Source organism: Flavobacterium sp. MDT1-60 (assembly GCF_014844035.1).
GTDB lineage: Bacteria > Bacteroidota > Bacteroidia > Flavobacteriales > Flavobacteriaceae > Flavobacterium.
Genome location: NZ_CP062159.1, coordinates 1614804 through 1672474, shown reverse-complemented (window position 1 = coordinate 1672474; position 57671 = coordinate 1614804). Strand labels below are relative to the sequence as shown.

Annotated in this window: 54 protein-coding genes and 1 tRNA gene (2 of these 55 cut by a window edge); 34 read left to right on the top strand and 21 right to left on the bottom strand. The window is 33.0% G+C overall.

Annotated elements, in window-relative coordinates:
* Positions 1 to 409, top strand: partial view of a DUF4252 domain-containing protein gene (locus tag IHE43_RS07105; protein WP_225585434.1) — the 3' portion only. 167 nt of this gene lie to the left of the window's left edge; the window shows 409 of its 576 coding nt (coding positions 168-576); its start codon lies beyond the left edge, outside the window; the stop codon is at positions 407 to 409.
* 2 nt (positions 410 to 411) lie between these two features.
* The gene (locus IHE43_RS07100) at positions 412 to 957 is read left to right on the top strand and encodes a DUF4252 domain-containing protein (RefSeq protein ID WP_192187291.1); all 546 of its coding nucleotides are present in this window, start codon (positions 412 to 414) and stop codon (positions 955 to 957) included.
* A 70-nt stretch (positions 958 to 1027) separates the two neighbouring features.
* Here IHE43_RS07100 and carB read toward each other — a convergent pair whose 3' ends face one another.
* A complete protein-coding gene (carB, locus tag IHE43_RS07095; RefSeq protein WP_192187290.1) occupies positions 1028 to 3883 on the bottom strand; it encodes a carbamoyl-phosphate synthase large subunit in 2856 nt (951 codons plus the stop codon).
* Between the two features lie 147 nt (positions 3884 to 4030).
* Entirely contained in the window at positions 4031 to 4192 is a 162-nt protein-coding gene (rpmH, locus tag IHE43_RS07090; protein ID WP_008464848.1) for a 50S ribosomal protein L34, read from the bottom strand.
* Between the two features lie 166 nt (positions 4193 to 4358).
* On the opposite strand from rpmH, the gene IHE43_RS07085 reads away from it, so the two are divergent.
* Positions 4359 to 4874, top strand: coding sequence for a DUF2892 domain-containing protein (locus IHE43_RS07085; protein WP_192187289.1), 516 nt, complete (start codon positions 4359 to 4361; stop codon positions 4872 to 4874).
* A 177-nt stretch (positions 4875 to 5051) separates the two neighbouring features.
* On the opposite strand, the gene IHE43_RS07080 is transcribed toward IHE43_RS07085, so the two are convergent.
* Positions 5052 to 5711, bottom strand: a complete 660-nt coding sequence (locus IHE43_RS07080; RefSeq protein WP_192187288.1) for an alpha/beta hydrolase — start codon at positions 5709 to 5711, stop codon at positions 5052 to 5054.
* A 282-nt stretch (positions 5712 to 5993) separates the two neighbouring features.
* Between IHE43_RS07080 and IHE43_RS07075 the strand changes: the two genes are divergently transcribed.
* Positions 5994 to 6299: a GNAT family N-acetyltransferase gene (locus IHE43_RS07075; protein ID WP_225585433.1), complete on the top strand. Its 306-nt coding sequence runs from the start codon at positions 5994 to 5996 to the stop codon at positions 6297 to 6299.
* A gap of 78 nt (positions 6300 to 6377) precedes the next feature.
* On the opposite strand, the gene IHE43_RS07070 is transcribed toward IHE43_RS07075, so the two are convergent.
* From IHE43_RS07070 to IHE43_RS07060, 3 genes are all read right to left on the bottom strand, one after another.
* On the bottom strand, positions 6378 to 8012 hold the full coding sequence (locus tag IHE43_RS07070) for an ABC-F family ATP-binding cassette domain-containing protein (protein WP_192187287.1): 1635 nt from the start codon (positions 8010 to 8012) through the stop codon (positions 6378 to 6380).
* A gap of 222 nt (positions 8013 to 8234) precedes the next feature.
* On the bottom strand, positions 8235 to 9410 hold the full coding sequence (locus IHE43_RS07065) for a GlmU family protein (RefSeq protein ID WP_192187286.1): 1176 nt from the start codon (positions 9408 to 9410) through the stop codon (positions 8235 to 8237).
* Positions 9411 to 9582: 172 nt separating this feature from the next.
* Positions 9583 to 9837, bottom strand: coding sequence for a type B 50S ribosomal protein L31 (locus IHE43_RS07060; protein ID WP_026984106.1), 255 nt, complete (start codon positions 9835 to 9837; stop codon positions 9583 to 9585).
* A 249-nt stretch (positions 9838 to 10086) separates the two neighbouring features.
* Between IHE43_RS07060 and IHE43_RS07055 the strand changes: the two genes are divergently transcribed.
* The 6 genes from IHE43_RS07055 (at position 10087) to IHE43_RS07030 (ending at position 17162) form a co-directional block, all read left to right on the top strand.
* Positions 10087 to 10617, top strand: coding sequence for a DUF4199 domain-containing protein (locus tag IHE43_RS07055; RefSeq protein WP_192187285.1), 531 nt, complete (start codon positions 10087 to 10089; stop codon positions 10615 to 10617).
* A gap of 9 nt (positions 10618 to 10626) precedes the next feature.
* The gene (locus IHE43_RS07050; RefSeq protein ID WP_192187284.1) at positions 10627 to 11580 is read left to right on the top strand and encodes a glycosyltransferase family 2 protein; all 954 of its coding nucleotides are present in this window, start codon (positions 10627 to 10629) and stop codon (positions 11578 to 11580) included.
* A 154-nt stretch (positions 11581 to 11734) separates the two neighbouring features.
* Positions 11735 to 13462 (top strand): phospho-sugar mutase, encoded by a 1728-nt coding sequence (locus tag IHE43_RS07045; protein WP_192188174.1) that lies wholly within the window; start codon positions 11735 to 11737, stop codon positions 13460 to 13462.
* A 4-nt stretch (positions 13463 to 13466) separates the two neighbouring features.
* The gene (locus IHE43_RS07040) at positions 13467 to 14504 is read left to right on the top strand and encodes a YhcG family protein (protein WP_192187283.1); all 1038 of its coding nucleotides are present in this window, start codon (positions 13467 to 13469) and stop codon (positions 14502 to 14504) included.
* Positions 14505 to 16334: an ABC transporter ATP-binding protein gene (locus IHE43_RS07035; protein ID WP_192187282.1), complete on the top strand. Its 1830-nt coding sequence runs from the start codon at positions 14505 to 14507 to the stop codon at positions 16332 to 16334.
* Positions 16335 to 16460: 126 nt separating this feature from the next.
* Positions 16461 to 17162: a DUF2971 domain-containing protein gene (locus IHE43_RS07030; protein WP_192187281.1), complete on the top strand. Its 702-nt coding sequence runs from the start codon at positions 16461 to 16463 to the stop codon at positions 17160 to 17162.
* A 181-nt stretch (positions 17163 to 17343) separates the two neighbouring features.
* Here the strand turns inward: IHE43_RS07030 and IHE43_RS07025 are convergent, their stop codons facing one another.
* The 3 genes from IHE43_RS07025 to IHE43_RS07015 all read right to left on the bottom strand — a co-directional run bounded on the left by IHE43_RS07025 (position 17344) and on the right by IHE43_RS07015 (position 22373).
* Positions 17344 to 18066, bottom strand: coding sequence for a hypothetical protein (locus IHE43_RS07025; protein ID WP_192187280.1), 723 nt, complete (start codon positions 18064 to 18066; stop codon positions 17344 to 17346).
* 153 nt (positions 18067 to 18219) lie between these two features.
* Positions 18220 to 20679 carry a TonB-dependent receptor plug domain-containing protein gene (locus IHE43_RS07020; protein ID WP_192187279.1) on the bottom strand — a complete coding sequence of 820 codons (2460 nt, stop codon included), beginning with the start codon at positions 20677 to 20679 and terminating at the stop codon, positions 18220 to 18222.
* A gap of 11 nt (positions 20680 to 20690) precedes the next feature.
* Positions 20691 to 22373 (bottom strand): M23 family metallopeptidase, encoded by a 1683-nt coding sequence (locus IHE43_RS07015; protein WP_192187278.1) that lies wholly within the window; start codon positions 22371 to 22373, stop codon positions 20691 to 20693.
* Positions 22374 to 22552: 179 nt separating this feature from the next.
* Between IHE43_RS07015 and IHE43_RS07010 the strand changes: the two genes are divergently transcribed.
* The 3 genes from IHE43_RS07010 to rny all read left to right on the top strand — a co-directional run bounded on the left by IHE43_RS07010 (position 22553) and on the right by rny (position 24914).
* Positions 22553 to 22843 carry a hypothetical protein gene (locus IHE43_RS07010; protein ID WP_026984115.1) on the top strand — a complete coding sequence of 97 codons (291 nt, stop codon included), beginning with the start codon at positions 22553 to 22555 and terminating at the stop codon, positions 22841 to 22843.
* Between the two features lie 6 nt (positions 22844 to 22849).
* On the top strand, positions 22850 to 23143 hold the full coding sequence (locus tag IHE43_RS07005) for a cell division protein ZapA (RefSeq protein ID WP_012022231.1): 294 nt from the start codon (positions 22850 to 22852) through the stop codon (positions 23141 to 23143).
* 208 nt (positions 23144 to 23351) lie between these two features.
* Complete coding sequence (gene rny, locus IHE43_RS07000; protein WP_056195867.1) at positions 23352 to 24914, top strand: ribonuclease Y; 1563 nt, start codon at positions 23352 to 23354, stop codon at positions 24912 to 24914.
* A gap of 247 nt (positions 24915 to 25161) precedes the next feature.
* Here rny and IHE43_RS06995 read toward each other — a convergent pair whose 3' ends face one another.
* From IHE43_RS06995 to IHE43_RS06985, 3 genes are all read right to left on the bottom strand, one after another.
* Positions 25162 to 26688: a PAS domain-containing sensor histidine kinase gene (locus IHE43_RS06995; protein WP_192187277.1), complete on the bottom strand. Its 1527-nt coding sequence runs from the start codon at positions 26686 to 26688 to the stop codon at positions 25162 to 25164.
* A gap of 142 nt (positions 26689 to 26830) precedes the next feature.
* Positions 26831 to 27727 (bottom strand): site-specific tyrosine recombinase XerD, encoded by an 897-nt coding sequence (gene xerD / locus IHE43_RS06990; protein ID WP_192187276.1) that lies wholly within the window; start codon positions 27725 to 27727, stop codon positions 26831 to 26833.
* A 78-nt stretch (positions 27728 to 27805) separates the two neighbouring features.
* On the bottom strand, positions 27806 to 28387 hold the full coding sequence (locus IHE43_RS06985; protein WP_192187275.1) for a porin family protein: 582 nt from the start codon (positions 28385 to 28387) through the stop codon (positions 27806 to 27808).
* Between the two features lie 453 nt (positions 28388 to 28840).
* On the opposite strand from IHE43_RS06985, the gene IHE43_RS06980 reads away from it, so the two are divergent.
* The 3 genes from IHE43_RS06980 to IHE43_RS06970 all read left to right on the top strand — a co-directional run bounded on the left by IHE43_RS06980 (position 28841) and on the right by IHE43_RS06970 (position 32505).
* Complete coding sequence (locus IHE43_RS06980; protein ID WP_192187274.1) at positions 28841 to 29401, top strand: porin family protein; 561 nt, start codon at positions 28841 to 28843, stop codon at positions 29399 to 29401.
* A gap of 130 nt (positions 29402 to 29531) precedes the next feature.
* Positions 29532 to 29945: a type II 3-dehydroquinate dehydratase gene (gene aroQ / locus IHE43_RS06975; protein ID WP_192187273.1), complete on the top strand. Its 414-nt coding sequence runs from the start codon at positions 29532 to 29534 to the stop codon at positions 29943 to 29945.
* Between the two features lie 70 nt (positions 29946 to 30015).
* Complete coding sequence (locus tag IHE43_RS06970; RefSeq protein WP_192187272.1) at positions 30016 to 32505, top strand: DUF5686 and carboxypeptidase regulatory-like domain-containing protein; 2490 nt, start codon at positions 30016 to 30018, stop codon at positions 32503 to 32505.
* Between the two features lie 309 nt (positions 32506 to 32814).
* Here IHE43_RS06970 and IHE43_RS06965 read toward each other — a convergent pair whose 3' ends face one another.
* The 4 genes from IHE43_RS06965 to IHE43_RS06950 all read right to left on the bottom strand — a co-directional run bounded on the left by IHE43_RS06965 (position 32815) and on the right by IHE43_RS06950 (position 36206).
* Complete coding sequence (locus tag IHE43_RS06965; RefSeq protein WP_192187271.1) at positions 32815 to 33690, bottom strand: cation diffusion facilitator family transporter; 876 nt, start codon at positions 33688 to 33690, stop codon at positions 32815 to 32817.
* Between the two features lie 88 nt (positions 33691 to 33778).
* Positions 33779 to 35092 carry a UDP-N-acetylglucosamine 1-carboxyvinyltransferase gene (murA, locus tag IHE43_RS06960; protein ID WP_192187270.1) on the bottom strand — a complete coding sequence of 438 codons (1314 nt, stop codon included), beginning with the start codon at positions 35090 to 35092 and terminating at the stop codon, positions 33779 to 33781.
* A gap of 91 nt (positions 35093 to 35183) precedes the next feature.
* Positions 35184 to 35906 carry a DUF4290 domain-containing protein gene (locus IHE43_RS06955; RefSeq protein ID WP_056195845.1) on the bottom strand — a complete coding sequence of 241 codons (723 nt, stop codon included), beginning with the start codon at positions 35904 to 35906 and terminating at the stop codon, positions 35184 to 35186.
* A gap of 3 nt (positions 35907 to 35909) precedes the next feature.
* Entirely contained in the window at positions 35910 to 36206 is a 297-nt protein-coding gene (locus IHE43_RS06950; protein WP_192187269.1) for a DUF493 family protein, read from the bottom strand.
* Positions 36207 to 36465: 259 nt separating this feature from the next.
* Here IHE43_RS06950 and IHE43_RS06945 point away from each other — a divergent pair, with 259 nt between their 5' ends.
* The 7 genes from IHE43_RS06945 to IHE43_RS06915 all read left to right on the top strand — a co-directional run bounded on the left by IHE43_RS06945 (position 36466) and on the right by IHE43_RS06915 (position 43046).
* Complete coding sequence (locus IHE43_RS06945) at positions 36466 to 37383, top strand: S9 family peptidase (RefSeq protein WP_192187268.1); 918 nt, start codon at positions 36466 to 36468, stop codon at positions 37381 to 37383.
* Positions 37384 to 37401: 18 nt separating this feature from the next.
* A complete protein-coding gene (locus tag IHE43_RS06940; RefSeq protein WP_192187267.1) occupies positions 37402 to 38025 on the top strand; it encodes a hypothetical protein in 624 nt (207 codons plus the stop codon).
* A gap of 437 nt (positions 38026 to 38462) precedes the next feature.
* Positions 38463 to 38996 carry an AAA family ATPase gene (locus tag IHE43_RS06935; RefSeq protein ID WP_192187266.1) on the top strand — a complete coding sequence of 178 codons (534 nt, stop codon included), beginning with the start codon at positions 38463 to 38465 and terminating at the stop codon, positions 38994 to 38996.
* Positions 38997 to 39061: 65 nt separating this feature from the next.
* Positions 39062 to 40957 carry an ATP-dependent DNA helicase RecQ gene (locus IHE43_RS06930; protein ID WP_192187265.1) on the top strand — a complete coding sequence of 632 codons (1896 nt, stop codon included), beginning with the start codon at positions 39062 to 39064 and terminating at the stop codon, positions 40955 to 40957.
* Positions 40957 to 41904, top strand: a complete 948-nt coding sequence (gene fmt, locus IHE43_RS06925) for a methionyl-tRNA formyltransferase (RefSeq protein WP_192187264.1) — start codon at positions 40957 to 40959, stop codon at positions 41902 to 41904. The genes IHE43_RS06930 and fmt overlap by 1 nt, the downstream gene beginning before the upstream one ends.
* Positions 41905 to 42084: 180 nt before the next feature.
* Positions 42085 to 42357, top strand: coding sequence for an HU family DNA-binding protein (locus IHE43_RS06920; protein ID WP_017498096.1), 273 nt, complete (start codon positions 42085 to 42087; stop codon positions 42355 to 42357).
* A gap of 128 nt (positions 42358 to 42485) precedes the next feature.
* Positions 42486 to 43046 (top strand): YqgE/AlgH family protein, encoded by a 561-nt coding sequence (locus IHE43_RS06915; RefSeq protein WP_026984133.1) that lies wholly within the window; start codon positions 42486 to 42488, stop codon positions 43044 to 43046.
* Here the strand turns inward: IHE43_RS06915 and IHE43_RS06910 are convergent.
* Both IHE43_RS06910 and IHE43_RS06905 read right to left on the bottom strand, forming a co-directional pair.
* Positions 43043 to 43882 (bottom strand): aminotransferase class IV, encoded by an 840-nt coding sequence (locus IHE43_RS06910; protein ID WP_192187263.1) that lies wholly within the window; start codon positions 43880 to 43882, stop codon positions 43043 to 43045. The two genes, IHE43_RS06915 and IHE43_RS06910, sit on opposite strands and share 4 nt — an antisense overlap.
* A gap of 55 nt (positions 43883 to 43937) precedes the next feature.
* Positions 43938 to 44330 (bottom strand): START-like domain-containing protein, encoded by a 393-nt coding sequence (locus tag IHE43_RS06905; RefSeq protein ID WP_026984135.1) that lies wholly within the window; start codon positions 44328 to 44330, stop codon positions 43938 to 43940.
* A gap of 153 nt (positions 44331 to 44483) precedes the next feature.
* On the opposite strand from IHE43_RS06905, the gene IHE43_RS06900 reads away from it, so the two are divergent.
* From IHE43_RS06900 to IHE43_RS06865, 8 genes are all read left to right on the top strand, one after another.
* Positions 44484 to 44557 (top strand) — tRNA-Met (locus IHE43_RS06900).
* A gap of 370 nt (positions 44558 to 44927) precedes the next feature.
* The gene (locus IHE43_RS06895) at positions 44928 to 47930 is read left to right on the top strand and encodes a DEAD/DEAH box helicase (protein ID WP_225585432.1); all 3003 of its coding nucleotides are present in this window, start codon (positions 44928 to 44930) and stop codon (positions 47928 to 47930) included.
* Between the two features lie 153 nt (positions 47931 to 48083).
* Complete coding sequence (locus IHE43_RS06890) at positions 48084 to 49178, top strand: Fic family protein (protein ID WP_192187262.1); 1095 nt, start codon at positions 48084 to 48086, stop codon at positions 49176 to 49178.
* 364 nt (positions 49179 to 49542) lie between these two features.
* Positions 49543 to 49764, top strand: a complete 222-nt coding sequence (locus tag IHE43_RS06885; RefSeq protein ID WP_370526703.1) for a GIY-YIG nuclease family protein — start codon at positions 49543 to 49545, stop codon at positions 49762 to 49764.
* Positions 49765 to 49851: 87 nt separating this feature from the next.
* Positions 49852 to 50109, top strand: a complete 258-nt coding sequence (locus IHE43_RS06880; RefSeq protein ID WP_192187260.1) for a hypothetical protein — start codon at positions 49852 to 49854, stop codon at positions 50107 to 50109.
* A gap of 86 nt (positions 50110 to 50195) precedes the next feature.
* A complete protein-coding gene (locus IHE43_RS06875) occupies positions 50196 to 51416 on the top strand; it encodes a DUF763 domain-containing protein (RefSeq protein WP_192187259.1) in 1221 nt (406 codons plus the stop codon).
* A 110-nt stretch (positions 51417 to 51526) separates the two neighbouring features.
* Positions 51527 to 51880: a nuclear transport factor 2 family protein gene (locus tag IHE43_RS06870; protein WP_192187258.1), complete on the top strand. Its 354-nt coding sequence runs from the start codon at positions 51527 to 51529 to the stop codon at positions 51878 to 51880.
* 73 nt (positions 51881 to 51953) lie between these two features.
* Positions 51954 to 52427: a hypothetical protein gene (locus tag IHE43_RS06865; RefSeq protein WP_192187257.1), complete on the top strand. Its 474-nt coding sequence runs from the start codon at positions 51954 to 51956 to the stop codon at positions 52425 to 52427.
* A gap of 159 nt (positions 52428 to 52586) precedes the next feature.
* On the opposite strand, the gene IHE43_RS06860 is transcribed toward IHE43_RS06865, so the two are convergent.
* The gene (locus IHE43_RS06860; RefSeq protein ID WP_192187256.1) at positions 52587 to 53360 is read right to left on the bottom strand and encodes a TIGR03915 family putative DNA repair protein; all 774 of its coding nucleotides are present in this window, start codon (positions 53358 to 53360) and stop codon (positions 52587 to 52589) included.
* Position 53361: 1 nt separating this feature from the next.
* Positions 53362 to 54624 (bottom strand): putative DNA modification/repair radical SAM protein, encoded by a 1263-nt coding sequence (locus IHE43_RS06855; protein ID WP_192187255.1) that lies wholly within the window; start codon positions 54622 to 54624, stop codon positions 53362 to 53364.
* Positions 54625 to 54962: 338 nt separating this feature from the next.
* On the opposite strand from IHE43_RS06855, the gene IHE43_RS06850 reads away from it, so the two are divergent.
* The 3 genes from IHE43_RS06850 to IHE43_RS06840 all read left to right on the top strand — a co-directional run bounded on the left by IHE43_RS06850 (position 54963) and on the right by IHE43_RS06840 (position 56719).
* Positions 54963 to 55526, top strand: coding sequence for a DUF6642 family protein (locus tag IHE43_RS06850; RefSeq protein ID WP_192187254.1), 564 nt, complete (start codon positions 54963 to 54965; stop codon positions 55524 to 55526).
* 140 nt (positions 55527 to 55666) lie between these two features.
* Entirely contained in the window at positions 55667 to 56449 is a 783-nt protein-coding gene (locus tag IHE43_RS06845; RefSeq protein ID WP_225585431.1) for an AraC family transcriptional regulator, read from the top strand.
* Between the two features lie 69 nt (positions 56450 to 56518).
* Positions 56519 to 56719: a hypothetical protein gene (locus tag IHE43_RS06840; RefSeq protein ID WP_192187252.1), complete on the top strand. Its 201-nt coding sequence runs from the start codon at positions 56519 to 56521 to the stop codon at positions 56717 to 56719.
* A gap of 182 nt (positions 56720 to 56901) precedes the next feature.
* Here the strand turns inward: IHE43_RS06840 and IHE43_RS06835 are convergent, their stop codons facing one another.
* Positions 56902 to 57671, bottom strand: the final stretch of a protein-coding gene (locus IHE43_RS06835; RefSeq protein ID WP_192187251.1) for a DUF5123 domain-containing protein. It continues 796 nt past the right edge of the window; only the last 770 of its 1566 coding nucleotides appear in the window; its start codon lies off the right edge, out of view; it ends in the stop codon at positions 56902 to 56904.

Genomic DNA, 57671 nt, shown 5'->3' with positions numbered 1-57671 from the left:
AATGTTCGATTTAATGAGCAAAGTAAAAGTTGATGCTTCTGATAAAGAAATGCAACAATACATCAGTCTGATTAAAAAATTAGACTACCTAAAAGTGTTTACAACAAAAAACCCTAAAATCGAAGCTGAAATGAAAGCTTCAGCAGATAAATATGTTAAAACGGCAGGTTTAGAAGAATTAATGAGAATCAATGACGGTGGCAGAAACGTAAAAATATCAGTAAAATCAGGAGCAACAGACTCTCAGGTAAGAGAATTATTGATGTACGTAGACGGAGCTAAAAACGACGAAACGGTTTTATTATCTTTAACAGGTAATTTTGACATCAACGAAATCTCAGTACTTACAGACAAAATGCAACTTCCTGGAGGTTCTGATCTAAAAAAAGCCTCTAAAGGCAAAAAATAATCATGAGAACCAGCATCTTTACCATAGTCCTTTTAGCATTATTAACTTTAGTAAGTTGTAATTCTGAACCATCATTGCAAAAGTATTTTGTAGAGAATACAGAAAACAAAGATTTTATCGCTGTTGATGTTTCGTCTAATATTTTAAACTTAGACAAAGCAAAGTTATCAGCAGAACAAAACGAAGCTTTAAAATCATTTGACAAAATGAACATTTTAGCTTTTAAAGCAAACGATAAAAATAAGGCTCAATTTGAAACAGAAAGAGCAAAAGTGAAAGCAATTCTAAAAGATCCAAAATATCAGGAATTAATGAAGGTTGGCTCTGGTAAAGACGGTGCTTCCATAAGCTATGTTGGCTCTGATGAAAACATCGAAGAGTTTGTAGTTTTTGCCAACAGAAAAGAAAATGGTTTTGCAGTAGTTCGTGTTTTAGGTAAAAATATGAACCCGAATAACATTATGACCTTAATGTCTGTTTTGCAAAAGTCAAAAATCGACATGGAACAATTGAAGCCTTTGCAGCAATTAGTTAATACTAATAAATAAATACATCTTACTTTAAATTGAAAAAAGCTCCAAATAATTTGGAGCTTTTTTTATTATCAGAATTTGAATATTATTTACTCAAATACATTTTTCTTCTTGAGTACAACTCGTAGAATTGATCGTCTTTTAAGTCATCAATAAACAAGATGCTTTCTCCAGTCGATTTCATTTCAGGTCCTAATGCTTTGTTTACGTTTTGGAATTTACTGAAAGAGAAAACCGGTTGTTTGATAGCATATCCTTTTAATTGCGGATTAAAATCGAAGTCTGTTACTTTATTGTGTCCTAACATTACCTTTGTAGCGTAGTTTACATAAGGCTCTCCGTATGCTTTTGCAATAAACGGAACTGTTCTTGAAGCCCTAGGGTTTGCCTCGATAATATAAACTGTATCATCTTTTATCGCAAACTGAATGTTAATCAAACCAACAGTTTTTAAAGCTCTCGCAATTTTATAGGTATGATCTTTTATTTGTTGCATTACGAATTCTCCTAAGTTGAAAGGAGGTAATGTAGCGTTACTATCTCCAGAGTGAACTCCACAAGGCTCGATATGCTCCATAATTCCGATGATGTAAACATTTCCATCAGCATCACAAATGGCATCCGCTTCCGCTTCGATAGCTCCTGCTAAATAATGATCTAAAAGCAATTTATTTCCTGGAATAGTTTTCAATAAATTGATAACGTGTTCCTCTAACTCTTTTTTGTTGATTACAATCTTCATTCCCTGACCTCCTAATACATAAGAAGGGCGAATCAATAACGGGAAGTCTAAAGTATCTGCTAAGGCAGAAGCTTCGTCAGCTGTTTCAGCGATTCCGAATTGTGGGAAAGGAATATGTAATTCTCTCAATAAGTCTGAGAAACGCCCTCTGTCTTCCGCTAAATCAAGTGCATCAAAACTAGTACCGATGATTTTAACTCCGTATTTAGATAATTTTTCAGCTAATTTTAAAGCGGTTTGCCCACCTAACTGAACAATAACACCTTCTGGTTTTTCATGCTGAATGATGTCGTAGATATGCTCCCAGAAAACAGGCTCAAAGTATAATTTATCTGCTGTATCAAAATCAGTAGAAACTGTTTCCGGATTACAGTTGATCATAATCGTTTCATAACCACATTCTTTTGCTGCCAAAACACCGTGTACACAAGAATAATCAAACTCAATCCCTTGTCCAATTCTGTTTGGTCCTGAACCTAAAACAATGATTTTCTTTTTATCAGTAACAATACTTTCGTTATCTACATAACGCTCGCCGTTTGCTTTTTCAATTTCAGCCTCAAAAGTAGAGTAGTAATAAGGTGTTTGTGCTTTAAACTCTGCCGCACAAGTATCAACCAGTTTAAACACGCGGTTGATGTTCTGCTCCATACGCAAAGTATGAACTTCACTTTCCAGACAATTCATCATGTGAGCGATTTGTCTGTCGGCAAAACCTTTTTGTTTCGCTTCAAGCAAAAGTTCTTTTGGAAGATTCGAAATTTTATAGTTCGAAATTTCTTTCTCTAAAGTATAAAGTTCTTCGTATTGTTTCAAGAACCACATATCGATTTTTGTGATTTCATGGATACGGCTCAACGGGATTCCCATTGCAATCGCATCATAAATTACGAAAACACGATCCCAACTTGCAAAAGTTAGTTTCTCGATAATTTGCTCGTAATTGGTATATCCTTTTCCATCAGCACCTAAACCATTTCTTTTGATTTCTAATGATTGTGTAGCTTTGTGCAAAGCTTCCTGGAACGAACGGCCAATTCCCATTACTTCACCAACAGATTTCATCTGAAGTCCTAAAGTTCTGTCAGCACCTTCAAACTTATCAAAGTTCCAACGTGGTATTTTTACAATTACATAATCCAATGTCGGTTCAAAAAGAGCTGAAGTCGATTTTGTAATTTGGTTTTGTAATTCATCTAAGTTGTAACCTAAAGCTAGCTTAGAAGCAATTTTAGCAATTGGATATCCAGTTGCTTTTGATGCTAAAGCAGAAGAACGAGATACACGAGGATTAATTTCGATCGCTACGATATCTTCTTTTTCGTCTGGAGAAACCGCAAATTGTACGTTACAACCTCCTGCAAAATTTCCGATACTACGCATCATTAAGATCGCATAGTCACGTAATTTTTGGAAAGTTGTATCAGATAAAGTCATTGCTGGTGCAACTGTAATCGAATCCCCGGTATGAATTCCCATTGGATCCATATTTTCGATCGAACAGATAATCACAACATTATCGTTTTTATCTCTCAAAAGCTCTAGTTCATATTCTTTCCATCCTAATAAAGCTTTGTCAATCAGTACTTCATGAATTGGTGACATTTCTAATCCGTAGGTTAGTTTTTCGTCAAATTCTTCTTTGCTGTGAACAAAAGCTGCTCCGGTTCCTCCTAATGTAAAAGAAGGACGAATTACTAACGGAAACCCAAATTCCTGAGCAATTTCTTTTCCTTCAAGGAAAGAAGTAGCTGTTTTTGCTGGTGCAGTAGGTACATTTATTTTTTGAAGCAATTGTTTAAATTGCTCTCTGTCCTCGGTAATATTAATAGCATTTACATCAACACCAATTAATCTTACTCCGAAATCCTGCCAAATTCCCTTTTCATCAGCTTCCAAACATAAATTCAAAGCCGTTTGCCCGCCCATTGTTGGCAAAACTGCATCAATTTGTGGATGCTCCTTCAGAATTTCAATAATCGATTTTGTAGTTAATGGTTTCAAATATACATGATCGGCCATTGTTGGGTCGGTCATAATAGTCGCTGGATTTGAGTTTATCAAGATAACTTCAATTCCTTCTTCACGAATAGAACGTGCAGATTGAGAACCTGCATAATCGAATTCGCAAGCTTGACCAATAACAATAGGTCCTGAACCTATTATTAAAACTGATTTTATTGATGTGTCTTTAGGCATTTTATTTGTATTGTGTAGTTATATAAAGTACTTTAAAAAACATTCGTAGTCTATTCTAAACTAGAACGTTGCGTCTTTTTTTACCGACAAGGTATAAAAAAAGGCGATACTAAAAAAGTAATCGCCTTATGTATGTTTATACAAACATTATTTTTTGTGTCTAGGCTCGCTAGAAACAGTTAATTTATGTCTTCCTTTTGCTCTTCTACGCGCCAGAACTTTTCTTCCATTCGCAGAAGCCATTCTGTCCATAAATCCGTGCTTATTTCTTCTTTTTCTTTTCGATGGTTGAAACGTTCTTTTGCTCATTGCTTTGTATCTTTAAAATGGTATCTAATATCTCTTTTCTGTTTTTGAATATCGTTATTCTAAAACCGAGTGCAAATATACAAAGACTTTTTTTTCTGGCAAGTACTTTAATAAAAATATTTTTAATTCATTTTACTATATTTGCAATCTCAAATATACATCTATTATGTTTAACAAAAATATTAAACTTATTTTGGCCGGACTTCTTGTAGTTGCTGGCGTTTGGCAATTTACAGAGAGTAATATCGGGAATGGTATTTTCCTTATATTATTGACTGCAATTCCAATTTTTCTTTATTTTAAAAACGAATTTATTCTTTTAGCCTTCCTTAAATTAAGAAAACAAGACTTCGAAGGTGCTAAAAATTGGCTGGCATACATCAAAAACCCGGAATCAGCATTAGTTAGAAAACAACAAGGATATTTTAATTACCTACACGGAATCATGTTATCTCAGACTAATATCAACCAGGCTGAGAAACATTTCAAGAAAGCAATCGAACTTGGACTATCAATGGATATGGATTTAGCCGTAGCAAAATTAAACCTTGCCGGAGTTGCAATGTCACGCAGAAGAAAACTCGAAGCTACTAATTTATTGAATGAGGCTAAGAAATTAGACAAACAAGGCATGCTGAAAGAGCAAATCACCATGATGAAAGATCAAATGAAGAAAATCTAACTTTTCTAAATTACAATCCCGAAGCCTCGGGATAAAATCCCAAATTCCAATTTATGGTGTTTGGGATTTTTTTTGTCTTTGCCAGTAAACCTTTGTCAAAGTTTTAAACTTTTGACAAAGATATCGAATCGTAAAAAATTTGGAATTTGGAATTTAAAAATTAGAATTTATAAACTTCTAATCTTCCAATATAATAGAAGGCAAATTCTCATTAAGCCATTTATATTTATTGAGAATCATAACATGAGTTCCTCCTTTTACAATAATACAGCTCTTAATATATTTTATCGGAAAAACATCATCCTTATCTCCATGAATATGGACAACATTTTCATCTCTTTGGTCTCTGTCCCATAAAATTACATTTTCGACAGCCCATTGCAGGTAATTAAGATCACGCATTGCTAAGAACTTTTCATAAAGCTTAATGCGTTTATTGATTTTTTCTCCAAAAGAATATTTTGCAAGAGTTTCGATATTCAAAATCAATTTCATCGGAATCAGCTTATACGCTTTTGTAGTTTTCCCAATTTTCATTCTCCTTGGGAATTCTGTATTACTTCTTACACTCGAAATAATAATTATTTTCCGAACCTGAATATGTTTTGCCATTTCCTGAACCAGGATTCCACCAAAAGAAACCCCAATCAAAACCGGATTCTCATGTTTGACGTTTTTGGTTATTCGCAATGCATAATCAGACAATGACTCTTTAGTCTCCGGGATCTCCCACTCTAGCAAACACACTTCAAAAACAGATTCATCTAATTTAATTCTTTCAAAAATGCTTGAGCTTGCAGCCAAACCAGGCATAAAATATACAGGAATTTTACTCATTTGACAGAAAAGGAATTTTAATTACAGATTTCAATTTCAAGTTAAATTTACTTTTTTTACTAATATGCACAGCAAATCTCACACCATAATTCGATATTAAAACAAATAAAATTACAAATAAAGGATTAGGTAATCGATTGAAAAAATAATTTCATATTGAAAATCAAATGATTACCTTTGTATGCCAAATGATTCGTATTCAATCTTCTTCAAAAGAAGTTTGACCGAATTAAAACCCTAATCTATATTAACATTTTTAACCTACTAAAAACATGTAAAATTATGGAACCTATTGAAACAATTATGGAAATCAAAGACAATACTTTTGCAAGACAATTTGAGACCATAACCCCGGAAGGAATGATTTCTGTCGAGTATTCATTTCAGGAAAAGAAAATTTTCCTAACTAAAATCAATACTCCGGAAGGTTTTGAAAATCAGGAATTGATTAATACATTGCTTAAAAGTATCATGGAAATTGTCATCGAAAAGAAATTCAAACTAATGCCTATTCATCCAAAAATTGCACTTTTTATCAAAAAAAACCCAAAGTACAAAGAATTGCTTCCTCCTGGAATTAGAATTTAATTCCATGATTTCTCCGCAAAATAAAAAAGCACAAGTTTAATCCTTGTGCTTTTTCGTTTTATATGTGTTTTGTGGAAATTATTTTTCGATCTCTCTCATAGAATCCATTTTTTTATGTGCTAAGAAACCGGCAACATCTTCAAAATGTTCTTTTACTCTTTTGTTTCCAAACTCAAAAACTTTAGTTGCTAATCCGTCAAGGAAATCACGATCGTGAGAAACCAATATCAAGGTTCCGTCGAAATCGCGCAACGCATCTTTAATAATATCCTTAGTTTTCATATCCAGGTGATTCGAAGGCTCATCCAGAATCAATAAGTTAACTGGCTCCAGCAATAATTTTATCATTGCCAAACGCGTTTTTTCTCCACCTGACAACACTTTTACTTTCTTGGTAATATCATCACCCTGAAACATAAATGCTCCTAAAATATTTTTGATCTGAGTTCTAACATCACCAACAGCAATATTATCTATAGTTTCAAAAATAGTAGCATTTTCATCTAACAATGAAGCCTGGTTTTGGGCAAAATATCCAATTTGTGAATTATGTCCAATATCCACACTTCCTTCATCGATACCAATTTCTTTCATGATCGCTTTGATCATAGTCGATTTACCTTCTCCATTTTTACCTACGAATGCTACTTTTTGCCCTCTTTCAATAACAATATTCGCATCTTTGAAAACAACGTGATCTCCGTAAGATTTAGACAAATCTTTTACAACTACAGGATACTGTCCTGAACGCGCTGCAGGAGGGAATTTTAATTTTAATGCTGAATTATCGACTTCATCAACCTGAACAATCACCAATTTCTCCAACATCTTAACACGTGACTGAACTGCATCGGTTTTAGAAAACGTTCCTTTAAAGCGATCAATAAAAGCCCTGTTATCAGCAATCATTCTTTGTTGCTCATCATAAGCTTTTTGCTGGTGAATACGACGATCTTTTCTCAACTCTAAATAATGAGAATATTTCGCTTTGTAATCGTAAATTCTTCCCATTGTAACTTCAATAGTACGATTCGTAATATTATCAACGAATGCTCTATCGTGCGAAATTACCACAACTGCCTTTGCAGAATTAATTAAAAACTCTTCTAACCACTGAATACTTTCAATATCCATGTGATTTGTTGGCTCATCCAGTAAAATCAAATCCGGCTTTTGCAAAAGAATCTTAGCTAATTCAATACGCATTCTCCATCCTCCTGAAAATTCAGAAGTCTGACGAGTAAAATCTTCACGTTCAAAACCTAAACCAATTAAAATTTTCTCAACTTCAGCTTCGTAATTTACTTCTTCAATCGCATAAAATTTCTCACTTAAATCAGAAACTCTTTCGATCAGCTTCATATAAGCATCACTTTCATAATCAGTACGAACGGTTAATTGCTCGTTGATTTCATCAATTTCAGCTTTCATTTTAAAAATCTCACCAAAAGCTTTCGAAGCCTCTTCCATTACAGTTGAACCATCTTTAGTCAATAAATGCTGAGGCAAATAAGCCACAACAGCATCTTTTGGAGTCGAAATACTTCCGGTAGAAGGTTTGCTTTGACCAGCGATTATTTTTAAAAGTGTCGATTTTCCCGCACCATTTTTACCCATAAGGGCAATTTTATCATTTTCATTTATAGCAAAAGAAACATCGCTAAATAATGTAGTTCCACCAAACTGAACCGAAATATCGTTAACTGTAATCATTACTCTCTGTGAATTTGTTTAATCGGTTAATCGTTTATTTGACTACCCATTTTTTTCGTGGTGCAAAGATAGATTAATTAGATAATTTGGCAATTAGATAATTAGATAATTCTCCTTAAAGACAAAAAGCTTTTTCAAACATAAAAAAAGCTCCGTAAAGCTTTTAAACTTTACGGAGCAAATATTTTAATTATCTCGTTGCCACATTGACTAATTATCTAATTAGTCCTTTCTCCATTTTTTGGTTTCTTCAAAAATGTGCTCTAAGATTGCTGATTCCGTTTCATCGAACTCAATATTTCTGCGTCCCATAACAAGTTTAGCCGTTTCAAAAGCTTTTTTGGTTACGTATGTTGTAAATCCGGCAGCCCCTCCCCATGAGAAACTCGGAACAAAATTGCGAGGAAAACCGCTTCCAAAAATATTAGCACTTACCCCTACTACAGTTCCGGTATTAAACATGGTGTTGATACCACATTTACTATGATCTCCCATCATCAAACCACAAAACTGAAGTCCGGTTTTAGCAAAACCTTCTGTTTCATAGCTCCATAATTTCACTTCTTCGTAGTTATTTTTCAGATTCGAATTGTTGCTATCTGCACCAATATTACACCATTCACCCAAAACAGAATCACCTAAAAATCCGTCATGTCCTTTATTGGAATTAGCAAAAAGAACCGAATTTTTAACTTCTCCTCCAATTCTTGATCCAGGACCAACCGTAGTTGCACCATAAACTTTAGCATTCAGTTTTACTTGCGCATTTTCGCATAAAGCAAAAGGACCACGGATTACAGTTCCTTCCATAATTTCGGTATTCTTACCTATATATATAGGACCATTCGAAGCATTCAGTGTTACAAATTCTAATTTTGCTCCTTCTTCAATAAAAATATTTTCCGGCGCAATTACATTTACACTTTTCGGAATTGGCTGTGATTTTCTATCTTCCGTTAAGAAATTAAAATCAGCACGAATTGCAGCATCATTTTTAGAGAAAATATCCCAGGTATGTTCGACTGTTAAACAATCTTCATTAAATTGAATGATTTCATACGAATCGAAATCAACTTCTTCCTGATTTTCAGTTGTAAAAAAAGCAATCACATCATCTCCTTTAAAAATAGCCTGATTTTCTTTTAAATCAGAAACCATTTCGACAAGCCTATCATTTGGCAAATACGACGCATTTATCATCACATTTTCTTCCATTTCCACCATCGGAAATTTGGCAGATAAATAATCTTCAGTAATAGTTGTTATGGTTGAGCCCAAACGTGCTTCCCATTTTTGACGAATTGTCATAATTCCGATTAGAATATCAGCCACGGGCCTTGTAAAAGTAAAAGGTAATAAAGCATTCCGGACTGGACCGTCAAAAAGAATGTAATTCATAAATATTTAAATTTGGTACTTATTAAAATCTTGATTTGGTTATCGAGTTCAAAGTTACAAATATTTTATTTGTTTAAATAAATCAGACTTTTACTAAATCAATACCAAAGTGAGAATATCGCATAAAAAAAGCCTTCCGACTGGAAGGCTTTTATATGAATAAAAACAGTTATTAGTTTTTAACGTGTTTTGCGTATTTAGTTTTAAATTTATCAATACGTCCTGCAGTATCGATAAGTTTAGATTTACCAGTATAAAAAGGGTGAGATGTTCTGGAAATCTCCATTTTTACAACTGGATACTCAACTCCGTCAACTTCAATTGTTTCTCTTGTATCTGCAGTAGATTTAGTAATAAAAACTTCGTCATTTGACATGTCTTTAAATGCAACTAATCTGTAATTTTCTGGGTGAATTCCTTTTTTCATCTTTTCTTTTATTTATTGTTTAGAGTATTTTTATTTTGAAGCTTTTCCATGGTTAGAAAAAGGTGTAAACAAAGGATACTCTTTTTTTGTTTAAAAATTTAATTATTTTTGAGTGTGCAAATTTACAATTCTTTTTTAATAAACAAACATTTAGCTCATTTTTTTTAGTGAAATTCAAAAAGTTTTTTTTATCTGCGATTATATCAGGAATTGCTATATTTGTGGATTAATTTTAAAACATATAGAAATATGATTAATGAAGTTATAAAAAAGAACGGGATTACTTACGGTGTAATGATTGGAATTGCATCTGCTTTAATAACTGCAACTATCTATGCGGTTGATTTAAATTTGTTCACAGCATGGTGGATGGGATTAATAGGAATCGCTATCAGCTTAACTATTTCTATCATTTTACTTTCTAAAACAAAGAAAGAACTAAATGGCGTTTTTAGCTTTAAAGAAGCTTTTACTACTTATTTTATTGCTGCGGTAATCGGAATTCTGATTTCTACTCTTTTTAATATTATTCTATTTAATGTTATTGATCCTGGTGCGAAAGACACTTTAAGTGAGTTAATGATTAAATATACTGTTGGAATGATGCAAAAATTTGGATCACCAGCTTCAGTTATTAATGAAACTATTGCAAAAATGAAATTAAGCAATCCTTATTCGACTTTAGAATTAATAAAAGGATCTGTTTTTGCGATCGTAATAAGTGCAATTTTCGGTTTAATTTTTGCGGCATTTTTTAAAAGCAAAACTACACAAGAATAAAAAAAATAAATGAATTTATCTATACTTATACCGCTTCTAAACGAGGAGGAATCACTTCAAGAACTCTATTCGTGGATTATTAAAGTGATGCAATCTAACAATTACTCTTATGAAATCATTTTTGTAGATGATGGAAGTACGGATGATTCCTGGAATATTATTGAAAGTTTTTCAAACGAAAACCCGAATGTAAAAGGAATTCGTTTCATGAAGAACTTTGGAAAATCACAGGCATTGCACGCTGGTTTTGCCAAAGCAAAGGGCGACGTCATTATTACTATGGATGCCGATCTGCAAGACAGTCCTGATGAGATTCCAGGATTGTTTGAAATGATTACCAAAGAAAAATTTGATTTGGTTTCAGGTTGGAAAAAGAAACGCTACGACTCTGTTGTGGCAAAAAATTTACCTTCAAAATTATTTAATTGGGCTGCCAGAAAAACTTCAGGAGTTGAATTGAATGATTTTAACTGCGGATTAAAAGCATACAAAAACACCGTTGTAAAAAACATTGAAGTATCAGGTGAAATGCACCGATACATTCCGGTTTTGGCAAAAAATGCCGGTTTTAACAAAATTGGGGAAAAAGTTGTAATTCACCAGGCTAGAAAATATGGTGAAACCAAATTTGGCATGGATCGTTTTATCAACGGTTTTCTTGATTTGATTACGATTTGGTTTTTATCAAGATTTGGAAAAAGACCAATGCACTTATTTGGTTTATTAGGATCCATTATGTTTATGATTGGATTTTTGTTAGCTTTATACTTAGGAATCGATAAGTTATTTATTCACAAAACAAGCCGTTTAATTACTGAAAGACCCCATTTTTATTTATCAATCACATCAATGATAATAGGGACACAGTTGTTTTTGGCCGGATTTTTAGGAGAAATTATTTTGAGAACCAAAAGTAATGAAGCGCGTTATAAAGTTGCCCGAGAGGTTAATTTTTTAACATAAACCTAGCCCTGATGGGAGGGAAAATCCTTTTGTGATGGTCCCGATAGCTATCGGGAGACACAAAAGATTGAAAGGACACAGGACACGAGTGGAGCGAACTGCTGAAGTAAATAGCTCCTGAAAATTATTATTTAAATATAAAAAAATACGAATGATGAATATTGCACCTAATATTTTGAATGCTGTAAACGAATGGCTGACCCCTACATTTGACAAAGAAACACAAGCGGCAGTTAAAGAATTAATGACAACGTCTCCTAAAGAACTTGAAGAAAGTTTCTATAAAAATCTTGAATTTGGAACTGGTGGAATGCGTGGTGTTATGGGCGTTGGAAACAACAGAATTAACAAATATACACTTGGAAAAAACACTCAGGGTCTATCTGATTACTTACATGAAGTTTTTCCAAACCAACCTTTAAAGGTTGTTATTGCTTATGATTGTCGTCATAATAGTAATACGCTGGCTAAAGTTGTTGCTGATGTTTTCTCTGCAAACGGAATCCAGGTTTATTTATTCTCAGATTTAAGACCGACTCCGGAATTGTCTTTTGCCCTTAAATATTTAGGCTGTCAATGTGGAATTGTATTAACAGCTTCACATAATCCACCGGAATATAACGGCTACAAAGTATATTGGGAAGATGGTGGACAAATTGTTCCGCCGGAAGATGCTGCAATTATTAACGTAATTGAAAATTTAGGCTACGACAAAATTAAATTTAATGCAAACGAAAGTCTGATTCAATACATCGATACAGAAATCGACAAGGCTTTTGTGAAATCGTCTATTGAAAATGCCAGTTTTAATACTCCGGCTGAAGCAAAAGATAATTTGCAGATTGTATTTACTTCATTGCACGGAACTTCAATAAAATCTGTTCCGGATACATTATCTCAGGCAGGTTACAAAAATGTACATATTGTACCGGAACAAGCTATTCCTGATGGAGATTTCCCAACGGTTAAATCTCCAAATCCAGAAGAGCCGGAAGCTTTGACTATGGCTTTAGCTTTGGCAGATAAAACAAATTCAGATATTGTTGTTGGAACGGATCCTGATTGTGACCGTTTAGGTGTTGCCGTTCGGAATAATGATGGTAAAATGATTTTGCTTAACGGAAATCAAACCATGATTTTGATGACTTCTTTCTTATTGAAACAATGGAAAAAAGCCGGAAAAATTAACGGAAAACAATTCGTTGGTTCTACAATTGTCTCTACGCCGATGATGATGGAATTAGCAACAAGCTATGGTGTTGAATGCAAAGTTGGATTGACAGGTTTTAAATGGATTGCCAAAATGATTAAAGATTTCCCTGAACTTCAATTTATTGGAGGAGGTGAAGAAAGCTTTGGTTTTATGGTTGGTGATGCTGTTAGAGATAAAGACGCAGTTGCTGCTACCTTATTAATATGTGAAGTTGCTGCCCAGGCTAAAGCTGCCGGAAGCACTGTTTACAAAGAACTTTTACAACTTTATGTTGAACATGGTTTTTACAAAGAATATTTGGTGTCATTGACCAAAAAAGGAATGGAAGGTTTACAGGAAATTAATCAAATGATGATTGATTTACGTGAAAACCCTTTGAAAGAAATCAGCGGACAACGTGTAATTATGGTGGAAGATTACCAATCATCAATTGCTTTGAATTTATTGACTGGTGAAGAGTCTGTAATGGATATTCCGAAATCAAATGTATTGATTTATTATACGGAAGATGGTTCTAAAATTTGCGCAAGACCAAGCGGTACTGAACCAAAAATTAAATTCTACATTAGTGTAAATGCCGAATTAGAATCGGTTCAGGATTTTGATACTGCTGAAAAATTCTTAGATCAAAAAATAGAAAATATTATTGCAGGAATGCAGTTGAAATAATAAAATGAGTGACAAACCTGATATAAATGATCAGCCTGAACTATTAGATTCAATAATTGGATTAATAGATCAGAGCCGTCATTTTGTTGCTAAAACAGTTAATCAGGAACTAACTCTATTGTACTGGAAAATCGGAAAAACAATCAATGAAGAGATTCTGAAAAATGATCGAGCCGATTATGGAAAGAAAATAATTCCTACACTAAGTGAAGCTTTATCGAAAAGATATGGAATAGGTTTTAATAGAAGAAATCTACAAAGTTTTATAAAGCTAAATACTATAATTGAAGACTTTACAATTTTGCACACAATGTGTGCAAAATTGAGTTGGTCCCATATTAGAAATCTAATTTACATTGAAGACGCTATAAAACGTGAATTTTATATTCAAATGAGCATTCACGAACAGTGGAGTGTAAGAACTTTACAAGAACGAATTGACAGTATGCTTTTTGAAAGAACTGCTATGAGTAAAGAGCCTGAAGAAACAATCATTAATGACTTAGCTTTATTAAAAAACGAAAAACAAATTAGCCCCGATTTGACTTTTCGAGATCCTTATTTTTTAGATTTTTTAGGACTGCATGATAGTTATTCTGAAAAAGATTTAGAAGGTTCCATACTGGCTCAACTCCAAAATTTTATTACTGAAATGGGCAGCGAATTTGCTTTTCTTGCCCGCCAAAAAAGAATAACAATTGATGATGAAGATTTCTACATCGACTTGCTTTTTTACCATCGTGGCCTCCGCCGTTTAGTTGCTATTGACTTAAAACTTGGAAAATTTAAAGCAGCTTACAAAGGCCAAATGGAATTATATCTGCGTTGGTTAGAGAAAAATGAACAAAAAGAAGGCGAAAACAAACCAATTGGATTAATTTTGTGCAGTGAAAAATCTCCTGAACAAATTAATTATTTAATGCTTGACAATGATGAGCAAATCAAAGTTTCAGCTTATTTAACCCAATTACCAGAAAAAAAATTATTGCTGGAAAAACTCGAAAGAGCTATTGCCATAGCAGAAAATAACATCAAAAAATAAATGAGTAATTTCAAAAAAATAGTTCCTTTTATATATCCGTATAAAAAATACGCATTCCTAAACATCTTTTTTAATGTTTTGTATGCACTTTTCAGTACACTTTCTTTTGTTGCTTTAATACCAATGCTTCAGGTATTATTTGACCAAACTAAAGAAAGAAAAATAAAACCCGTATATCAAGGAATTTTAAAACTCCAGCAATATGGAGAAGATTATTTGAGCTATTACATCACAACAACAAAAGGCAATCATGATCCGGGCTACATTTTATCTATAATGGTAGCGATTATAATTTCAATCTTCTTATTAAAAAACTTAGCAGATTATTTAGCTATGTTTTTCATCACTTTTTTGCGAAATGGTGTTTTGAAAGATATGCGAAATGCGTTGTATAAAAAAACATTGGAGCTTCCTTTGGCTTTTTATTCCGAAAAAAGAAAAGGAGATGTTATTTCCAGAATTTCTGCTGATGTAAATGAGGTTCAAAACTCATTTTTAGCCATATTGGAACTTATTGTAAAAGAACCATTAACAATAGCTTTTACCATAACAACAATGCTAATTATTAGCACAAAACTAACACTATTTGTTTTTATTTTTATTCCTGTATCCGGTTATATTATTTCATTAATTGGAAAACAACTTAAAAAACAATCGACTAAAGCACAGCAAGAGCAAGGTACTTTTTTATCTACTATTGAAGAAACTATTGGTGGATTGAAAGTCGTAAAAGGATACAATTCTGAAAACTACTTTAATACGGTTTTTCAAAACTCAACTGAACGTTTTTTTACATTATCAAATAATATTGGTAACCGTCAAAACTTGGCTTCTCCTGCCAGTGAGTTTATGGGAATTACCGTTATTGCTATTTTATTATGGTATGGAGGGCAAATGGTTTTGATCGACAAAACGCTGAGTGGCCCTTCATTTATTGCCTATATGGGATTAGCTTATAACATCCTAACACCTGCAAAAGCAATCTCTAAAGCTTCTTACGGAGTAAAAAGAGGAAACGCTGCTGCTGAACGTGTTCTTGAAATTTTAGATCAGGAAAACCCAATTGTTTCAAAACCTGATGCAATCGAAAAAACAACTTTTGATGATATTATCAGCGTTCAAAATATCAATTTCAAATACGAAGAAACAAGCATTCTAAAAGATTTTTCTCTTCAAATTAAAAAAGGACAAACTGTTGCTTTGGTTGGACAATCTGGAAGTGGAAAAAGTACCATTGCTAATTTATTAACTCGCTTTTACGATGTAAACGAAGGAACAATTTCTATTGACGGAATTAACATCAAAGACATGAGTTTGTACTCGCTTAGAAATTTAATAGGACTTGTTACGCAAGAAATCACTTTATTTAATGACACAATAAAAGCCAACGTTTCATTAGGAAAATTAGATGCCACTGATGATGAAATCATCGAAGCGTTAAAAATCGCTAATGCTTACGAATTTGTAAAAGATCTACCGAAAGGAATTTATACCAATATTGGAGACAGTGGAAGCAAAATTTCAGGTGGACAAAAACAACGTTTATCTATTGCCAGAGCGGTATTAAAAAATCCTCCAATTATGATTTTAGACGAAGCTACATCTGCATTGGATACTGAAAGTGAAAAATTTGTTCAGGTTGCTTTAGAGAATATGATGCAGAACAGAACTTCGATTATAATTGCCCACCGACTTTCTACAATTCAGAAAGCAGACGTGATCATTGTAATGCAAAAAGGAAAAATAGTTGAACAAGGAACTCACGATGAGCTAATTGCACATAACGGCACTTATCACAAATTGGTAACGATGCAGTCTTTTGAATCATAAATAAAATTTTATCCATAGATTACGCAGATTAACACAGGTTCTTTTTTATAAACAATGAAATAAAATCTTTAAATCTGCGTGATCTGTGGGATTTTTTTGAACATAAAACTATCTAAATCTTAAAGAATGTATCTTAATAATCCAAATATAAGGCTACCTGAAGATCCGGATACTATTGTTTGGAAATATCTGGATTTGTCTAAATTTTTAGATTTATTATTGTCTAAGAAATTATTCATGTCTCGTTCTGACAAGTTCGAAGATCAATATGAAGGCACTTTTAGCGAACCTACTTTTGAAGAGATTAAGAAACTCGCCATTGATAATCCCGACTTTTTAAAGTATTACAAAACACAACGTGAACAAGTTGCTATAAGTAGCTGGCATATTAACGAATATGAATCGTTTGCTATGTGGCAGATTTTTACTCAAAACAGTGAAGGATTAGCGATTCAGTCGACAATTGGAAGATTACAGAAAGCTTTGAAGCCGGAAAATAACTTTGATCAGTATATTGGCGAAGTCAATTATATCGACTATAAAAAAGAGTATATTCCGTTTGATGATTTATTTTTCCCGTTTTTGTTTAAGCGAAAAAGTTTTCAGTACGAACGTGAAGTCCGTATTATTACAGATACTTCAAAAAGCACCATAAAACTGAACGACGGTTTAAAAATAAATGTTGACATCAATCAATTAATCGAAAAAATATACATTCATCCAAAATCTGAAAACTGGTATAAAAAACTTGTTATTGAATTGGTAGAACGTTTGGGATTTGGTTTTGAAATCGAAAAATCAGATTTGGAAAGCGATATTTTGATTTAGTTTTTTTTTAAAGTTACTAAGGTTCTAAGATGCTGGCTTTTTAAGCTACAATTATAAAGATTTAAAAAATACTTTTCAACTCTACGATAAAAAAAAGCCAGTTAAAAATTAATTTTTAACTGGCTTTTTGCAAAGATTCGAAAAACCTTGAAGCTTCGTAGTATCTCAGCACCTTAGAACCTTATATCGGTTTATAATTTTTAATTTCCCATTTTTTAGAGGCCAAATCAATATAGTTGTAATGCAACACATCGTTTTTATCGAATTGTCCATTTTGATTGGTATCTTCAATAGTTCTAAAATAAATACGATTTTTAGATTCGACCAAACTCCAATCTACTAATTCCTGAAGATCCGGTGAAACTTTAGTAAAATTCTCTCCGCTAATATCACTTAAATACAATGTTTTAATATCACCTGTATCTATTTTACCATCTTTATTGGTATCAGAATCAGTTAAAGTGTACACCATAATTTTGTTCAGAGTGCGATCTGCAATTGCTTTTAAATAAGTAGCCGTTAAAATCAAAACTGGTTTATCAGAAAGAGGACGAATAGAATCTGAGTCAATTCTTTGAAATTTCAGGTTTTGTAAATAACCCGTAATTTCATATTCGCCAAGGTTCGAAATAGTAAAACTAACATCATTCACACTCGATGATCCGTAACGTGCTTTTGTTCCTTTTTCAAAAACCCTTAAATCTCCAACAGGATGAATTAAATAATTCGTTCCTTCCATCTGAATTGGTAAATCAGCCACTTCTATCTGGGTAGAATCTGTTTTAGTTAACACTTTTGCCTTATTTGAAGCATCATAAATCACTTTCGGCTTCTGAGTGTCATCTTTACAACTCACTACTGTTCCGATGATTACTAAGGCGATATATTTTAAATAGTTTTTCATTTACAAAGATTATATTCAATTATCAAATATACTATTTTTGATTGTAATTTTGGTTTTTATTGAATTTTCTAAAAATGACAACATAACCTGATTTCTTTAACGCAAGAAACTCTTTTCTTATTGCCGAATTAATTTTTTAGCTTCAATTGTGATTTATAACCTCGCATTAATTTTTACATTAAAAACTCGCGAAGTCATGTAATTTGGAATCGCATATTCATTTTTAGAATACACATCTCTAACCCAGGTATTGGTAATTGCATTTTGATTATTGAAAAGATTAAAAATTTCAAATCCAACAGATAATTCTTTAAAACCTTTCAGCCAATTTGCTTTAGCTGTTTTTGTTGTACTGTCCACAAAAACTTTAGCAAAACCAACATCTGCCCTTCTGTAATCGTTCAATCTGTTTTGATATAAATAAGGATCTGAATAAGCCGGTGCACCGCCTGGCAAACCAGTATTGTAAACTAAATTCAGATACAATTTTACACTTGGAATATTCGGCATATAATCCTGAAACAACATGGCAAACTTCAAACGTTGATCTGTTGGTCTGGCGATATAGCCTTTGTTTTCGTAGTTTTCCTCTGTTTTCAAATAACCAAAACTAACCCAGGATTCCGTTCCCGGTACAAATTCCCCATTCAATCTAAAATCCAAACCTTGTGCGTAGGCTGTTGCATTATTGTTTGCAATATATCGAACCCGGACATTGTCTATCGAATAGACATTTACATCAGAAAGTGATTTATAATAAACTTCTGTAACCCATTTAAAAGGTCGATTCCACATTTTAAAGTTATAATCATTACTCAAAACAATATGTACTGATTCTTGTGCTTTCACATTCGGATTCACAACTCCATTTACATCACGAAGTTCTCTATAAAAAGGCGGTTGATGATATATTCCTCCAGAAAGTCTGAAAACCATATCCACATCCCAATCTGGTTTAATCGCAAACTGAGCACGTGGACTAAAAACAATTTGATTTTTACCTTCAACAGCTGCACCAGAAACATCCCAGCTCTGAAAACGAGCACCAACATGATACCAAACCTCATTAGAACCGATTTCTGTTTTCTGATTCCATTGTGCATAACCTGCAATTCTGTTTACCATATTAAAATTTGTCGCGCGAACATCCTGATACGGCAAAAGTGGTCCAGTATACGATTGATACGGTTGATTATTTTTTGGCAAAATAACCAAAGGAGGATTTATAGAAAATCCCGCCGAATCAATTACTTCCCACTCAACAACCCTGTCACGAATGGATTCTCTGGTATATTTTAAACCAAATTCTAACTGACTGTCATTTTTCCAGTCCTTAAAACCTTTAATTTCAATATTTGCAATCAATGCATCTAAATCATTTCGGGCATGATTGAGTTGAGAACCAATTCCACGCGTAAAATCAATTGCTTCAGGCTCTCCTTCCTCAGTAACATTTCCTAAACGATATTGTGCCAAAATATCAAAATGTTCCTTTTCTGTTGTATGAAATAAAGAACCAATTAACTTTAAAGTAAAATCAGGAGAAACTTTATAAGTAGTTTTCAACGCCCCAAAATAAGTATCATATTGATCCTTTTCCTGTCCTTCATAATAAACATTCAACTCCATTGGCTGATCTATTGTTCCAAATCTTGTTTCACGCGTTAAAGGCTGATATAAATATTTATTTTGAGAAATATTCCCTAAAAAACTCATTTGCCATTTTTTAGAAATATCATAGGTAACATTCGTTTGAACATCAGTAAAAGTTGGCGTATAATTCGTTTCCGTATCCTGACTATTAACAAGCAAACTATTGTTTCGATAGCGAATTCCTGTTACAGCAGACCATTTTTTATTTTTAGATACCAAATCAACTGCAGCACTTGCGCCTAATAAACTAGTTTCAAAAGCAGCACCAAATTGTGTCGGTTTTCGGTAGGTAATATCTAAGACAGAAGATAATTTATCTCCAAATTTAGCCTCAAACCCTCCCGCAGAAAAATCGACATTCTGAACCAAATCGGTATTTGTAAAACTTAATCCTTCTTGTTGCCCAGAACGAATTAAAAAGGGACGATAGACTTCGACTTCATTGACATAGACTAAATTTTCATCATAATTTCCACCCCGAACTGCGTATTGCGTACTCAATTCATTATTAGAATTTACTCCTGGCAATGTTTTTAAAATATTCTCGATTCCGGCATTTGCTCCCGGAATCTTTTTGATTGTAGCAACATCTATTGTCGTGATTCCCTGAACGCGTTTTTTATTTTTAGAAGACACAAATACTTCTCCCATTTGCTCCTCAGAATTACTCATTACCGGATTAAAAACGAAAACTTCATTTGGTTTTAAACTCACCGTAAGACTCATCATTTTTAAGGAAATATGAGTAAAAATCAAAGAGACTTTTTTATTCGAAGGAATTTCAATTTCAAAAAAACCATTTGAGTCTGATTGCGCAACGTTTCCTAAGGCAGCAATGTTGACATCTGAAACTGGACGGTTTTCCTGATCTAAAACAATACCTTTTACATGTGCATTCTGAGCGAATGAAACACAGCTGCACAGAAAAAGAAAAGCAAATATTAATTGACGATGGCTCAAATGTTTTGGTTTTATTTTTGTTGACTTCTAAAAAAGTGAGTTTCAAAGATAGCAGAATTACCCACATTATCAATCACTTCAATTTTTAAATCATTTGCTCCTTCAGCTAATAAGGTATCATCAAACTTGTGCGTAATTTTTTTGGTTTTATTATCATATTCAAATAAAACCCAGTTTCCGTTTAAATATCCGTTGTAAGATTTAATTCCAGACAAACTATCGCTTATTGTAAACTGAATTGTTTTGATATCGCTGATCCATTTATCCTGAATTGGCTTTGCAATTTTAATAATTGGAGCGATTGTATCGAGCACCAATCCAAATTGTCCTAAAGTTTTAGATTTAGCTGTAAAAACATCATTTTTTCTTGTTGTTGCAATATAACTACCGCTTCTTCCTATAAAAACTTTATCTCTTAGGGCTTCTGAATAGGTACTGTCTTTTATTGTAATCGTAAAATTGGAATGAACAGGAACAACATCATCATGAATGTAGATTCGGTTGTTTTTTACATCAAAATTCAAATTAAAATCATCGTAAAATGTTCCTGCCGAAAAAAACACCGACATATTATCTTTTTCAAAATTATAATCTTTATTGGTCTTTATGAAATATTTAGAAGCTACTGGTTCTGCATTTATAACCGGCGTTTCGACATCATACTCAATTGGAACCGTAATTGCACTTAAATTCCCAAAATAATCTGAAACTTCAATTCGATAAGTTGAGGCCAAATTCGACTCGACCGGAATAATACCCCGAAGCGAATCCGTTTTTATAATACTCAACGCAAAAGGTATTTTCATAAAAAGCTTTTGAATGCGTTGTCCTGATTTTTTATATTTAGCATAATCAATGAACGCATTTACATAACGCATTTCATCAAACGAATAGGTGTTGAACTGGTAATTGTAATTTTGACTTCCGTTAACGAAAGTCGATACGTTAAAAACTCCATTTTTATTTCCCGAGACATCATCGAAATCAACCGTATTAATTCCGAAGCCAATTTTCCCATTTGCTTTTACCTTACTTGCCAGGTAGGTTCCGTCTTTTTGAAGGGAGAGATTTAATAATAAAGGCTGCTTCGATTGATTAACCGTTGTGTTATCCATTGGATAGACATATAAACTCAAAATCGTTGGTTTTTTAGTGTCTTTTATATTTTTATCAAATCCAAAAAACATCGGATTAATCACAAACTCCGATTTTGTATCTCTTATTTCAAAATGAAGGTGCGGGCCTTCAGACGAACCTGTATTACCGGAAAGCGCAATTAACTGTCCTTTTGTAACAGGCAATTCGCCAGGTTTTGGGAACATTTCAATTTCGAATGCTTTTTCTTTATAATGTGTTTGCAGAACATAATCCTGAATTGCACCAATTGTAGTTTGCAAATGTCCGTATACCGAAGTAAAGCCATTTGGATGCGTTATGTAAATACATTTACCGTTACCAAAAGTCGAAATTTTTATTCTTGATACATATCCATCTGCTACTGCGTAAACATTTAATCCTTCCCTTTGACTGGTTTTTAAATCGAAACCCGCGTGAAAATGATTCGGCCTCAACTCACCAAAATTCCCCGATAACTGCATCGGAATATCTAGTGGCGGAGCAAAATAATCTTTAGGATATTGAGCCTGAGCAAAAATAAACTGGCAAAATAACAGGGTAAGTACTGAAAATCTCATAAGCAACATTTTTGCTAAGATAAAAAAATAACAGGCTAAAACCGATCAGAATAAGACAAAAATACAATTGATTGAATTTCATTTATTTGTCTATTTTTAATGCAAAAAAATCGATAAAAAATTGCATTAATAAAAAGGAATACTAACTTTGTATGATTAAGTAATGAATAGGATTTATAATGAGTGTAATTGCCGAAATAATTGATACTCTTGAATATAAAGTCGAAAAGCTTTTTGAAAAATCAAAAGGCCTGGAGAAAAACAATCAGGAATTACGATTACAATTAGCCAAAGCTGCGCAAATCATCCAGAAACAATCTGAAGAAATGGAGGCTTTAAAAAAGCAATATGATACACTTAAAATAGCCAATTCGTTGCTCGGCAGCGACAATAACAAGAGAGAGACAAAGCTTAAAATAAATTCATTAATTCGCGAAATTGATTACTGTATAGCACAACTATCAGATTAGAAAAACATGGACGGAAAGCTTAGAATTAAAATATCAATTGCAGACCGCGTTTATCCGTTAACGGTTGAACCCGCTCAGGAAGAAGGACTTAGAAGTGCTTCAAAGAAAATTGATGCTATGATTAAGCAATTCGAAGAAAGTTACGCGGTTCGTGACAAACAAGATGTATTGGCTATGTGTGCATTGCAATTTGCGTCACAGGTTGAACAAAAACAAATTGATAACGCAATTGATGGTGAAGAAACCATCGAAAGAATTAAAAGATTAAATTCGCTATTAGATCAATATCTCGAAAATTAAACGTTCTTTACAGAAACTAAGATACTGCCTACATTAGTTCACAATTGGTAAACTCAACACTAACAAATTAAAGTGAGTGAATCGTCGCTACTATAGTACGTCCCGATTTATCGGGAAAACTTGAACAGTGAGTTAGCTCAAAACTTGTCTTTACGAGTTTATTCAAGCAATTAATGTAGGCTTTTTTTATATATAAATTTAAACAAACATGGACATCATAACGATCATTATTTCAGGTATTATAGGTATTACAGCAGGTTTTGGAATAGCTAAAATTATCGAAAAAAGTAATATTTCTAATCTCATAAAAAACGCAAAAAAAGAAGCAGCTTCCATTTTAAAAGATGCTAATTTAGAAGCAGAAAATATTAAAAAAGATAAAATCCTTCAGGCAAAAGAACGTTTTATCGAATTGAAAGCTGAACACGAACAAGTTATTTTAGCAAGAGATAAAAAAGTAGCTGAAGTAGAAAAAAGAGTTCGCGATAAAGAATCACAAATATCAAATGAGCTTTCAAAAGCTAAAAAAGTAAATGATGATTTCGAAGCTAAAACTTTAGAATACGATAACAAAATTGAAGTTTTAGACAAAAAACAAGCTGAAGTTGACAAACTACATAAAAGCCAGTTACAACAGTTAGAAGTAATTTCCGGACTTTCTGCTGAAGAAGCAAAAGAACAATTAGTGGAAGGCCTAAAAGCTGAAGCCAAGAGTAAAGCTATGTCTCATATCCAGGACACTATTGAAGAGGCAAAACTTACTGCGCAACAAGAAGCGAAAAAAATTATCATCAATACGATTCAGAGAGTCGGAACAGAAGAAGCAGTAGAGAATTGCGTTTCTGTATTTAACATTGAATCTGATGATGTGAAAGGTAGAATTATTGGCCGTGAAGGTCGTAACATTAGAGCTCTTGAAGCTGCAACCGGAGTTGAAATCATTGTTGATGACACACCGGAAGCTATTATTCTTTCTTGTTTTGATCCGGTTCGTAGAGAAATTGCCCGTTTGTCATTGCATAAATTAGTAACTGACGGACGTATTCACCCGGCAAGAATTGAAGAGGTTGTTGCTAAAACAGCTAAACAAATTGACGACGAAATTATTGAAGTTGGTAAACGTACCGTAATCGATTTAGGAATTCACGGATTACATCCTGAATTGATTAAAGTAGTGGGTAGAATGAAATACCGTTCTTCTTACGGACAAAATTTATTGCAACACTCCAGAGAGGTTTCTAAACTTTGTGGTATCATGGCAGCCGAATTAGGCTTAAACGTAAAATTAGCTAAAAGAGCTGGTTTACTTCACGATATTGGAAAAGTACCGGATACTGAAAGTGATTTACCACACGCTTTATTAGGTATGCAATGGGCTGAGAAATATGGCGAAAAAGAAGAGGTTTGCAACGCAATTGGAGCTCACCACGACGAGATCGAAATGAAATCATTGTTATCACCAATTATTCAGGTTTGTGATGCTATTTCAGGAGCAAGACCAGGAGCAAGACGTCAGGTTTTAGATTCTTATATCCAACGTTTGAAAGATCTTGAAGAAGTAGCTTACGGATTTACTGGTGTAAAAAATGCTTATGCAATTCAGGCTGGTAGAGAGCTTCGTGTAATCGTAGAAAGCGAAAAAGTTTCTGATGATAATGCCGCAAACTTATCTTTCGAGATTTCACAAAAAATCCAGACCGAAATGACTTATCCAGGTCAGGTTAAAGTAACCGTAATTAGAGAAACCAGAGCAGTTAATATTGCAAAGTAATCTCCTGTCTTTATAAAAACAACAAAGGCTATCTCAAAAAGATAGCCTTTGTTGTTTTTATATTTTGCATCAATCCCAGAATCCGTAGAGTAACTAAAATTAAACTTTTTTACACCACTATCATCCGAGATTTTAACCTTGAGATTACGGTCATGATAATGTTTGCATCCCAACGTTTGAAACCGTTGGCTATATTTTAGATAGAATGGGTATCTGTTTTCAATCTCTGGCGTAACATTATCAGCCCTTAAAGATCACTAAATACAATCTTAAAGCTCGTTCCCACTCCTACCTCACTTTCAACAGAAATACTTCCTTTCATGGCTTCTATTTGATTTCTGGTAATATACAAACCAATTCCTCGCGCTTCTTCATGTTTATGGAAGGTTTTATACATTCCAAATAAAAGATCACCGTGAACAGCCAAATCGATACCCAAACCATTATCTGTAATTTTTAACGATTTTTGACCTTCAGGTTCAATAGCAAAATCAAAAATAACAATTGGATCCCGATCCGGATGTGCATATTTTATCGCATTCGTTGTAAAATTTAATAAAACACTTTCCAGATAAGCCGGGTTAAAATTAATAGTCAAATAATTCGGAACATTATTTACAACCGTTACATTCTTCTGTTTATCATATCCTTTTATCGTTGTTATTGTTTTTTCTATGTACTCACAAAGCTTCAAAGGAACAACAGCAATATTAATATTGCTTTGTGTTTTTACAATTTGAGTTAAATTAGAAATAGTATCATTCAAATCATTAGAAACTGTCCTTAAATGCAATAACATTTCACTAACAGTTTGCTTATCTACATCGGCATCAATAAAGTCTAAAATTGATTTTATATTTCCTGCCTGTGTATTTAAGTTATGTGAAACTATATGCGAAAAATTGAGCAAACGACTGTTTTGATCGCTGTATAATTTCATCGTTTTTATAATCTCTAACTCTTTTTCTTTCTGCAAAGAAACATCGGTATGGGTTCCTAATACACGCAAAGGTTTTCCATTTTCATCACGCTTGATTACTTTTCCGCGATCCAGAATCCATTTATAGTTACCGCTTGAAGTCATTACACGATGGTAATTTTCGTAGTAAGGTATTTTATTGTCAAAATGCTCCTGAATATCAGAATAATATTTTGGAAGATCATCAGGATGAACAATTTTATCCCAACGTTCAGGATCATCAAAAATATCTGCTGATTCTAATTCCAGAATTTTAAGTGATAATGAAGAATAGAAAACACTATTGGTAACCATATCCCAGTCCCAAACACCAACTGTTGAGGCATCAAGGGCAAACTGAAATCGCTCTTCAGAAAGACGTAATTTTTCTTCCTTATCCTTTAACTCGGTGATATCAGAAACATGTCCAAAAAAGCTAATACTATCACTGTCAGCAGAAGACTTTTCGGTTTTAGATGAGATCTTAAACCAACGCAAACCTTTCTTTGGTAAAACTGCTCTGAATTCTACTTCCCAGGGTTTTACCTGGTTACGCGCTTTGATTAAAGATTGAAAAAAAAGTTCCCTGTCAGAAGGAAAAATTCTGTCGTAAATAATGAGTTTAATATCATTTGCAAACTCTGCAGCAGAAATCTCGAAAATATCATCAGCAGATTTACTGACAAGTGGAAAAGAGTAATTATTGTCTTTGTCTATTATAAACTGAAAAAGTAAATCGGGCATTTCGGCCAACAATTTTTTATAAAAATTATTAACTTCCAGACAATCCTCATTCTCATATATATCAAAAACCATATAACACTTTTTATGTAATTTGAATGATTAAATCATTTTCTAAATCAAAAAGATGCAGTTCGTCGATAATACCTGCATTTAATAGAAATTACCATACAAGATATTAATTTTTTAAGATAAAAAAGTATCCCTTCAAGAAAAATTATTTTCTGGGATGAAACGAATGCATGACTTCTTTTAAAAAACTTCTATCTAAATGTACATAAATTTCAGTAGTTGTAATCGATTCGTGACCAAGCATTAATTGAATGGATCTTAAATCGGCGCCATTTTCCAACAGATGAGTTGCAAAAGAATGACGCAATGTATGAGGACTGATATTTTTCTTGAGACCAATTTTTACAGCCAAATCCTTTATAATAGTAAAAATCATTGCACGTGTTAATTGATTCCCTCTTCGATTCAAAAACAGAGTGTCTTCGCAGCCTTTTTTAATGGTTACGTTACCTCGAATTTCATTCTGATAAATCTGTATGTACTTTTGTGTGAATTTCCCAATCGGAACAAACCGCTCCTTATTTCCCTTTCCTGTTATTTTTATAAATCCTTCATCGAAAAACAAATCAGAAATTTTAAGGGAAACGAGTTCTGAAACCCTAAGCCCGCAGCCGTATAAAGTTTCCAGCATAGCACGATTTCGTTCACCTTCATTTGAACTTAAATCGATTGCTGCAATCAGGGCGTCAATTTCCTGAACCGCTAAAGTGTCCGGTAATTTGCGACCGGTTTTAGGAGTTTCAATTAATTCCAAGGGATTATCATTTCTATAATCTTCAAAGACTAAATAATTAAAAAAGCTTTTTAATCCAGAAATAATGCGCGCCTGAGAACGTGGATTTACTTCTTTTGAAACTGCATAAATGAATTGCTGTACCGTTTCATCAGTAATTTTCAATGGTGAAACTTCGATTTTATTTACTTCTAAAAAAAGGCAAAGTCGTTCAATATCGAAACCATAATTTTCGATAGTATTTTTAGACAAACCTCTTTCAATTCGCAAATACGATTGATAATCTTTGATGTATTTGTTCCAATTCATATTTACAAAGTAAGTGATTTTTAGGCATAAAAAAACCTTCCTGAATGAGGAAGGTTTTTAAATATCTATTAAAAGCTATTAGAATTTATAAGCCAAATACAACGCAAGGTTACTATTTTTAGCACTGTCATAATAATCATCTGCATCATCAATATCGCTATCAGACAGAGGAGATAAACCAATAGTATAACGAAGCCCGGCTGAAAAATTATCAGTAAAATTATATCCAGCTCCTATGTTAAAACCAAAATCTACCGATCTGGTAAAATCCTTTACATCTTCACCTTCCGATTTAGCGGATAATAAAAGACCTAATTGCGGACCAGCTTCAACACTAAATTTATTTTCTATAATATAGTATTTAGCCAATACCGGAATATTTAAATAATTAAGTTTAAAATCACTATCAGATCCAAAAGGACCATCAAATTTAGTACCTTGAGTCGAGAACAAAAGCTCTGGTTGGATAAAAAATTTCTCAACAACATGAATTTCTGCTAAACCTCCAACATGAAAACCTACTAGAGACTTTGTGTTATCTACATCTCCTCCAACCACAGTAGAAATATTAAGACCTCCTTTTATTCCAAACCTTGTTTGTTGAGCATTTGCCAATCCAAAAGTCATTACTGCAATCGCAACTAAAAAAATTCTTTTCATTTTTATTTGATTTTGAGTTAAAATTAATATGCCAAATATAGAAATATACTTATTAAAAAATAATTTTTATTTTAATAAATAAAACTATAATTAGAGGCTAAATCCTATGAAATAAAAAAATGCAACAAGTGTAATCTCCTCTAAAAAATAAGAAAAGCCACTTTTTTGATAAATTATATTCTTGCTTCCAAGAAACTAATCGTAGAAATTACTTACTAAATTTTTATTTTCATTCAAATAATTTGAAATCAAATTCTTATTAAATAAAAAAAATATAGAGCTAATTATTCTTTTAATAACATTCTAAAATTGAGAGCATTATGGCGATTTCAAATCAGAACATGAGAAAAATATTAATTATTTAATCTAAAACATAAAACAATAAATTCTTAATTCTGTAGTTTTGACTAATAGAAACATTTAAATATAATACCAATTTTTAAAAACAATTTTATGAAAAAAATACTTTTAGCAGCTGTACTGTTCATTGCAACATCAGCTACAATACAAGCCCAATTATTACAAATCGGTGTTAAGGCAGGGGTTAATTTCGCTAGCCAAACTGGAGATGCATCCATGCAAGGTGTAGCATTTGACAAAGAAGGTATCACAAGTTATCATGCAGGTCTTGTTGCAGAAATTAAGTTGTTAGACAAATTTTCTGTTCAGCCAGAGCTTTTATATTCTACACAGGGAGCAACTTACAAAAATGCAGTTGACGAATTTAAAAATGAACTTGGGTATTTATCTATTCCGGTAATGGCTAAATTTTACTTAACTGATTCATTTAGTTTAGAAGTAGGACCACAAGCTTCTTTTCTATTAAGCGAAAAAAATGACTTCGATGTAGAAGATGCGGAAACATTTGAATTTGGACTTAATGCAGGAGTTGGATTTAAGATTACAAAAAACTTTTTCGTTCAGGGGCGTTACGGTTTAGGATTAACAGAAGCTTCTAAAAATGCAGATGTTAAAAACTCAACTGTACAAATTTCAGCCGGATTCATGTTCTAAAAAGAATATCACATAGTTTTATAAAAACCGTTCTATTAATTAGAACGGTTTTTTTATTTTTACATACTTGTGAAATGTATTCTCTGAAATATAAAATGGATTCAAGTCACTCTATAAAATTTAATCATTTATGAAAATCTGCATTATCAACGGACCCAATTTGAATCTTTTAGGAAAAAGAGAACCGGAAGTTTACGGAAGTCAAACTTTTGAAGACTATTTTGAAATATTAGAACATAAATTTCCAAACGTTGAACTTTCCTATTATCAGAGTAATATCGAAGGCGAATTGATTGGAAAAATTCAGGAAGTTGGTTTTACATTTGATGGAATTATTTTAAATGCCGGGGCATACACACATACTTCAATAGGATTGGGCGACGCTATGAAAGCGATTACCACTCCGGTAATCGAAGTTCATATTTCGAATACTTATGCGCGCGAAAGCTTCAGACATCAATCGTATTTGTCCGGAAATGCAAAAGGCGTTATTTTAGGCTTTGGTTTAAAAAGTTATGAATTAGCGATTCAGTCTTTTTTATAATTCGTTATTTAACAAATTATTAATAAGCTCGTTTTTAACTTATTCTATTTTTGTGAGAGAAAAAACTTTCATGAGAAACTATACTTTATTTGCCTTTTTATTTTTTTCGATTTCCAACTTTGCTCAAATCAAAGGAACCATAACGGATGAAAAAGGAAATCCTTTGCCTTTTGTATCCGTTCTTGAAGAAAACACATATACGAGTACAACCTCAAACGAGCAGGGAAATTATCAGCTCCAGGTAAAAGAAGTTGGCAAAAACAAAATTACGTTTCAATATTTAGGTTTTAAAACCCAAAAAATAACAGTCTCTTCAAATTCAAAAACAGTAGTTTTAGATATAAAACTTCAAGAAGAAAGTTTTGCATTAAATGAAGTTATCATTGACCAAAAAAATAATCCGGCGAACGCCATTATAAAAAGTGCCATCACAAACAAAAAAGAGAATTCAGATAAAACAGGACGCTACACAGCCGATTTTTATTCAAAAGGAATGTTTAAAGTGAAAGATCTTCCTAAAAAAATCCTTGGCCAAAAAGTCGATCTTGGCGAAGATATGGCTTCCAATTTAGATTCTACGGGAACAGGAATTTTATATCTATCAGAAACGATTTCTAAGATTTCTTTTGAAAAACCCAACAAACTAAAAGAGAAAATCATCGCTTCTAAAATCTCCGGAAACAACAAAGGGTACAGCTATAACACGGCCAGTTTATCGACTTATGATTTTTATGAGAATACTTTAGACTTCGACGTTAAGCTTATCTCTCCTATCGCTGATAATGCTTTCAATTACTACAAATACAAATTAGAAGGAACTTTCTTCGATGACAACAATCAGCAAATCAATAAAATTAAAGTAATACCTAAAAGAGATAAAGAACCCGTTTTCGAAGGCTACATTTATATTGTAGACGATAGTTTTGCGATCTATGCTATAGATTTAGACATTAAAGGCTACCGAATGAAAAATGAATTTACTGAAATTATGACTTTAAAACAGAGTTTTAGTTATAATTCGAAGAATAAAATCTGGTCTAAAAATGCACAAACACTTTCATTTAACGCTGGTATTTTTGGAATTAAATTCTCAGGGAAATTCAATTATGTTTATTCGAATTACGAATTTCCGGATTCGTTTGAAAAGAAAACTTTTGGAAATGAAATTGTAGCTTTTGAAGCCAATGCCAATAAAAAAGATGATGCTTTTTGGAATAAGATCCGTCCAATTCCGTTGACTATTGAAGAAAGTACCGATTACACCAAAAAAGACAGCTTACTGACAATTCGTAAATCCAGAAAATACACCGATTCAGTTGATACCAAAAACAACAAATTTAAAGTATGGGATGTTTTAATGGGTTATGACTATAAAAACACCTTCAAAAAATATTCTTTTGATTATAAAGGTTTGTTGAACCTGACTTCATTAAGCTTTAATACCGTTCAGGGATTTAATTTTGATACGGGTTTTTCTTTTAGAAAATGGAATGAAGATGAAGGAAAAAGCACTTCTATAAGTACCACTTTTAATTACGGATTTTCAGACGAACGTTTTCGTGTTACCGGACAATTCAGCCATAGATTCAACACTATCAATTACGCTACAATTTGGGGCTCCGGAGGAACAAAAACAGCGCAATTTAATGGTACTGAGCCTATCAGTAAGTTTGTCAATTCTATAAGTTCTTTATTTTTTAAAGACAACTATATGAAGTTGTACAATTTAGAATTTGCTCAAATCAACTATTCTCAAGATGTTGCTAACGGAATAAATTTGAATGCGAAAGTGGCGTACGAACAGCGAAAACCTCTATTTAATACTACCGATTATTCTTTCTTTAAAAAAGACGATATTTATTCATCCAATAATCCTTTAGCACCAGACGATTTCACAACTCCGGCATTTGATCCTCATCATTTGTTTAAAACTGCTTTAACTGCAAGAATCAATTTCGGAAACAAATACATTTCGAGGCCAGATGGTAGATATAATATTAAAGATGAAAAATATCCCACCCTATTTTTAGTTTTCGAAAAAGCTTTTGCAGCCAGCGAAAAAAAATATGAATTTGAAAGAATTGGTGCTTTTGTTCAATATGATTTATCGTTAGGAAATAAAGGTCTTTTGGGAATGAATTTCAGAGCCGGAAAGTTCTTTAATGCTGAAAATATCTCTTTTATAGATTACAGGCATTTTAACGGAAACCAAACTCACATTGGAACCAGTGATCGCTATTTGAATGTTTTCAATTTAATGCCCTATTATACCAACAGCACAAACGACAGTTATTTTGAAATGCATCTGGAACACAATGATACCGGATTTATAATGAATAAAATTCCGTTATTGAATTTATTAAAATCAACGATAAATATCGGATTTCACTCGTTGGCGATTCCAGATAGAAAACCTTATTCTGAGTTTACAGTTGGTTTAGACAATTTAGGTTTTGGAAAATTTAAATTGTTTAGAGTTGATTATGTTCATTCTTATCAAGCCGGAGTTGAACAAAATGGTGTTGTTTTTGGCTTGAAGATTTTGAATGTTTTGGATTAATGTTGATTGTTATTTCACGCAGATTTGGCAGATTTCAGCAGATTATAAAAGATCTTATCTAAAAACTGAAATAGCTAACATCAATCTATCTTAGAATTGCGTTAGGGATAGAAGCGATATCTCCCGATTTAGAAAAACAAGGCTTTTTAGCCGTAGTTTTTGTTAATTGGGAATATAGCGGATAGCCCGGCCGGAGGCAACGCCCATAAAAAATCCGCTTACTCTTTAAAAGAATAAACGGATTCTTTTTTTTACGTTTCAAAGAAAACCTTAGCAACTTAGAATCTTAGTATCTCAGAACCTTTTTTCTCAGTGATAATCATCTGGCTCAATATGAATCAAAACATATCCTAATTGAGGGATTTTTTCTTTTAATGTATCTTGTAGTTTATGAGACAAATCATGTCCCTCTTTTACTGAAATTTGTGCTGAAACAATAGCATGAAGATCAACGTGATATTTCATTCCCGCTTTACGGATAAAACATTTTTCAGTACCTAAAATTCCTTTTACAGTTAAAGATGTAACACGAATTTCTTCGACCAAATCATCGTTCAAATTCTCATCCATGATTTCGCCAAGTGCAGGTCTGAAAATTTTATAGCTATTGTATAAGATAAAAAAAGCAGCAAAAAGTGCCGCCCAATCATCTGCTGATTCGTATCCTTTTCCCATAAACAGCGCAATAGAGATCCCGATAAACGCCGCTACCGAAGTAATTGCATCACTGCGATGATGCCACGCATCTGCCGCTAATGATGAGCTATTCGTTTGTTTGCTTCGTTTCATTACCACACGAAACGAATATTCTTTCCAGATAATTATAGCACCTAAAACATATAATGTCCAGGATTTTGGTAAATCATGTGAAGTCTGAATATTGCCAATACTTTCGTAAGCAATGATTGTTGCCGAAGTAATTAAAAACCCGACAACCAAAAATGTAAATAAAGGTTCTGCACGACCGTGTCCATAAGGATGATTTTCATCTGCCGGTTTATTAGAATATTTTATCCCGATTAAAACCAAAAAAGATGAAAATATATCTGCAGTCGACTCAATCGCATCTGCAATTAAGGCGTAAGAATTGCCAAAAAAACCTGCTAGACCTTTTAAGATGGCCAAGCAGGTGTTTCCAGCTATACTAAAAATAGTAGCTTTTATAGCTTTTTGTTCATTTGTCATTTAGACTATTTTTTTAGCCACGAATTCACGAAATTATTTTTTGATAATCGTTGAAGATCTAAATTCGTGAATTTGTGGCTAACTTTTTTTATTCTCTCACAATTTTAGCACCAATAGCTCTCAAACGCTCATCGATACGCTCGTATCCACGGTCAATTTGTTCGATATTTTGAATTGTACTTGTACCTTTCGCTGAAAGAGCTGCAATTAATAATGAGATTCCGGCACGGATATCCGGAGACGACATTGTTGTCGCTTTTAGTTGAGATTCAAAATTATGTCCCATAACTACCGCTCTGTGCGGATCGCATAACATGATTTTTGCTCCCATATCAATTAATTTATCAACGAAAAACAAACGGCTTTCGAACATTTTTTGGTGAATTAAAACATCGCCTTTTGCCTGTGTTGCTACAACCAAAACGATACTTAACAAGTCAGGTGTAAATCCTGGCCATGGCGCATCGGCAATAGTTAAAATAGAACCGTCAATATCTGTTTTTACTTCATATCCGTCTTTATGAGCTGGAATATAAATATCGTCACCACGTTTTTCGATCGTAATTCCTAATTTTCTAAAAGTATTCGGAATCAAACCTAAGTTTTCCCAACTTACATTTTTGATTGTGATTTCGCTTTTCGTCATAGCCGCAAGACCAATCCAGGAACCGATTTCGATCATATCAGGCAAAATTCTGTGCTCACATCCACCAAGGCTTTCGACACCTTCGATAGTCAACAAGTTAGATCCGACTCCAGTGATTTTAGCTCCCATAGAGTTCAACATTTTACACAATTGTTGCAAATATGGTTCGCAAGCTGCGTTATAAACTGTTGTTTGTCCTTTTGCCAAAACTGCAGCCATAACAATATTTGCTGTTCCGGTTACAGAAGCTTCGTCAAGTAACATGTCTGTTCCTTTCAATCCTTCTGCTGGAGACTCTACTCCATAAAAGTGATCTTCTCTATTGTATCTGAATTTCGCCCCAAGGTTAATAAAACCTTCAAAGTGTGTATCTAATCTACGACGACCAATTTTGTCTCCACCTGGTTTTGGAATATATCCTTTTCCGAAACGGGCCAAAAGCGGCCCAACAATCATAATAGAACCACGAAGCGCTCCACCTTCTTTTTTGAAAGCTTCAGTTTCTAAATATCCAACATTAACCTCATTGGCCTGAAACGTAATCGAACCCGGTTCATTGCGTTGAATTTTCACCCCTAAATTACCCAACAAAGTGATTAATTTATTGATATCAATAATATCGGGAATATTATTAATTGTTACTTTATCCCCCGTTAGAAGCACGGCACATAAAATTTGTAATGCCTCATTTTTTGCTCCTTGCGGAGTGATTTCTCCTTTTAAAGGAATTCCTCCTTCGATTTTAAAAATTCCCATATTTCTCTTTTAGGTTCTGAGGTTCTGAGGTTCTAAGGTTCTGAGCTAAAAATCTTAGTAGCTTAGCGTCTTAGTATCTTAGTACCTTTTTTTATTTCTGATTATTGTTTTTTTGAAAAGGTTTTGGTTTCCCCGGCCCTTTATTGTTTTTGTTACTTTGGATTTTTGGTTGGCCTGGTGGCGTAATTTTATTAGACATACGCTTGTTGGTACGCAATAAATCAGTTGTATTTAAAAGCTCTTCTGTGCTTTGCAGCAAATTGATTTTTCCGCCTGACAATTCAAATAAATGCTCGAAAATCACATCGTCTTTTACAGTGTCTTTATTCCAGCTTAGGTATGATTTTTTCATGTGATTAGCGATCACTAAAACCAATGCATTTTTCATTTCGCCATCTTCCCATTTATTGGCAACATCAATCATATATTTGATATTATTACCATAAAATCTGTATTTAGGGAAGTTTTGAGGATATTGTAAAACGTCTGGTTTTAATTGCAATACATCTCTTGATGGGATTGGATATGGCGATTCTACATCTAATTTAAAATCAGACATAATAAAAAGCTGATCCCATAATTTATGCTGAAAATCCGGTACATCACGCAAATGCGGATTCAGACTTCCCATAACCTGAATGATGTATTTCGCGGCTTTGTTTCGCGTTTCAGCATCTTCAATAATAGTAGCCTGATCAATCAGTTTTTGCAAATGACGACCATATTCAGGAATAAGTAAACGCTGTCTTTCAGAATTATATTCTAAGTTAAAAACAACGTCATTTGCGACTTCTTTTTTATATTTTTCGACCATAAGTTATAATGAAACTATACCTTCTATTGTAGCTACTTCTTTGTATTTGCCAATCACTTCGTCAGCGCTATGCATTGTAACATCTATAGAAACACTGGTAAATTTACCGGTTTTAGATTTTGTTGTTTTGATAACCGCACCCATATTGTCAAAAGCTTTTTCAACTCGCTCAACATTATCACCCACTGAAGGCATTATAAATTTATACAAATATTCTGCTGGCCAAGTATTTGAATTATCTAACTCAACCTTTAATCTTTCGTAAAATTCGGCGGTGTTTTTTTCTTTATCGTTCTCCATTCGTAATTAAAAATAAACGCAAATATACGGTTTTGATTTCAGATTTTTTAGATTTTTTTCTTTGAAAAAAGGCTCAAAGATACAAAGGTTCAAAGGTGCAGAGAAAAAAACTTTATGACATTATTTCTTTGTGAAATTTCCTCTTATATTTGAGAAACTTTACTACGAAAATCTCACCCAAAGTCGCAGAGTCACAAAGTTTTTACTTTTAAATCTTTCTTTGCGACTTCGCGACTTTGCGAGATTAAAAACGAATCCTATGAAAAAATACATCTTTTTACTTTTTATCATTTTCACATTTAACAATAGTCACGCACAGGAAATCAAAACGATGACTTATTTTCAGAATGATACGATCAAACTGGATTTAGACCTGTATTTGCCTGAGAAAAAATCAAATGAAAAAATTCCGTTAGTGATTTTTGCTTTTGGCGGAGGATTTTCTGGTGGAGAACGAACCAACGAGAAAGAATTTGGAATATTTATGGCAAAAAATGGCTATGCGGTTGCGAGCATTTCGTATAGTCTTTACATGAAGGGAAAAGATTTTGGCTGTAAAGGAACTTTGACCGAAAAAATAAAAGCAATCCAAATTGGTGTGAGTGATATGTGGCAGGCGACTTCATTTTTGATTGAAAACGCCAATAAATACAATCTTGATGCTTCAAAAATTTTTATTTCAGGAATAAGCGCTGGTGCCGAAATTGGTTTTCACGCTTCGTTTTGGGATTATAAACTCATGAACTTATACAAAAACAATTTGCCTGAAAATTTTAAATACAAAGGTTTCATTGGAGGTTCCGGAGCGATTCAGGACATTAATTTGATTACGAAAGAAAAAGCAATGCCGATGTTATTGGCTCACGGAAGCAACGACGAAACCGTTCCGTATAGCGCAGGTTCGCATCGCTCCTGCCCTACAAATGCTTCGGGTTGGCTGATTCTTTTTGGATCTTATGCTGTTTACAATCATATAAATGATCTTCATAAAGATGTTGAACTGATTACGTTTTGTGGTGGCGGCCATGAATTCTCTGGTTATCTTTTTCATGACGGACAGCAATATGTTCTTGATTTTGTAAATGATGTTTTAAAAGGGAAGAAATTCGAATCGCATTTGATTGTTCCTTCTAAGAAGAAGGGTGTTGGTTCTGGGAAATATTTGTTTTGTGAGTGATTAATTTTATAATTAGATATGAAACAACAATATAAAAGTTTTGAAATTGAAGTTCGTGATGAGCCTAATTACATTTTTAATTCAGTTAAAAATTTACGCCAATACAATAAGTTTTTTTTTCATGAAGATTATTACCAAGAAAATTTTAATACCACAAGCAAACATGCAATTATCATTAAAGAATTTGAAACCGAAATTTCTAATGCTATAATTGGCGAAATTGGTGGAGCGACTGGAGTTTACGATAATTCATTTATTATTGAAAATGACAAAATATGGATTTGCGTTTGTAATAAAATTTATTGTTTAGAAATTCCGTCTCTAGAATTAATATGGCAAAAAGAGTTTGATCATTTTACAAATTTGAGCATTTATAAACTTGAAAAAGATTTTGTACTACATGGCGAATTAGAAATATTACGAATTACAAGAGAAGGTGAAATTGTTTGGCGTTTTGGAGGAAGAGACATTTGGATAAATCCTGAAGGCAAAACAGAATTTAATATTGAAGATAACGTAATAAGATTATTTGATTTTGAATCAAATGAATATGTTCTTGATTTTGATGGAAATCTAATTGAAGATAATCCGAGGATAATTCCTAACGAAGTTAGAAAGAAATGGTGGAGAATTTTTGGCTAAATCTAAGACAAATCAAATCATAAATCCATCACTTAAGACCAACGGCTATTAAAAATCAAAAAGCTCCAGCGGAGCAAAATGTTTATAGCTAATTTTCACGTTTGATATTTAAAAGCTCCAGCGGAGCGATATATCGATTTCAAACATACCACCCCGATGGCGTTTTATGAAATGACCCTATAATTTTTTCTATAAACGTGATGTCCCGCTGGGACTAAATAAATTTCATATATTTTGATTTAAACTGGACTAAAGTCCAGCCCTACAATATTTGCCGAACCACAATCTCTTATTGCAGGATTCACCATAAAAAATGGATTTGAAATAACTCAAAAACCTTGGAACATGATCCAAAATTGCGAAATCATCTGCCCCAAGCAAAATAATCTTTTTAAATACCAATAAGTTTAGGTAAATTTGCGCTTTATTTTAAGAAAGTGCAAAAAGAAATCATAGTTCTCATTGGTGGCCCGGGAACGGGAAAATCTACTCTGATCAACGAATTGGTAGCTCGTGGCTACTGCTGTTACCCTGAAATTTCAAGACAAGTTACGCTCGAAGCACAACAACGCGGCATCGAACAGTTGTTCCTGGAACAGCCTTTATTGTTTAGTGAAATGCTATTACAAGGCAGAATTAAACAATTTGAAAATGCCCTTGAAGAACCTGATAATGTAGTTTTTATAGATCGCGGAATTCCGGATGTTGTCGCTTATATGGATTATATAGGTGATGAATATCCCGCACATTTTACAAAAGCCTGCGAAGATTTTAAATATTCCAAAACTTTTATTTTACCGCCCTGGGAAGAAATTTACGAAAGCGATACTGAGCGTTACGAGAATTTCGAACAGGCCTTAACGATACAAAAGCACCTTGTTGAAACGTATAAGAAATACGGTTACGATTTAATTGAAGTGCCTAAAGATACGGTGGAGAACAGAATTCTTTATATCTTAGATAAAATTTAGGCATTTGGTTAAAGTTGCAAAACTAGAAACTGATTTCTAAATTTTTTAACTTTAAAACAAGACCAATGCCAGAAGCGCAAGAAATTCTTTTAAAATACTGGAAACACGACAGTTTTAGACCGTTGCAAAAGGAGATTATTGACTCGGTTTTGGATGGTCAGGATACTTTTGCCCTTTTACCAACCGGCGGAGGAAAATCGATTTGTTTTCAGGTTCCGGCGATGATGCAGGAAGGTATTTGTTTGGTGGTTTCGCCTTTGATTGCTTTGATGAAAGATCAGGTGGCAAATTTGCAAAAGCGGGATATTAAAGCCATTGCACTTACAGGAGGAATTCATACGGAAGAAATTATTGACCTTCTCGACAATTGTCTACACGGAAACTACAAGTTTTTATACCTTTCGCCAGAGCGTTTACAGTCCGACTGGATTTTAGAACGCATCAAAGATCTCCCTATAAATTTAATTGCAATTGATGAAGCGCATTGTGTTTCGCAATGGGGGCATGATTTTCGTCCGGCGTATTTGAAGATTTCAGAACTTAAAAAATACTTTCCGAAGATTCCGTTCCTGGCTTTGACCGCTACCGCGACTCCAAGAGTCATTGAAGATATTAAAACTGAATTAGGTTTGAAAGATCCTAATTTTTTCCAACAATCTTTTGAAAGAAAAAATATCGCGTACATGGTTTTTGAAATCGAAGACAAACTGTATCGCACAGAACAAATTCTAAAGAAAAATCCACAGCCTTCTATTATATATGTACGAAATCGCAAATCATGCCTGAATATGTCGACGCAACTACAATCGTTAGGATTTAAAGCGACTTATTATCATGGCGGACTTTCGGCAAAAGAAAAAGACAAAAACATGCAATTGTGGATGTCCGAGCAAGCGCAGGTTATTGTGGCCACGAATGCGTTCGGAATGGGCATTGACAAAGACAATGTAAAAACAGTTATTCATACACAACTTCCTGAAAATCTGGAAAATTATTATCAGGAATCCGGAAGAGCGGGACGAAATGGCGAAAAAGCTTTTTCAGTATTGCTTTTTAATAATGCAGATGCGAATCAGACAGAACAACAATTCTTAAGTGTTTTGCCAGATAAGAAGTTTTTGAAAACCATGTATGTAAAGCTTTGCAATTATTTTCAGATTGCTTACGGCGAAGGATTGGACGATTCTTTTTCTTTTAAACTGAATCATTTTTGCAACAAATACGACTTCCCTACTCTAAAAACCTATAATGCATTGCAATTTCTGAATCAACAGGGAATTATTACGATGTCTCAGGAATTTTCAGAAAAGATTACAATGCAGTTTTTAATCGAATCAAAAGAAGTCATTCGGTATATGAGTCTAAATCCAAATGATGAAGAAATCATACTTGCGATTTTAAGAACTTATCCGGGCGTATACGAAATGAAAACACCTTTTAATCTTTCATTAATTGCAAAAAAATCACATCATACGGAAGAACAAGTTTCGGCTGCTTTAGAAAAACTAAAAGAAAAAGAAATCATCGAATACAAATCTAAAAATAACGACGCAACTATTTTATTTAATGAAGTTCGCGAAGATGATTTAACTATAAACAGAGTTTCGAAATATCTCGAAAAACAAAATCAGCTCAAAAAAGAGCAATTGATGTCTGTCTTATATTATATAAAGGAAAACAAAACCTGCAAAAACCGATTGGTTTTGGATTATTTTGGAGAAGAAACAACAGAAAACTGTGGTGTATGCTCCTATTGTATTACTCAAAAAGGAAAAATTACCGAAGCCGATTCGATTGCTGATAAAATTCTGCATTTATTAAAATCGGCCGCTTTGACTTCGAGAGAAATTCAGACCCAAATAAAACTGGATGCAAACGATATTGTTTCGGTACTTCAGGAATTATTAGAAAACAATCATATTACCATACAAGCGAATAATAAATACACTTTAAAATCATAATGGAAAAATTGAGAATTATATTCATGGGAACTCCGGAATTTGCTGTCGGCATTTTGGATACCATTATTAAAAACAATTACGATGTTGTTGGCGTGATTACGGCTGCAGACAAGCCAGCGGGGCGCGGACAAAAAATAAAATACTCGGCAGTGAAAGATTATGCACTGGCGAACAATCTTACTTTATTACAACCAACCAATTTAAAAGATGAAGCTTTTTTAGCAGAGCTAAAAGCTTTAAACGCCAATTTACAAATTGTGGTTGCTTTTAGAATGTTGCCTAAAGTAGTTTGGGAAATGCCAGGTTTAGGAACCTTTAATCTTCACGCATCCTTATTACCAAATTATCGTGGTGCAGCACCTATTAACTGGGCTATTATTAATGGAGAAACTAAAACCGGTGTTACCACTTTTTTTATCGACGATAAAATTGATACCGGAGCAATGATTTTGAATTCGGAAATTGCTATTGAACCAGAAGAAAGTGCCGGACAATTACACGACCGTTTAATGTTATTAGGAAGCGAAACTGTTATTGACACTTTAAAAGTGATCGAAAACGGAAATGTAACTACAACGATTCAGGAAGATAACGAAGAAATTAAAACGGCTTACAAACTCAACAAAGAAAACTGCAAAATTGATTGGACAAAATCCGGTGCTGAAATCAACAATTTGATTAGAGGTTTAAGTCCATATCCTGCTTCGTGGTGTTTTTTGAAAGATAAAGAGGAAGACCAATCTATTAAAATATATGAAGCAAAATTGGTTTCAGAAGCACATTCTTACGAAGTTGGAAGTTTGATTTGTAGCAAAAAAGAAATCAAAGTTGCAATTCAGGATGGCTTTTTACAGCTATTGAGTTTGCAATTACCCGGCAAAAAGAGAATGCAAGTGGCAGAATTGCTAAATGGGATAACTTTTTCTGATACTGCAAAGGTGTATTAACGTCAGTAAAACAGGGGTTTCTACCTGTTTTTGATCGATGAATAGCTTGCGTTATGAACAAAAAAACTAAGTTATTAACAATTTTTGCTAAAATTAAAGAAAACACTTGCAAGGAACGGATTTCCTACTAAATTTGTGTATTAACAATTTTTTTTAACCAACAATTAATAACTAATTATTATGAACAAATCAGAATTAATCGATGCTATCGCTGCTGATGCAGGAATTACAAAAGCTGCGGCAAAATTGGCTTTAGAATCATTTTTAGGAAACGTAGGAGCTACTTTGAAAAAAGGTGGTAGAGTTTCATTAGTAGGTTTTGGATCTTGGTCAGTATCTGCTAGAGCTGCTAGAGACGGTAGAAACCCTCAAACAGGAAAAACTATTCAAATCGCTGCTAAGAATGTTGTAAAATTCAAAGCTGGAGCTGAATTAGAAGGTGCAGTGAACTAAGTAAGAAAAGTTCTCTAAACTTATAATATAATTAAAACCCTCCTATGGAGGGTTTTTTTGTGCGGTTTAACGATTTTATTTGGGTTTTTAAAAATTTTATGACTAAATTTAATAAAAATTGTAGCCGTATGATTTCAGAAAAATTAAAAAAAGGACACCTGCTTATTGCCGAACCTTCTATAATTGGAGATTTATCATTTAATAGATCGGTAATTTTATTAGCAGACCATAACAAAGAAGGATCAATAGGTTTTATCATTAATAAACCATTAAAATACACTATTAATGATCTAATACCTGAAATTGACGCCACTTTCAAGATATATAACGGAGGCCCTGTAGAACAAGACAACCTTTATTTTATTCACAATATTCCAGAGTTAATCCCGAATAGTGTTGAGATTTCTAATGGAATTTATTGGGGAGGTGATTTCGAATCTACTAAAGACTTAATAAACGACGGATCTATTAGCAAAAATAATATTCGTTTTTTCTTAGGATATACCGGTTGGGACGAAAATCAGCTCGAGAGTGAAATGCAAGGAAACTCCTGGATCATTACTGATAATAGTTATAAAAACAAAATTATCGGCAAGTCTACCACACATTTCTGGAAAGAGCAAATTATTGAACTTGGCGGTGATTATCTTATATGGTCAAATGCACCTGAGAATCCATATCTGAATTAATTTTCAGAAATGGATTCATTTAGCTTTTGCACTAATAAATGCGCCAGATCACTTCTAAACTCCTTTTTTCGATATTTGGTTATCGGCTGTATTCCTGTGATTACATTTGTGAGAAATAATTCGTCAGCTTTTTGAAGGTCAAATGGCGAAATTATTTCTTCAAGTACTTCTATGCCATCCAATTTCTTAGCTAAAACTAAAATTTGTTTGCGCATTATTCCATTCAGACATCCTTCAGAAATTGGAGGTGTAATTAGTTTTTTACCTATCAACATAAATAAATTACCCTGTAAACCTTCAACTACGTTTTTCGTGTCGTTTACTAAAAGGCAATTTGCCAAACCATTTTCGTGAGCAAAAATACTTCCGGTCACATTTATCATTTTATTCGTCGTTTTAATCGACGATAATAATTGTTTGGTCACATAGAAATCTTTATACAAATCGACTTCATATTCAGACGTATTTAATGCATAAGAAGCTTTGTCAAGAGGAGTTGCATGAATTAAATAGGAGACTTCATTTGTTTTTGGCAAATACAAACCACCATCATTTCTAAAAACAGTAATTCGGACTCTTGCTGAAGCCGAAATTCCTTTTTCATGAACTAATTTTAAAACTTGCTCTTCAAAGAACTCCATTGTAAAGTTCATTGGAATTTCCATTCTAACCACACGCATTGAAGCCATTAGCCTAAAATAATGATCTTCCAGAAACAGAATTTTGTTGTTGATTATTTTCAGTGTTTCAAAAACACCATCACCATACAAAAAAGCGCGATTTTGAGTTAATATATTATCGTTTTCCGCTGCTATGTTTCCATTAAAATTGATCATAAAAAAAACCCTGAATTTTGTTCAGGGCAAATATAAGGTATAAAATAGACTTTTACTAAACAGAACCTATAAGATGTTTCAGATCTGAAATCTGATTCTCCCACAATTGTTTAGCTTCTCCTACTTCTTCTTTTTCAGCGAAATCAACCACCATTAATGATACATCTTTAGTTAATTCATCAACTAAAATATGCAATTCGAAAAAATACTCAGTATCCTTGCTGCTTTCGTCAACCCATTTGAATTTGACTTTTTCTCCCGTTTTTTTAGAAGCCAAACGCGCTTTTTCCTGCGAGTCATTCCAGATGAAAGTAAAGAATTCACCTCTTGAGTTTACATTGTCTGCAAACCATTCTGACAAACCTGAAGGGGTTGATATATATTGATATAATAATTGCGGCGAAGAATTTATAGGAAACTCGATTTCGTAACGTATTTTTGGATCCATGTGCTACTTTTAATTTTTTCGAAATATAAGAATATATGTCCAAAAACAATGCATTTTTAAAAATATTTTTTTTTCTTCATTTTATGCTTGTAAGCTCTAATAATATTTTTATATTTGCACCCGCAATGAGGAACACGGTTCACTTGCAATTTTGGCGAGGTAGCTCAGTTGGTTAGAGCGCAGGATTCATAACCCTGAGGTCACGGGTTCAACTCCCGTCCTCGCTACTCACAAACCCTTAAACATCAAATGTTTAAGGGTTTTTTGTTTAAAAAAAATCCTCACTGAGTGAGGAATTCAAGTGAGGAATCAAACAAAATAAAAAACTATTACCCTGATAATGTGTACAATAAAAAACCAGACCTCAGCTTAAACAGCACTACTTTTCAAAGTAAAAAAATACTTCAGCACAAATAATCCTATCTTGTTTTCAAAAGGAATCACACTTTTTCGTTATACTTTTTAAATATTGAATTATTTAAAAATATCTATATCCATAAATTAAACTACATGATAATTTTAAATTAAGAAATTAAAAATCTAACTTCTCCTTTAATATATTTGTAACTGACTTAAATGGTTTAACTGAGTAATAAAATGATATCTTCAGTTTCAGTACATAATATTCAACTTTTCAAATCTCTTTTTACCGGAAGAGATGATGTATTTGCTATTCGATGGGAAAAAGGAAATAAAAGTGGCTATATGCCCTCCTACTTTTATGATCCATATCGATATAGAATACATAAAATGAATGGTGGCACTTTTCAAACTTATACAGATAAAGAATATTTGCCTTTCTCAGAAAGAGAAATTGAAAAACATTTAAACGGAGAACAGCACATTGGAGTTTATCCTTTACTTAAAGACAATACATCTTGGTTTATTGTTGCTGATTTTGATAAAGTCGACTGGATCAATGATTGTGGAAAATTTATAAATGCCTGTAATGAAAAAGGGATTCATGCCTATTTAGAACGTTCTCGATCAGGAAAAGGTGGACATGTTTGGATATTTTTCGAACAACCTTATCCTGCAATAAAAAGCAGGCAAATATTTATTTCTATTTTATTACAAACTGGTGTTTTTTCTTTATTTGATAAAAGATCCAGCTTTGACAGAATGTTTCCGAATCAAGATTTCTTGTCTGGTAAAGGTTTCGGAAATTTGATAGCACTTCCTCTTTATAAGAAAACATTTGAGCAAGGAAATAATTGTTTTTTAGACATTCAAAATTTAGAGCCAATTCTGGATCAATGGGATTTTTTAAGGAACATTCGAAAAATTTCAACAATACAACTTAATGAATTATACCAAAGTCAAAACATTTCTGAAAATATTCCAGATTCAACTGTGAAAATACTATATGAGAAAGGGTTAACAATAAGATGGGACAATGTTGTCAGAATTAATCACAACGCTATTCCACTTTTATTTATTAATTTTCTTAAAGAAGAATTGAACTTTTTGAATTCCGAATTCTTGATAAAAAAGAAGATGGGTAAAAATACTTTCGGAAAAGAGCGATATTTCAAACTGATCGAAGAAACTGAAAACGAAGTATTAATTCCAAGAGGTTTTATTGGGAAAATAATTCGATTTTGCAGGGATAATAAAATCGAATTCGATTTTAAAGATGAAAGAAAAAAGCTTAATGAGGTTTCTTTTTTATTTAATGCACAACTCCTAGAACATCAACAAATAATAATTGATACTATCTCCAAGAAAGATCTTGGCATTATTGTGGCTCCCCCAGGTTCGGGAAAGACAATTCTGGGACTAAAAATTATTACAGACAGAAAACAATCCACTTTAATCATTACACATCGCAAACAAATTGCTGATCAATGGATAGAAAGAATCCAAACTTTTTTAGGAATTCCAAATAATGAAATTGGAAAAATTGGACAAGGCAAAACCAAAATTGGAAAACAAATAACAGTTGCCATGATTCAAAGTTTATCAAAAGAATTAGAAAAACCTGAGAGCGAAAAACTTCTAAATTCTTTTGGAACTATTTTAATAGATGAGTGTCATCACATTCCTGCAGAAACTTTTAGAAATACCGTTTCAAAATTTCATACATTTTATCTTTATGGATTAACAGCAACTCCTTTCAGAAAGTACAACGGCAGTAAATTGATTTCTATTTATTTGGGCGAAATAATTGCAGAGATAAAACACAATGAAATAAGTACTGCTAAAAAGCCAAAAATTATTATTAGAAATACAGAACTTGAAGTTCCCTTTAATTCAAAAACAGACAAATTTGAAACATTATCAAAAATTTTAATTCATGATTCTGCTCGAAACAAAGCCATTTTTGATGATATTACTAATGAACTAAAATCAGACAAGAAAATTGTTATTATTACAGAACGCAAAGAACATATTGACTCTCTTTACCAATATTTAAAACAATCTTATGAAGTAATTACATTAAGTGGAGAAGATTCTGAAAGCAATAGAAATTCAAAATGGAAATTACTGAAAGAAGAAAATTATCAAGTTTTAATTACTACCGGACAATTCTTTGGAGAAGGAACTGATTTACAAAATGCCAATTGTCTCTTTTTAGTTTATCCATTTTCTTTCGAAGGAAAGCTGATTCAATATATTGGCAGAGTACAACGTTCTGAAATTACTCCAACTATTTATGATTATCGCGACATCAAGATTGATTATCTAAATAAAATGTTTTTAAAAAGAAATACTTATTATAGGAAAATTGATAAGCAAGCAACCTTATTTGATGAAACCGAAGAAAATGAAAATCTTTCAAGAAATAATTTTATTATTGATAGAAAAGTAAAAATTGGATTTGAAAATCTTGAATTCCAATATGGAAGTATTAGTTTTAAATATGATGTTCCTGAGATGAAAACGGAGCTTGAATTTGATATTGAAAATCTGGAAATGAGGCCAGAATTTGAAGTTTTGAAATCTTACTTTTATAAAGCACTTAAAATTAAAAATATCACGGTTACAATTCAAGCAGAATTCGAAAACGGAAAACTAATTTCACAGTTAGCATTTTCCAACGATTTAAAAAAGATAAACAAAGAGTTGATTGAAAGTGTAAAATTCAAATTTATTTCAAAAACTTTCCTGAGTAAGTCACATTCTACCGAAGAAGAATCTTTATTAGATATAAACCAATTACAAAATAAAAGCAACATACACCTCTACGATTCTGGAGAAGATTTATTAGACGATTTTTTACAAAATCAAAAATACAAACATCAGAAACATTTACAATATTTAGCGAATAATCACCAACGGACTATTCTAAAAATTAGATTCGTATTAACTCCTTTTTCATTTGTATTTCTTCTAGCAGGAAAATCAGGTTTTCACATTGTTTTAGAAACATTAAATACAGAAGAAGCGACTTATATTTGGCATTTTGATAATAATAAAAAATCTCTTCCTGATAATTTAAAGAAAGTCGATAGTTATCTAAATATCATTAGAAATAAGGGACGACAGGCTTTTATGGAAAATCCCTCTGAAAACTTTAGTAGAATACTTCACGACTATTCAGATGATAAAAAGGGTTTTATTACATGGAAAGGTTTGCTTGAGGAAAGATTAACTTAATTTTTGGTTTAGTTTAAATGGAGACCAGATATGATAAAGCCGATATTATAAAAATTACTTAGATTTACAATTCGAAAGAAATGTGATTTAAAATTAATTTCAATTGCATTAAAAATGAATCAACTTAAAAAGTGATTATAAAATTTAAAATAAATGAGCCAATATCCCCTTCCATTACTGCCTTTACAACATGAAGTAGAAAGTAAGGTAGTGCTTAAAAAATTAGCATTGGCTCACAAGGCACTAGCTGAACTTAATGGAGTTGCTGAAACTATTCCAAACGAAGTCATTATCTTAAATACGCTTTCTTTACAAGAGGCAAAAGACAGTTCTGCAATTGAAAATATTATTACAACACATGATGAACTATTCAGTAGTGATAACATAGCACAACAATTTGCAAGTTCAGCTGCCAAAGAAGTTTATAATTATGCTTCCGCTTTAAAAGAAGGTTTTAGTATAGTTCGTCAAAAACAACTTATCACTTGTAATCATATTATAGAAATTCAAAGTGTACTTGAAGAAACTAAATCAGGCTTTAGAAAACTTTCCGGCACTGCACTTAAAAATGGTGAAACCGGCGAAACTGTTTATACTCCGCCACAAAACCACGATGAGATTGTCACTTTAATGAGTAATCTGGAAACATTTATGAATGATGATACTTTAACTGATATTGATGCACTTGTAAAAATGGCAATTATACATCATCAGTTTGAAAGCATTCATCCATTTTATGATGGAAATGGCAGAACCGGAAGAATAATTAATATTTTATATCTCGTAAAAGAAGATTTACTCCACTTACCTATTCTTTATTTAAGCAGGTATATAAATCAAAACAAAGGAAGTTACTATCATTTATTGCAAGAAACCAGAATTACTCAAAACTGGGAACCGTGGATTTTATTTATGCTTGAGGCTATAGAACAAACATCGATTCAAACTACTGGGATAATTAGGGGAATTAAAAAGTTAATGATGGATTACAAACAAAAGATTCGAACTAATTTGCCCAAAATATATTCTCAAGATCTAATCAATAATTTATTTAAACATCCTTATACTAAGATTGATTTTCTGGTGCAAGATTTGGATATTACTAGACAAACAGCTTCAAAATATTTAGATCAACTTATAGAACTTAAGTTAGTGACATTGCACAAAATAGGAAAAGAAAATTTTTACATCAATACCGCTTTGTATGACTTTTTACATAATGCACCACAACAGTTTAAGTTCAAATAATTTTTTATTTTCTTACTCATGTTTTAGTGTCATGTAAAAAAAAATAAAAAAGCTTAACATGTTAAAATTCTCATGTTAGAAAAAGTCGAAAAAGTTAACACGTTACAAATGTCATGTTAATAAAACCATTTTATCACAAGAGTAAAAATAATCGGGATTGGTTTAATGCTCAAGTGAGGAAAACCCAAAAAATAGCACAAAACCAATTTTAACAAAATATTTATACCTTTAAAATCAACACTTTACATAATTAAAATAATGAAATTTCAATTTTCATAACCCTGAGGTCACGGGTTCAACTCCCGTCCTCGCTACAAAATAAAAAACACCACTGAAAAGTTGGTGTTTTTTTCGTTTATGAAAGATGTATATGGAAGAATTTGTCGTCTATATTCTTTATTCTGAAAGATTTAATAAAAACTATACTGGTTTTACTTCTAATTTAATCGAAAGATTTAAGTCTCAGAATTATCTTGGAACAAAAGGATTTACTTTAAAATTTAGACCCTGGACTGTAATTCATGTCGAATTTTTCCATTCCAAATCTGAAGGAATGAAAAGGGAGAAATTAAACCTACACTTCTAGTTCTAAAAAAAGACTTCTTTTAAAGTAACTCTCTTTATATAATTGTTATTAAAACTGTATTTTTGCAGCCAAGCAATTTATATGAATATGGATATAGTCAAATTTAAAATCACATCAAAAACGATAAAAGTAGAAGTACGCAATTCGAATAATTATGTCTTTAATTTTAATACTGCTTTAGAGATTGAAAAAGAAGACAGAGATGTTTTATTAAAGCTATACAATGCATTAGATATTCTTTTTAAGAAAGAAACTCCCAGCGAAGTAAAAAACTACATTTCGCCCAATCAAACCAATATATTAGATCAGATTTCTGCTGTTGATAATTTAGAACAGGAGCAATAAAATGTTCTAATCTGGAACAACTTTTTGATCTTACCGGCATTTAAAAGTATTTTAATTTATTTTTGTATACTTACAAATTACACTAAATGAAACGTTCCGGTACAGCAGATCTTCCATTACATTATGGACATGTTCCATTATGGCTTGCCGAACGTATGTCTAAACTTGGTTTTGCAATTGTAGAAACGATTGCTATGGAATTTTCTACTTCCGAAGTTATTAGCAAATTAAGTAATCCTTTTTGGTTTCAAAGTTTTGGCGCTGTGATGGGAATGGACTGGCATTCCTCCGGAATTACAACTTCCGTACTTGGAGCTTTAAAGAAGTCCGTTAATCCTCATTCCAAAGAACTCGGAATATATATCTGCGGTGGCAAAGGCAAACATTCCATGTTAACACCACAGGAACTTTTATTTGTTGGCGAAAAAACAGGTCTTGACGGAAATAATCTTGCGAATTGCAGCAGACTTACTGCAAAAGTTGACAATACAGCTATTCAGGATGGCTTTCAATTATACCAACATAATTTTATTGTTGACAATAAAGGACAATGGGCCGTTATTCAACAAGGAATGAATCCCAATTCAAAAACGGCAAGAAGATATCATTGGCATTCCCAAGATTTAAAGTCTTTCATAAATGAGCCGCATACTTTTATTTATGGCGAAAATCAGGGTGTCATTTTAAACCTTACGGCGCAGGCGGCCACAAAATCCAGAGAGGGTATTTTAGAATTATCGAAAGAGTCTCCAACAAAAATCATGAAAGAAATGCAGCATCTTTCTATGCCCAGGCATCATGATGTAAGAATGGAAGATGTGAATATGAAAAGACTCGGCGCAATGCTCTGGACAACCCATGAAAATAAGCCCGAAGATTTTCAGGAACTATTGCTTTTAAAAGGAATGGGACCAAGAGCTTTACAATCATTAGCGTTGGTTAGCGAAATAATATACGGTACTCCTACCCGATTTGAAGATCCTGCCCGTTTTTCTTTTGCTCATGGTGGAAAAGACGGTCATCCATTTCCTGTTCCGGTAAAAATCTATGATGAAACAATTGATACATTGCAAAGAGCCATTAATTGTGCTAAAATTGGCAATAGTGATAAGATACAGGCTATTCAAAAATTATCCGAAATCTCAAGAAAGGCCGAAGAAAGTTTTACACCCAATTCTAACTTTGATGCATTGGTTCAAAGAGAAAGAGATGAATCATATAAATATGGAGGAAAAACTATTTTTGGAGATGCCAAACCTCCTAAAACTAAACCTTCAAATCCAAATAATCAACTGGAATTATTTTAAGTTCATTTCGAAACCAGGAGTTGTTTCATCAAGATATTCAGTAATCACTGAAACAATTCATTCACCTAAATAAAATTAGCTTTATATTAGCAATAACAAATTCATAGTAAATGGCAAATCAATTCGAAAACACTATCAAGAAAGCTTATGGCGCTTTCAACGAAAGAAACATTGACAATGCACTTTCAACAATGCAATCAGACGTACAATGGTCTAAGGCATGGGAAGGTGGTTACATTTCCGGGCACGATGAAATTAAGCACTATTGGACCAGGCAGTGGACAGAAATAAATCCGAAAGTTGAGCCAGTAGGGTTCGATGAAAGAGAAAATGGACGTTTAGAAGTTAAGGTTCATCAAAATGTAAAAGACTTACAGGGCAATTTAATGTTTGACGGATTAGTAAAACACATCTACACATTTGAAGATGGATTAATAAAAACAATGGACATTGAACTGATATAAAATAATTAATTTTATTTTAGGTATGCTTTTTGTTTTAGTATCTTTATTATTAATTATTTAAAAAATTGAAATTATGAAATCATTAAAATATCTGTTTATAGGATTGTCGCTTATGGCAATTAATTTTTCAAACGCTCAGGTTAATGTAAATGTCAATATTGGTACGCCGCCAGCTTGGGGACCAGTTGGATATAATGATGCACGTTATTATTATTTACCAGACCTTCAAACCTATTATGATGTAAGCTCATCCAATTATATTTACATCAATAATGGAAAGTGGATAAGAGCCAGAACACTTCCGTCTGTGTATCGAAATTATGATCTTTACAACGAGTACAAAGTGGTGTTGACAGATTACAGAGGAAACGCTCCTTATGACAATTTCAAAACCCATAAAGTAAAATACGGAAAAGGGTACAAAGGAAAACCTCAAAAAACAATTGGACAAAAACCGGGAAAAGGAAACAATAAACAAGGAAAAGATAACGGAAATCATGGAAATGGCAACGGTCACGGAAATGGTAAAGGAAACGGAAAACATTAAAAAATTAAGAGGCTTTAAAAGGCCTCTTTTTTATTTTTGAATAAGGAGCTATTCCCGCTGTCCTTCCAAACGAAGTTCACTGAACTCCGATTAAAATAAAATAATGTGAAGTAAATCTTTTGTCTTTGATTCTTTTCGACAAAAAAGAGTTCGTTATTTCTATTTAGTCTCTGGAATTTTCTCAATCATATGCTTCCAATATCGTTTTGGCATATGCTGAATATGAAGTTTCATATTTTTTCTGGATTCAATATTTACGCTGCTAAAATAACATCGCCACAGATTCTGAAAAAATTCTTCCTTCTCATCACATATTTCAGTTAAATGATTAGCTGAATTTGACTTAGTATTAAACTGCAATTCTATAGTCGAAACATTTTCAAGGTCATAATAAATACCATACTTCCGTTTTACATCATAAATTAACCAGCGCTGATCCGCGTACCGTTTTTTAAAATGACTTTCTATCAAAGGCAAAACATCACAATCAGGCTCAATAATAGCATAATACAATTGGTCTTTGGTAAGTTTAAAACGCACAAAGGCTTCCATACGATGCGCTTCTTTTCTGGTCAGGCGGGTTGCTCTTCTAAGTTCCCAGACATCACTGTTTCCAAAATCTTCTTCAACATTTATGGAACTGGAGAGTACATATTTAGTAAACCGAAACATAATTTCTTCAATCTGATTGACATCCGATAAAAATGCTTTATAAATCCCTTCAAATCCTTCTGATGAAAGACGTTGCTTTAAACCTTTCAAAACCCGATTTGCCTTTGATACATCTGTTACGACAAAATGATTTTCTGCAAAGAGTAAAACCGCAGATGCTTCTTTTTTGGCAAAAACAATATCCTGAAATTTAAATTCATAAATTTCAAATACAGCAGTGAGCCAGCCTTCATAAGTTCCGTCATAAATTACTTGTGTCATTTTAATTAAATAAAGCAAGCTGATTAGAGAAATCATTTTTGTATTTACTTTTTTGGAGATTTAAAATCTGATCCTTGATTTGGATAGAAGTTAGATCTTTCTGCATTTGAAACGGCGTAGCGAAAGCCAGAAAGTATTTGGCACGAGAATAGGCAATTCCCAGCTTTCTCAAATCTTCCGGAAAAAGTTTTTTAAATTGTCTGGCCGCCACAATTTTTTTTGCACTTAAATATCCTATTCCGGGAATTCGTTTTATTAATTCTAAATCGGCTGTGTTGATGTCAACAGGAAATTGGTTGAGGTTATGCAAAGCCCATCCCAATTTAGGGTCAATGTCAAGATCGAGATTGGGTTGGTTTAATCCTACTATTTCATTGACATTAAATCCATAATAACGAATGAGCCAATCGGCCTGATACAAACGGTTTTCGCGAATTATCGGAACCGGCGTGCCAATAGCAGGAAGCCGATTATCATAGCTGATAGGCACATAACCCGAATAATAGACGCGTTTCATATTCATCTGTTGATAAAAATAATCGGCCATACCCAGAATCTCAAGATCACTTTCTTTTGTTGCCCCAATGACCATTTGTGTACTTTGTCCGGCAGGAGCAAAAAGTGGTGCTTTATAATTGAGTTTTTTTTCTTCTTTATAACCTGCAATTTCATTTTTGAGGTATTCCATCGGCTTTATCACATCCTTATGATTTTTATCCGGTGCCAATAATTTAAGGCTTTGCTCTGTTGGCATTTCGACATTTACACTTAAGCGATCTGCATAGATTCCGGCTTGCTTCAGCAATTCATCGCTGGCTCCCGGAATCGCTTTAAGATGAATGTAGCCATTAAAATTCTCTTCTAATCGCAATTTCTTAGCAATTCTAACCAAACGTTCCATAGTATAATCTGCGTTATCAAAAATACCCGAACTCAAAAACAAACCTTCAATATAATTTCTTCGGTAAAAACCTATGGTCAAATCAACGACTTCCTGCACTGTAAAAGCGGCGCGCTTCACGTCATTGCTTTTCCTGCTTACGCAATACGCACAATCAAAAATGCAATGGTTGGTCAGTAAAATTTTCAATAACGATACACAACGCCCATCTTCGGTAAACGCATGACAAATACCATAACCTTTTGCGTTCCCCAATCCTTTGTCTTTATTCTCGCGCTTGCTTAATGCCGACGAACACGAAACATCATATTTCGCCGCATCGGCCAGTATACCCAGCTTCTCCATCACTCTCTCGTTCACCATTTTGCTTTGCTTTTTTGAATTTGGAAATAAAAATTCGTTACTTCAAAATTAATGGTTTGCTATAAAAAAGAGTTGGGATTTGTTGTTCCAAATTGTATCTATTTAACCCTAATAAATTATAAGACATTTCTTTGTAAAAATATTTTGAATAACTTTACTATGCTTCAATTTCAAATTTTAAAACAATGATAGGGCTTAAAACCGATTGTTATTGCAATCTAAAAAATGCGTTAAAATAACCTCATCATAGCAGTTTTTCCACATAAAAAAATACTTTTGTCAGAACGAAAACAAAGAGCGTCTTTTCACCAATCATCAAAACCTGAAAGTGTACCGTTATGGAGCATGATAAATTTATTTTCTGCCTGGAAGGTGTTCCTGATGTAGATACTTATTTGGAGACTCAAGTGCTTAAGAACTTAGAAGAAATTGCTATTGATCAAGGCATTGCCAGTATTTATAAAACATGTGATACCATTGAAGGTCTCGAAGAAAGCCTTAATGTATTACTATATGAAGATCATAATTTTAAAGATTATGAAATTATTTATTTAGTAATGCCCGGTGAACCTAATAACATCTGTCTTCATGATTATTATTACAGCCTTGAAGAAATAGCGGAACTTTTTGAAGGAAAAATGAAGGGTAAAATCATTCATTTTGCCAACAAAAAGATATTAGACCTCAGAAAGGACGAAGCTCAGTATTTTCTGGACATAACCGGAGCACGTGCCATCTCAGGTTACGGATCCACTTATAATAAAATAGCAAGCAGCAGTACTATTGATAAGGCTTTTTTTAGCTTGTACCAAGACAATGACGATCTTACCGAAGTCGTTGAAGAATTGTATCAAAAACATTATGCACTTTGTCAACTGCTTGATTTTAGACTGTATTATTAAGGATGAAAAAACAGGAAACTGAAAAAATAAAAACATACGGATCGAAGGGATTCCGGGAACGGTTTCTTGGTGAAGAAAATCCGATGCTCTTACTTTTTAAATCGAATTCAGATCATTTTTTTTGTTTAAAAATAGAAGAAATGATGGGACTTCAATTTCCGGTTCCGCCTTCTAAACACAGTTGCCACACGATCATTTTTATAACTTCAGGCATACATAGCATCAAAATTGGCTTTGAAGAATATCATACATATTCTAACGGAATTATAGTAGTTCCGGCTGGTCAGATTTTTTCAGTAGAACATTTAAACAATAAGCATGTTGGTTTTGTCTGTCAATTTCATCCTGATGTTTTAATTGGAAAATATGGAGGAAGCGAAATGATTAATGAATTTGACTTTCTAAAAATTGGTGGCAATCCGCAAATTCCCGTTTCAGAAACGGAATTTCCTTTTATTCTTAATTTATTCAGCCGTCTCCAACATGAATATGTTGCAAGCGAAAAAGTCAATTTAGAAATCGTTCAATCGTATTTGGTGGCGCTATTCTGCGAAATGAATAAAAACAACACCAAAACGGCCAAAAACAATAATGCGGCAACAATACTTTCGTCCAAATTCAGAGCCCTTATTTACGATCATATCAAAATAAATCATCAGGTCAATTATTACGCTTCGCTTTTGAATGTGACACCCAATCATTTAAACAAATCTATTAAAACAGCTACTGGTAAGTCGGCAACCAAATGGATTGACGAGACCATAATACTTGAAGCAAAATATTTACTCTATCAAACTACATTTTCTATTAGTGAAATTGCTATGCAGGTTGGTCATGAGGATCAGTCTTACTTTAGCAGATTCTTTAAAAAACATGAAGGTCTGACTCCGGTTCAGTACAGAAAAATGATTGATAAGTCCTAATTATTGATTGCGATATCCTATTTAATTCTTTGCTTTTTATTGAAATTTGCACATTGAAAAAAGCAAATTATGATTTATGTTTTTAAAACGAATGTCGATTCAAAATCAAAATTAGAATTCGCCACTGCCTTACTTTCCGAATTATTACCTCATGCCCTATGGAATTTTGATCTTGAAGATTGTGATAACATTTTACGAATCGATAGCGAAACGGAAGTTTCTGAAATAGTCCTCCAAAACGATATTTTTGATTGTATCGAATTGGAATAAAATTACACCCTTCTCTCAACTTCGATTTATTATTGAGGAAATGAAATCTGGAAGGATTAACAATTTTAAATGGCTATTAAATAGAACGCGGATTTAAACGGATTTTATTCTTCTTCTATTATATTTAATAAAAAAAGGATGCTGTTTGCATCCTTTTTTTTATTAAACTTAGTATATAATTCTTATTGCCTCCAACGTGGATCACCAATTAGGTTGTCTTTCATAGTTTGATTTTTAACTGTAAAATCACCCGCCGCTGCATTTACAAATTGCGGATCAGCAAACGTTGCAGTTGCGTCAACTCTATTTGCAGTAATCGTTGCATCTATAAAACTTGGCGCATTGAAATAGTAATTTTTAGTAAATGCAGGCGCAGTTGTAGTAGTTTGATTTGAGTGAATAGCTGTCGTTTCAGTAATCAATGTATTTCTTACTGTTGAAGTATTCGAGCCAAAACGAACATACAAGATTCTTTTTGGAGCTACTGTATTAGACACTTTATACAAGGTACATTTATCAATCAATACATTAGTCGTTAAACCTGTACCAGAAAAACCATTAGGCGGAATAATAGCATCAACTCTTACAAAGTCACGTGCAGTAGAACAATTATCAAATGTGCTGTTTTTTAGCACAATATCAGCAACATATGTATTTCTGAAATCGATAAAATCGGCACCTATATTTGTATTTACATTTCTTACGATACTGTTATCAACAGTAAAAGATTTCACTTTTGTTGAGCTAGCATTCGCAGAAATTAAAGCACGAGTGTAATCGTGAATTTTACAACCACTTATTAAAATATCGCCATAAGTGCTAGAAGCACCTGTGACTGTAAGAACCGCTGAATTAGTAATTCCTGTTCCATTCAAATCTAAGTCTATCAAACTTATTGCAGAAGCTCCAGCTGCAGCAGTGAAAGTTGCATTTACTAATGGTTTATTATAAC

Excerpts from the sequence above, each read along its gene's own strand:
- IHE43_RS06890 (WP_192187262.1), top strand. The coding sequence starts at position 48,084 with ATGAGCCAATATCCCCTTCCATTACTGCCTTTACAACATGAAGTAGAA.
- IHE43_RS07040 (WP_192187283.1), top strand. The coding sequence starts at position 13,467 with ATGAGTGACAAACCTGATATAAATGATCAGCCTGAACTATTAGATTCA.
- IHE43_RS06905 (WP_026984135.1), bottom strand. The coding sequence starts at position 44,330 with ATGGATCCAAAAATACGTTACGAAATCGAGTTTCCTATAAATTCTTCG.
- rpmH (WP_008464848.1), bottom strand. The coding sequence starts at position 4,192 with ATGAGCAAAAGAACGTTTCAACCATCGAAAAGAAAAAGAAGAAATAAG.
- murA (WP_192187270.1), bottom strand. The coding sequence starts at position 35,092 with ATGGGAATTTTTAAAATCGAAGGAGGAATTCCTTTAAAAGGAGAAATC.
- IHE43_RS06855 (WP_192187255.1), bottom strand. The coding sequence starts at position 54,624 with ATGGTGAACGAGAGAGTGATGGAGAAGCTGGGTATACTGGCCGATGCG.
- IHE43_RS07100 (WP_192187291.1), top strand. The coding sequence starts at position 412 with ATGAGAACCAGCATCTTTACCATAGTCCTTTTAGCATTATTAACTTTA.
- IHE43_RS07050 (WP_192187284.1), top strand. The coding sequence starts at position 10,627 with ATGAATTTATCTATACTTATACCGCTTCTAAACGAGGAGGAATCACTT.
- IHE43_RS06875 (WP_192187259.1), top strand. The coding sequence starts at position 50,196 with ATGAAACGTTCCGGTACAGCAGATCTTCCATTACATTATGGACATGTT.
- IHE43_RS07045 (WP_192188174.1), top strand. The coding sequence starts at position 11,735 with ATGAATATTGCACCTAATATTTTGAATGCTGTAAACGAATGGCTGACC.
- IHE43_RS07070 (WP_192187287.1), bottom strand. The coding sequence starts at position 8,012 with ATGATTACAGTTAACGATATTTCGGTTCAGTTTGGTGGAACTACATTA.
- IHE43_RS06860 (WP_192187256.1), bottom strand. The coding sequence starts at position 53,360 with ATGACACAAGTAATTTATGACGGAACTTATGAAGGCTGGCTCACTGCT.
- IHE43_RS07015 (WP_192187278.1), bottom strand. The coding sequence starts at position 22,373 with ATGAGATTTTCAGTACTTACCCTGTTATTTTGCCAGTTTATTTTTGCT.
- IHE43_RS06850 (WP_192187254.1), top strand. The coding sequence starts at position 54,963 with ATGGAGCATGATAAATTTATTTTCTGCCTGGAAGGTGTTCCTGATGTA.
- IHE43_RS06955 (WP_056195845.1), bottom strand. The coding sequence starts at position 35,906 with ATGGTCGAAAAATATAAAAAAGAAGTCGCAAATGACGTTGTTTTTAAC.
- IHE43_RS07060 (WP_026984106.1), bottom strand. The coding sequence starts at position 9,837 with ATGAAAAAAGGAATTCACCCAGAAAATTACAGATTAGTTGCATTTAAA.
- IHE43_RS06840 (WP_192187252.1), top strand. The coding sequence starts at position 56,519 with ATGATTTATGTTTTTAAAACGAATGTCGATTCAAAATCAAAATTAGAA.
- IHE43_RS06845 (WP_225585431.1), top strand. The coding sequence starts at position 55,667 with ATGATGGGACTTCAATTTCCGGTTCCGCCTTCTAAACACAGTTGCCAC.
- IHE43_RS07085 (WP_192187289.1), top strand. The coding sequence starts at position 4,359 with ATGTTTAACAAAAATATTAAACTTATTTTGGCCGGACTTCTTGTAGTT.
- IHE43_RS07025 (WP_192187280.1), bottom strand. The coding sequence starts at position 18,066 with ATGAAAAACTATTTAAAATATATCGCCTTAGTAATCATCGGAACAGTA.
- IHE43_RS06940 (WP_192187267.1), top strand. The coding sequence starts at position 37,402 with ATGAAACAACAATATAAAAGTTTTGAAATTGAAGTTCGTGATGAGCCT.
- IHE43_RS06965 (WP_192187271.1), bottom strand. The coding sequence starts at position 33,690 with ATGACAAATGAACAAAAAGCTATAAAAGCTACTATTTTTAGTATAGCT.
- xerD (WP_192187276.1), bottom strand. The coding sequence starts at position 27,727 with ATGAATTGGAACAAATACATCAAAGATTATCAATCGTATTTGCGAATT.
- IHE43_RS06995 (WP_192187277.1), bottom strand. The coding sequence starts at position 26,688 with ATGGTTTTTGATATATATGAGAATGAGGATTGTCTGGAAGTTAATAAT.
- IHE43_RS06885 (WP_370526703.1), top strand. The coding sequence starts at position 49,543 with ATGTATATGGAAGAATTTGTCGTCTATATTCTTTATTCTGAAAGATTT.
- IHE43_RS07055 (WP_192187285.1), top strand. The coding sequence starts at position 10,087 with ATGATTAATGAAGTTATAAAAAAGAACGGGATTACTTACGGTGTAATG.
- rny (WP_056195867.1), top strand. The coding sequence starts at position 23,352 with ATGGACATCATAACGATCATTATTTCAGGTATTATAGGTATTACAGCA.
- IHE43_RS06920 (WP_017498096.1), top strand. The coding sequence starts at position 42,085 with ATGAACAAATCAGAATTAATCGATGCTATCGCTGCTGATGCAGGAATT.
- IHE43_RS06880 (WP_192187260.1), top strand. The coding sequence starts at position 49,852 with ATGGATATAGTCAAATTTAAAATCACATCAAAAACGATAAAAGTAGAA.
- IHE43_RS06970 (WP_192187272.1), top strand. The coding sequence starts at position 30,016 with ATGAGAAACTATACTTTATTTGCCTTTTTATTTTTTTCGATTTCCAAC.
- IHE43_RS06980 (WP_192187274.1), top strand. The coding sequence starts at position 28,841 with ATGAAAAAAATACTTTTAGCAGCTGTACTGTTCATTGCAACATCAGCT.
- IHE43_RS06945 (WP_192187268.1), top strand. The coding sequence starts at position 36,466 with ATGAAAAAATACATCTTTTTACTTTTTATCATTTTCACATTTAACAAT.
- IHE43_RS07005 (WP_012022231.1), top strand. The coding sequence starts at position 22,850 with ATGGACGGAAAGCTTAGAATTAAAATATCAATTGCAGACCGCGTTTAT.
- IHE43_RS06895 (WP_225585432.1), top strand. The coding sequence starts at position 44,928 with ATGATATCTTCAGTTTCAGTACATAATATTCAACTTTTCAAATCTCTT.
- IHE43_RS07065 (WP_192187286.1), bottom strand. The coding sequence starts at position 9,410 with ATGAATTACATTCTTTTTGACGGTCCAGTCCGGAATGCTTTATTACCT.
- IHE43_RS06915 (WP_026984133.1), top strand. The coding sequence starts at position 42,486 with ATGATTTCAGAAAAATTAAAAAAAGGACACCTGCTTATTGCCGAACCT.
- IHE43_RS06985 (WP_192187275.1), bottom strand. The coding sequence starts at position 28,387 with ATGAAAAGAATTTTTTTAGTTGCGATTGCAGTAATGACTTTTGGATTG.
- IHE43_RS06930 (WP_192187265.1), top strand. The coding sequence starts at position 39,062 with ATGCCAGAAGCGCAAGAAATTCTTTTAAAATACTGGAAACACGACAGT.
- IHE43_RS06950 (WP_192187269.1), bottom strand. The coding sequence starts at position 36,206 with ATGGAGAACGATAAAGAAAAAAACACCGCCGAATTTTACGAAAGATTA.
- IHE43_RS06865 (WP_192187257.1), top strand. The coding sequence starts at position 51,954 with ATGAAATCATTAAAATATCTGTTTATAGGATTGTCGCTTATGGCAATT.
- IHE43_RS07030 (WP_192187281.1), top strand. The coding sequence starts at position 16,461 with ATGTATCTTAATAATCCAAATATAAGGCTACCTGAAGATCCGGATACT.
- fmt (WP_192187264.1), top strand. The coding sequence starts at position 40,957 with ATGGAAAAATTGAGAATTATATTCATGGGAACTCCGGAATTTGCTGTC.
- IHE43_RS07010 (WP_026984115.1), top strand. The coding sequence starts at position 22,553 with ATGAGTGTAATTGCCGAAATAATTGATACTCTTGAATATAAAGTCGAA.
- IHE43_RS07075 (WP_225585433.1), top strand. The coding sequence starts at position 5,994 with ATGGAACCTATTGAAACAATTATGGAAATCAAAGACAATACTTTTGCA.
- IHE43_RS06870 (WP_192187258.1), top strand. The coding sequence starts at position 51,527 with ATGGCAAATCAATTCGAAAACACTATCAAGAAAGCTTATGGCGCTTTC.
- IHE43_RS07035 (WP_192187282.1), top strand. The coding sequence starts at position 14,505 with ATGAGTAATTTCAAAAAAATAGTTCCTTTTATATATCCGTATAAAAAA.
- carB (WP_192187290.1), bottom strand. The coding sequence starts at position 3,883 with ATGCCTAAAGACACATCAATAAAATCAGTTTTAATAATAGGTTCAGGA.
- aroQ (WP_192187273.1), top strand. The coding sequence starts at position 29,532 with ATGAAAATCTGCATTATCAACGGACCCAATTTGAATCTTTTAGGAAAA.
- IHE43_RS06910 (WP_192187263.1), bottom strand. The coding sequence starts at position 43,882 with ATGATCAATTTTAATGGAAACATAGCAGCGGAAAACGATAATATATTA.
- IHE43_RS07080 (WP_192187288.1), bottom strand. The coding sequence starts at position 5,711 with ATGAGTAAAATTCCTGTATATTTTATGCCTGGTTTGGCTGCAAGCTCA.